51 protein-coding genes are annotated in these 57032 nt (G+C 61.6%); 24 read left to right on the forward strand and 27 right to left on the reverse strand.

Features of this window, described 5'->3' with window-relative positions:
• The 3 genes from AB4Y97_RS16335 to AB4Y97_RS16345 all read left to right on the forward strand — a co-directional run.
• Positions 1–564 (forward strand): TRAP transporter large permease subunit (locus tag AB4Y97_RS16335; RefSeq protein WP_442000102.1); only part of this gene is annotated, 564 nt, incomplete at its 5' end.
• A gap of 295 nt (positions 565–859) precedes the next feature.
• Positions 860–1504, forward strand: coding sequence for a bifunctional 4-hydroxy-2-oxoglutarate aldolase/2-dehydro-3-deoxy-phosphogluconate aldolase (gene eda / locus AB4Y97_RS16340; protein WP_442000103.1), 645 nt, complete (start codon positions 860–862; stop codon positions 1502–1504).
• A 65-nt stretch (positions 1505–1569) separates the two neighbouring features.
• Positions 1570–2370 carry a tellurite resistance TerB family protein gene (locus AB4Y97_RS16345; protein ID WP_442000104.1) on the forward strand — a complete coding sequence of 267 codons (801 nt, stop codon included), beginning with the start codon at positions 1570–1572 and terminating at the stop codon, positions 2368–2370.
• Positions 2371–2380: 10 nt separating this feature from the next.
• Here AB4Y97_RS16345 and AB4Y97_RS16350 read toward each other — a convergent pair whose 3' ends face one another.
• A complete protein-coding gene (locus AB4Y97_RS16350; protein WP_442000105.1) occupies positions 2381–2983 on the reverse strand; it encodes a hypothetical protein in 603 nt (200 codons plus the stop codon).
• Positions 2984–3239: 256 nt separating this feature from the next.
• Between AB4Y97_RS16350 and AB4Y97_RS16355 the strand changes: the two genes are divergently transcribed.
• The 3 genes from AB4Y97_RS16355 to AB4Y97_RS16365 all read left to right on the forward strand — a co-directional run bounded on the left by AB4Y97_RS16355 (position 3240) and on the right by AB4Y97_RS16365 (position 7512).
• On the forward strand, positions 3240–5045 hold the full coding sequence (locus AB4Y97_RS16355; RefSeq protein ID WP_442000106.1) for an IlvD/Edd family dehydratase: 1806 nt from the start codon (positions 3240–3242) through the stop codon (positions 5043–5045).
• Between the two features lie 28 nt (positions 5046–5073).
• The gene (locus tag AB4Y97_RS16360) at positions 5074–5820 is read left to right on the forward strand and encodes an SDR family oxidoreductase (protein ID WP_442000107.1); all 747 of its coding nucleotides are present in this window, start codon (positions 5074–5076) and stop codon (positions 5818–5820) included.
• 156 nt (positions 5821–5976) lie between these two features.
• Positions 5977–7512, forward strand: a complete 1536-nt coding sequence (locus AB4Y97_RS16365) for a putative bifunctional diguanylate cyclase/phosphodiesterase (protein ID WP_442000108.1) — start codon at positions 5977–5979, stop codon at positions 7510–7512.
• A gap of 49 nt (positions 7513–7561) precedes the next feature.
• Here the strand turns inward: AB4Y97_RS16365 and AB4Y97_RS16370 are convergent, their stop codons facing one another.
• Positions 7562–8542 (reverse strand): 2-hydroxyacid dehydrogenase, encoded by a 981-nt coding sequence (locus AB4Y97_RS16370; protein WP_442000109.1) that lies wholly within the window; start codon positions 8540–8542, stop codon positions 7562–7564.
• Between the two features lie 187 nt (positions 8543–8729).
• On the reverse strand, positions 8730–8954 hold the full coding sequence (locus tag AB4Y97_RS16375) for a TfoX/Sxy family DNA transformation protein (protein WP_442000110.1): 225 nt from the start codon (positions 8952–8954) through the stop codon (positions 8730–8732).
• 292 nt (positions 8955–9246) lie between these two features.
• Here AB4Y97_RS16375 and AB4Y97_RS16380 point away from each other — a divergent pair, with 292 nt between their 5' ends.
• Together AB4Y97_RS16380 and AB4Y97_RS16385 are read left to right on the forward strand one after the other, a co-directional pair.
• A complete protein-coding gene (locus AB4Y97_RS16380) occupies positions 9247–11421 on the forward strand; it encodes an EAL domain-containing response regulator (protein WP_442000111.1) in 2175 nt (724 codons plus the stop codon).
• A gap of 50 nt (positions 11422–11471) precedes the next feature.
• A complete protein-coding gene (locus AB4Y97_RS16385; RefSeq protein ID WP_442000112.1) occupies positions 11472–13922 on the forward strand; it encodes an ATP-binding protein in 2451 nt (816 codons plus the stop codon).
• 187 nt (positions 13923–14109) lie between these two features.
• On the opposite strand, the gene AB4Y97_RS16390 is transcribed toward AB4Y97_RS16385, so the two are convergent.
• From AB4Y97_RS16390 to AB4Y97_RS16420, 7 genes are all read right to left on the reverse strand, one after another.
• A complete protein-coding gene (locus AB4Y97_RS16390; RefSeq protein ID WP_442000113.1) occupies positions 14110–15087 on the reverse strand; it encodes a crotonase/enoyl-CoA hydratase family protein in 978 nt (325 codons plus the stop codon).
• Positions 15088–15617: 530 nt separating this feature from the next.
• Positions 15618–16241: a ParB-like protein gene (locus tag AB4Y97_RS16395; protein WP_442000114.1), complete on the reverse strand. Its 624-nt coding sequence runs from the start codon at positions 16239–16241 to the stop codon at positions 15618–15620.
• Between the two features lie 374 nt (positions 16242–16615).
• Complete coding sequence (locus tag AB4Y97_RS16400; RefSeq protein ID WP_442000115.1) at positions 16616–17143, reverse strand: MarR family winged helix-turn-helix transcriptional regulator; 528 nt, start codon at positions 17141–17143, stop codon at positions 16616–16618.
• Between the two features lie 107 nt (positions 17144–17250).
• Complete coding sequence (locus AB4Y97_RS16405; RefSeq protein ID WP_442000116.1) at positions 17251–18105, reverse strand: ABC transporter permease; 855 nt, start codon at positions 18103–18105, stop codon at positions 17251–17253.
• A 2-nt stretch (positions 18106–18107) separates the two neighbouring features.
• The gene (locus tag AB4Y97_RS16410) at positions 18108–18887 is read right to left on the reverse strand and encodes an ABC transporter ATP-binding protein (protein ID WP_442000117.1); all 780 of its coding nucleotides are present in this window, start codon (positions 18885–18887) and stop codon (positions 18108–18110) included.
• Between the two features lie 34 nt (positions 18888–18921).
• Entirely contained in the window at positions 18922–19935 is a 1014-nt protein-coding gene (locus AB4Y97_RS16415; RefSeq protein ID WP_442000118.1) for an ABC transporter substrate-binding protein, read from the reverse strand.
• A gap of 108 nt (positions 19936–20043) precedes the next feature.
• Positions 20044–21597: a glucan biosynthesis protein gene (locus tag AB4Y97_RS16420; protein ID WP_442000119.1), complete on the reverse strand. Its 1554-nt coding sequence runs from the start codon at positions 21595–21597 to the stop codon at positions 20044–20046.
• A 651-nt stretch (positions 21598–22248) separates the two neighbouring features.
• Here AB4Y97_RS16420 and AB4Y97_RS16425 point away from each other — a divergent pair.
• The 4 genes from AB4Y97_RS16425 to AB4Y97_RS16440 all read left to right on the forward strand — a co-directional run bounded on the left by AB4Y97_RS16425 (position 22249) and on the right by AB4Y97_RS16440 (position 26092).
• Complete coding sequence (locus tag AB4Y97_RS16425; protein WP_442000120.1) at positions 22249–23403, forward strand: type III PLP-dependent enzyme; 1155 nt, start codon at positions 22249–22251, stop codon at positions 23401–23403.
• Between the two features lie 125 nt (positions 23404–23528).
• A complete protein-coding gene (locus tag AB4Y97_RS16430) occupies positions 23529–24101 on the forward strand; it encodes a GNAT family N-acetyltransferase (protein ID WP_442000121.1) in 573 nt (190 codons plus the stop codon).
• A gap of 108 nt (positions 24102–24209) precedes the next feature.
• Positions 24210–25640, forward strand: coding sequence for a homospermidine synthase (locus tag AB4Y97_RS16435; RefSeq protein ID WP_442000122.1), 1431 nt, complete (start codon positions 24210–24212; stop codon positions 25638–25640).
• 113 nt (positions 25641–25753) lie between these two features.
• A complete protein-coding gene (locus AB4Y97_RS16440; RefSeq protein ID WP_442000236.1) occupies positions 25754–26092 on the forward strand; it encodes a hypothetical protein in 339 nt (112 codons plus the stop codon).
• Here AB4Y97_RS16440 and AB4Y97_RS16445 read toward each other — a convergent pair whose 3' ends face one another.
• From AB4Y97_RS16445 to AB4Y97_RS16485, 9 genes are all read right to left on the reverse strand, one after another.
• On the reverse strand, positions 26093–26608 hold the full coding sequence (locus AB4Y97_RS16445) for a DUF2937 family protein (RefSeq protein WP_442000123.1): 516 nt from the start codon (positions 26606–26608) through the stop codon (positions 26093–26095).
• Positions 26609–26619: 11 nt separating this feature from the next.
• Positions 26620–26898 carry a hypothetical protein gene (locus AB4Y97_RS16450; RefSeq protein ID WP_442000124.1) on the reverse strand — a complete coding sequence of 93 codons (279 nt, stop codon included), beginning with the start codon at positions 26896–26898 and terminating at the stop codon, positions 26620–26622.
• Between the two features lie 8 nt (positions 26899–26906).
• A complete protein-coding gene (locus tag AB4Y97_RS16455) occupies positions 26907–27914 on the reverse strand; it encodes a WD40 repeat domain-containing protein (RefSeq protein ID WP_442000125.1) in 1008 nt (335 codons plus the stop codon).
• 180 nt (positions 27915–28094) lie between these two features.
• Entirely contained in the window at positions 28095–29057 is a 963-nt protein-coding gene (locus tag AB4Y97_RS16460) for a CobW family GTP-binding protein (protein WP_442000126.1), read from the reverse strand.
• A gap of 66 nt (positions 29058–29123) precedes the next feature.
• Positions 29124–30047 carry a metal ABC transporter substrate-binding protein gene (locus AB4Y97_RS16465; protein WP_442000127.1) on the reverse strand — a complete coding sequence of 308 codons (924 nt, stop codon included), beginning with the start codon at positions 30045–30047 and terminating at the stop codon, positions 29124–29126.
• 22 nt (positions 30048–30069) lie between these two features.
• Positions 30070–30936 carry a zinc ABC transporter permease AztB gene (gene aztB / locus AB4Y97_RS16470; protein WP_442000128.1) on the reverse strand — a complete coding sequence of 289 codons (867 nt, stop codon included), beginning with the start codon at positions 30934–30936 and terminating at the stop codon, positions 30070–30072.
• Between the two features lie 31 nt (positions 30937–30967).
• A complete protein-coding gene (aztA, locus tag AB4Y97_RS16475) occupies positions 30968–31714 on the reverse strand; it encodes a zinc ABC transporter ATP-binding protein AztA (protein ID WP_442000129.1) in 747 nt (248 codons plus the stop codon).
• A 7-nt stretch (positions 31715–31721) separates the two neighbouring features.
• Positions 31722–31871 (reverse strand): hypothetical protein, encoded by a 150-nt coding sequence (locus AB4Y97_RS16480; protein ID WP_442000130.1) that lies wholly within the window; start codon positions 31869–31871, stop codon positions 31722–31724.
• A gap of 92 nt (positions 31872–31963) precedes the next feature.
• A complete protein-coding gene (locus AB4Y97_RS16485) occupies positions 31964–33541 on the reverse strand; it encodes a glucan biosynthesis protein (protein WP_442000131.1) in 1578 nt (525 codons plus the stop codon).
• Between the two features lie 157 nt (positions 33542–33698).
• Here AB4Y97_RS16485 and AB4Y97_RS16490 point away from each other — a divergent pair, with 157 nt between their 5' ends.
• From AB4Y97_RS16490 to AB4Y97_RS16500, 3 genes are all read left to right on the forward strand, one after another.
• The gene (locus tag AB4Y97_RS16490) at positions 33699–34667 is read left to right on the forward strand and encodes a TAXI family TRAP transporter solute-binding subunit (RefSeq protein ID WP_442000132.1); all 969 of its coding nucleotides are present in this window, start codon (positions 33699–33701) and stop codon (positions 34665–34667) included.
• A gap of 99 nt (positions 34668–34766) precedes the next feature.
• Positions 34767–37058, forward strand: coding sequence for a TRAP transporter permease (locus tag AB4Y97_RS16495; RefSeq protein ID WP_442000133.1), 2292 nt, complete (start codon positions 34767–34769; stop codon positions 37056–37058).
• The gene (locus tag AB4Y97_RS16500; RefSeq protein WP_442000134.1) at positions 37058–37426 is read left to right on the forward strand and encodes a DUF1850 domain-containing protein; all 369 of its coding nucleotides are present in this window, start codon (positions 37058–37060) and stop codon (positions 37424–37426) included. Before AB4Y97_RS16495 ends, AB4Y97_RS16500 begins: the two co-directional genes overlap by 1 nt.
• Here the strand turns inward: AB4Y97_RS16500 and AB4Y97_RS16505 are convergent.
• Entirely contained in the window at positions 37423–37647 is a 225-nt protein-coding gene (locus AB4Y97_RS16505; protein ID WP_442000237.1) for a hypothetical protein, read from the reverse strand. The two genes, AB4Y97_RS16500 and AB4Y97_RS16505, sit on opposite strands and share 4 nt — an antisense overlap.
• 121 nt (positions 37648–37768) lie before the next feature.
• On the opposite strand from AB4Y97_RS16505, the gene AB4Y97_RS16510 reads away from it, so the two are divergent.
• The gene (locus tag AB4Y97_RS16510) at positions 37769–39364 is read left to right on the forward strand and encodes a gamma-glutamyltransferase family protein (protein ID WP_442000135.1); all 1596 of its coding nucleotides are present in this window, start codon (positions 37769–37771) and stop codon (positions 39362–39364) included.
• A gap of 246 nt (positions 39365–39610) precedes the next feature.
• Here AB4Y97_RS16510 and AB4Y97_RS16515 read toward each other — a convergent pair whose 3' ends face one another.
• Genes AB4Y97_RS16515 through argH form a run of 4 tightly spaced genes read right to left on the reverse strand, consistent with a single transcriptional unit; the run spans position 39611 to position 43607 of the window.
• On the reverse strand, positions 39611–40444 hold the full coding sequence (locus AB4Y97_RS16515) for an ABC transporter substrate-binding protein (RefSeq protein WP_442000136.1): 834 nt from the start codon (positions 40442–40444) through the stop codon (positions 39611–39613).
• Between the two features lie 31 nt (positions 40445–40475).
• Complete coding sequence (locus tag AB4Y97_RS16520) at positions 40476–41240, reverse strand: amino acid ABC transporter ATP-binding protein (protein WP_442000137.1); 765 nt, start codon at positions 41238–41240, stop codon at positions 40476–40478.
• A 3-nt stretch (positions 41241–41243) separates the two neighbouring features.
• On the reverse strand, positions 41244–42158 hold the full coding sequence (locus AB4Y97_RS16525) for an amino acid ABC transporter permease (RefSeq protein WP_442000138.1): 915 nt from the start codon (positions 42156–42158) through the stop codon (positions 41244–41246).
• A gap of 24 nt (positions 42159–42182) precedes the next feature.
• Positions 42183–43607, reverse strand: coding sequence for an argininosuccinate lyase (gene argH, locus AB4Y97_RS16530; RefSeq protein WP_442000139.1), 1425 nt, complete (start codon positions 43605–43607; stop codon positions 42183–42185).
• Positions 43608–43740: 133 nt separating this feature from the next.
• Between argH and AB4Y97_RS16535 the strand changes: the two genes are divergently transcribed.
• The 8 genes from AB4Y97_RS16535 to xylB all read left to right on the forward strand — a co-directional run bounded on the left by AB4Y97_RS16535 (position 43741) and on the right by xylB (position 54072).
• The gene (locus tag AB4Y97_RS16535) at positions 43741–44625 is read left to right on the forward strand and encodes a LysR substrate-binding domain-containing protein (RefSeq protein ID WP_442000140.1); all 885 of its coding nucleotides are present in this window, start codon (positions 43741–43743) and stop codon (positions 44623–44625) included.
• Positions 44626–44967: 342 nt separating this feature from the next.
• On the forward strand, positions 44968–46284 hold the full coding sequence (locus tag AB4Y97_RS16540; protein WP_442000141.1) for an ABC transporter substrate-binding protein: 1317 nt from the start codon (positions 44968–44970) through the stop codon (positions 46282–46284).
• 100 nt (positions 46285–46384) lie between these two features.
• Positions 46385–47269: a carbohydrate ABC transporter permease gene (locus AB4Y97_RS16545; protein WP_442000238.1), complete on the forward strand. Its 885-nt coding sequence runs from the start codon at positions 46385–46387 to the stop codon at positions 47267–47269.
• Positions 47270–47278: 9 nt separating this feature from the next.
• Positions 47279–48100, forward strand: coding sequence for a carbohydrate ABC transporter permease (locus AB4Y97_RS16550; RefSeq protein ID WP_442000142.1), 822 nt, complete (start codon positions 47279–47281; stop codon positions 48098–48100).
• A gap of 14 nt (positions 48101–48114) precedes the next feature.
• Complete coding sequence (locus AB4Y97_RS16555; RefSeq protein WP_442000143.1) at positions 48115–49248, forward strand: ABC transporter ATP-binding protein; 1134 nt, start codon at positions 48115–48117, stop codon at positions 49246–49248.
• A gap of 138 nt (positions 49249–49386) precedes the next feature.
• Entirely contained in the window at positions 49387–51027 is a 1641-nt protein-coding gene (locus AB4Y97_RS16560; protein WP_442000239.1) for a GMC family oxidoreductase, read from the forward strand.
• A gap of 32 nt (positions 51028–51059) precedes the next feature.
• Positions 51060–52544 carry a mannitol dehydrogenase family protein gene (locus AB4Y97_RS16565; protein WP_442000144.1) on the forward strand — a complete coding sequence of 495 codons (1485 nt, stop codon included), beginning with the start codon at positions 51060–51062 and terminating at the stop codon, positions 52542–52544.
• A gap of 52 nt (positions 52545–52596) precedes the next feature.
• Positions 52597–54072 carry a xylulokinase gene (xylB, locus tag AB4Y97_RS16570; RefSeq protein WP_442000145.1) on the forward strand — a complete coding sequence of 492 codons (1476 nt, stop codon included), beginning with the start codon at positions 52597–52599 and terminating at the stop codon, positions 54070–54072.
• Positions 54073–54165: 93 nt separating this feature from the next.
• Here xylB and AB4Y97_RS16575 read toward each other — a convergent pair whose 3' ends face one another.
• The 3 genes from AB4Y97_RS16575 to AB4Y97_RS16585 form a co-directional block, all read right to left on the reverse strand.
• Positions 54166–55203, reverse strand: a complete 1038-nt coding sequence (locus tag AB4Y97_RS16575; protein ID WP_442000146.1) for an NAD(P)-dependent alcohol dehydrogenase — start codon at positions 55201–55203, stop codon at positions 54166–54168.
• Between the two features lie 142 nt (positions 55204–55345).
• The gene (locus AB4Y97_RS16580; RefSeq protein WP_442000147.1) at positions 55346–56374 is read right to left on the reverse strand and encodes a nickel/cobalt transporter; all 1029 of its coding nucleotides are present in this window, start codon (positions 56372–56374) and stop codon (positions 55346–55348) included.
• Positions 56365–57012, reverse strand: coding sequence for a DUF1007 family protein (locus AB4Y97_RS16585; protein WP_442000148.1), 648 nt, complete (start codon positions 57010–57012; stop codon positions 56365–56367). The genes AB4Y97_RS16580 and AB4Y97_RS16585 overlap by 10 nt, the downstream gene beginning before the upstream one ends.
• Positions 57013–57032: the final 20 nt, after the last annotated feature.

The following is a 57032-nucleotide window of genomic DNA, read 5'->3' on the forward strand; positions in this document are numbered from 1 at the left end:
TGTCCCCGCAACCAAAACAACAAAAACCGCCCCACACAACAGGGCGGTTTTTGCGTTGGCAGAGCCAGCCACAAAAGCACAGGCAACGCTCACGCCGATGGATCGAGGCTAGCCTCTTCCACGCAGGTGCCGGCAGTCGTCGTAGATGCCGACACGACAGCGCTCAGCGCGCGTAAGCAAGACACGGTTTCCAGACGGGAAGCCCATTCGGATCCCGAGGCCAACGCCAAAAGCAGTGAGACGCCTTTCATAGGCGAACATCAAACTTTTATTAGAATGCATGCCTGGGCCGTCGAAGACGGCTCAGCCTTGCATACGGAACCGGCTCCCGGCCTTCTCGAGGCGGCCCCGATTGTCGCGCATTTCTTCATCTTCTATTACGGAGGCCTCGCCGATATCACGCCGCCGGTGGCGCTTGCCGCCTTTGCGGGCGCCAGCATGGCGGGGGCCGATCCGTTCAAGACGGGCAACAAGACCTTTGGCCCCGGGCTTGGCAAGGCCTTGGGTCCCTTCGTCTTCGTCTATGGACCGGCGATGCTGATCGTGACGCCGAAATTCGTCTAGCTGAGCTTCGTTTCCGTGTTACTGGATGCATGGTTGGAAACGTGCTGCTATCCGCGGCCTTCAGGAGCTATGCCCTGGCATCGGTGCGCATATGGGAATGCTGGCTTTTCGGCCTCTCAGCACTGCCGCTCATCACGCCGGAAATGACAACGACTTTGATCGGATTGGCGCTTGCGAGCCCCGTGGTGATCACGCAGATTATCCGCGCTCGTTTGCAGGCGGAGCCTGTATCCGCTTAGCGGGCCGTCTTGCCTACGGCAGGCTCTCGTCCAGAACCAAACGCCAGGATGCGATCATGAAAGCGAAGACCGATACGCTGCAAAATTATACGCGCCTTGCTCCGGTGATTCCGGTCGTGACCATCGACGATGCGCGTATGAGCATCGATCTGGCGCAGGTGCTGGTTCAGGCTGGGCTTCGGGTGGTCGAGATCACATTGCGGACGCCCGGTGCTATGGATGCGATCGCCGCTATCGCCAAGGCCGTCCCGGAAGCGGTGGTTGCGGCGGGGACGGTCCTGCATGAGAGCCAGATCGGCGAAGTAGTGGATGCCGGGGCCAAATTCATCGTCACGCCGGGTACGCCGGGCAAACTGGCTGAGCGCCTGCGCGAAGCGCCTATCCCCGTCATGCCGGGCTGCGCGACCGTTTCCGAGGCCATGACGCTGGCGGGAATGGGCTTCGAGATCCTCAAATTTTTCCCGGCTGCAGCCTCAGGCGGCGCTGCCTGGCTGAAATCAGTTCAAGGGCCCTTGCCAAAACTTTCCTTCTGTCCGACAGGCGGGATCGATCTGTCGAGCGCTCCCTCCTACCTGTCTTTGCCGAATGTCCCTTGCGTCGGCGGCACCTGGATCACACCGGCAGACGCCTTGAAGAAGGGCGAATTCGGCAGGATCGGGCAGCTTGCCTCGGAGGCTGCGGCCCTTCGCCGGCAAACCTGAACCATTCAGGGGGCGCTCCCGTTGTGTCCTTAGCTCAGCTTGGGACGCAATGAAGGAGGGCCTCCATGGTCGATTACAGAAAGCTTTTGGACGCTGTCGTCGGGGCGTTTGCGAAGCCGGACCAAGGTCAGGCGCAGCAGGTTTCCGGCGGATCGGACAAGCCGGTCGACCGGGCCCATGGGAGCCTCTCCGACCATTCGACCGATCAGCTTTTGCAGAAGGCCAAGGACTTGGCGCAGCAGCATCCCGGCCTTACGCAGGCGGCCCTGCTCGGTCTCGCTGGGTTGATGTTGGGGAAACGCAAGAAGGGCGGCGTCTCGGGAAGCCTCGTCAAATGGGGAGGCCTCGCGGTCATCGGCGGCCTTGCCTACAGGGCCTATCAAAGCCAGAGGGCCGGCAAACCCGCATCCGGCATGACAAACCTGTCCGACTCTCCGCTTTCTGGGGCCCCAACTCCCGAATCGGCGGGGATCGATCTGCCGGAGACCTCGCGCTTTCATCCCGTATCGCAGACCGAAGACGACGCTCTGCTTTATCTACGCACCATGGTAGCCGCTGCCGCGGCCGATGGGCAGGTCGATCAGATCGAGCGGACCCGGATCGTCCACGGTTTGGTCGAGGCCGGCATCGATCCGCAGGCGACCCGTTGGCTGGAACGGGAAATGGAATCGCCGGCCAGTGTCGATGAGCTTGCGGATGGAGTCGACGATCCCGAAAAGGCGGCACAGGTTTATGCGGCCGCCCTGCTCGCCATCGATCCGGATACGCTTCAGGAGCACGAGTTCCTGCGTCAGCTGGCGGAGGCTCTCGATCTGGAACCGACCATGAGGACGCAGATCGAAGAGACAATCGGCGCCGTCAGGTGAGCCAAAGACCTTAAAGAGGAGGAGAGGCGCGGTTGAGCGGTCTGATGCTCTGGTACAGCACGGTCGTCTGCCGTCCGCCCTTTTCATCGTAGCGTTTGCCCAGAGTGAAGCTGAGGTCGGGCGAATAGAGATCCGTATGTTCCGACAGAACGCGGCCCTCCGCATTCAGGAAGCGGTTGCGGACGATGAGCACATTGTAGCTGCAGGAGCCGAGCTGCAGCTTTTCCTGGCCCGATATCGTTATCTCCTGAGAGATCGGCGCTCCGACCTTTCCGGGATCGGCTGGCGCATAGGTCACTGCTCGCCGGGCTTTGGCATCGAGCGGAAAGATGGACCGCAGATCGGAGAGGGGTACATTGAAACGTCGCCCCGCCTCGTCGAAACGGCTGATTTCAAAAAGCCCACGGTAGTAGATGACGTCCTGCTTCTTTCCGCCCGAATAGGTATTCACCACATGCACGAAGTGCTCGGATGTCGGCCTGATTTCCGCCAGTGTTCCCTGACGCTCCAGCACGAAACCCATCTTTGCCGATTGGGAGGTCGGGCAATCCTGCGCCGAAACGGGATTGATGAAACCCGACATGAGAGCCAGGAAGAGAAATCGTTGAAGCATGGCTCGTTTCTGAAAATTCCTACGGGAAGCGATCAAAGCCGTTTTGAAGCGATGTTTCAATAGGCTGAGCGCTTCGTATGGGAGCATGCAGCTTTTTATCGTGGCGCCGGTCTCCGGGACTGGAAAAACCGCCTGTGCCCCTCCCATGTCTATCATGCATCAGAAGCGGAATTTGCGGTCGACGAGACGGTTGATTTCCGTCTTCGCACCGGATCAAATCCCTGTCGACGCATTCATCAGCGGAAAGGACCGAGGAATGACCGAGAAGCCTCAACGGCGTACGCCTGATCAGCTTCGCTCCCGGTTATGGTTCGACAATCCGGACAATCCCGGCATGACCGCGCTCTATCTCGAGCGGTATCTGAATTACGGCCTGACGCGGCAGGAGTTGCAGGGCAAGAATCCGATCATCGGCATCGCCCAGACGGGCTCGGATCTCTCCCCCTGCAACCGCCACCATATCGAACTCGCCAAGCGTGTGCGTGACGGCATCACGGAAGCCGGCGGCGTGGCTTTCGAGTTTCCGTGCCATCCGATTCAGGAAACCGGCAAGCGCCCCACGGCCAGCCTCGACCGCAACCTGTCCTATCTGTCGCTGGTGGAGGTCCTATTCGGCTATCCTCTCGATGCTGTCGTCCTGCTCACGGGATGCGATAAGACAACGCCGGCCTGTCTGATGGCGGCGGCGACAGTGAACATCCCCGCGATCTCGCTCAATGTCGGCCCTATGCTCAACGGCTGGTATCACGGTGAGCGCACGGGTTCCGGCACAGTCGTCTGGAAGGCGCGTGAGCGTCATGCCGCGGGCGAGATCGACTATGAGCAATTCATGGATATCGTCGCCTCGTCCGCGCCATCGGTTGGGCATTGTAACACCATGGGCACGGCCTCGACCATGAATGCCCTGGCCGAGGCGCTCGGCATGTCCCTGCCGGGCTCGGCTGCGATTCCAGCTCCCTACCGTGAGCGCGGCCAGATGGCCTACGAGACGGGCAAGCGCATCGTCGAGATGGTGTGGGAGGACCTGAAACCTTCCGACATCCTTACCCGCGAGGCTTTCGAGAACGCCATTGTCGCCAATGCGGCCATCGGCGGTTCGACCAACGCGCCGATCCATCTCAACGCCATCGCCAAGCATATCGGCGTCCCGCTCGATTGCGACGATTGGGAGCGTATCGGCTTCGAGATCCCGCTTCTCGTGAACGTGCAGCCGGCGGGCGAGTATCTGGGCGAGGAATACTTCCGGGCCGGCGGCCTGCCCGCCGTGCTTGCCGAGCTGATCGGCGCCGGGAAGATCCATGAGAATGCGCTGACCTGTGCCGGCACGGCCATCGGCGAGAATTGCCGCGGCAAGTTCACTTGGGATCGCAACGTCATCCGAAGCTACGACAATCCTCTGAAGGAAAAGGCCGGGTTCCTGAACCTGAAGGGCAATCTTTTCGATTCCGCTATCATGAAGACAAGCGTGATCAGCCCGGAATTCCAGGAGCGCTATCTCAACAATCCGGAGGACCCGAACGCCTTCGAGGGGCGCGTCGTGGTATTCGATGGGCCGGAGGATTATCACCATCGCATCGACGATCCGTCGCTCAAGATCGATGAGCACACCATCCTCATCATGCGCGGGGCGGGGCCTGTAGGCTATCCGGGCGCGGCCGAGGTCGTGAACATGCAACCGCCCGCGGCGCTCATCAAGAAAGGCGTTCATTCCCTGCCCTGCATCGGGGATGGGCGCCAGTCCGGCACGTCCGGCACACCCTCGATCCTTAACGCATCGCCCGAGGCCGCCATCGGCGGCGGGCTGGCCCTGCTGCAGACCGGCGATCGTATTCGCATCGATCTCAACAAGCGCAGCGCCGATATTCTGATTTCCGATGAGGAGCTGCAGCAGCGTCGCGCTGATCTGAGAGCGCAGGGCGGCTATCCTTATCCGGAGAGTCAGACGCCCTGGCAGGAGATCTTCCGTGCGATGGTCGATCAGCTTGCGGACGGGATGACCTTGAAGCCGGCCGTGAAATTCCAGAAAGTTGCGCAGAAATATATCCCTCGGGACAACCATTAGGTTGGCGCCCTTTCTTTCAGGATACATCATGGCTGACAGGCTTGAAGGCAAAACGGCCCTCATCACCGCTGCGGGGCAGGGCATCGGGCGCGCTATCGCGGAGCGTTTCATCCGCGAGGGCGCAAAAGTCTGGGCGACGGATCTCGATGACGGGAAGCTGGACGGCTTGGCGGGAGCCGAGCGCCGCAGGCTCGATGTTCTTTCAAGCCCATCGATCGAGGGGCTTCTCGGCGAGACCGGGCCTCTCGACATCCTCGTCAATGCGGCAGGTTTCGTGCATCACGGCACCGTGCTCGACTGCTCCGAGAGCGATTGGGATTTCTCGTTCGACCTCAATGTGAAATCCATGCACCGGACCATACGGGCCGTTCTGCCAGGCATGCTGCAGAAGGGCGGCGGAGCGATCGTCAACATCGCATCTGGCGCATCTTCCGTCCGCGGTATCCCGAACCGCTATGTCTATGGAACGACAAAGGCGGCCGTGATCGGATTGACCAAGGCCGTCGCCGCCGATTTCATCAGACAAGGTATTCGTGCCAATGCCATTTGCCCCGGCACGATCCAATCGCCGTCGCTCGATGAGCGTATCGCGGCGCAGGCCAAAAGTTCGGGGCAGGGTGCCGATGCCGTTCGGCGCGCCTTCATCGACCGCCAGCCCATGGGGCGGTTGGGAACACCTGAGGAAGTGGCATGGCTCGCCGTGTATCTCGCCTCGGATGAGGCCAGCTACACGACCGGCCAGATCCATCTTGTCGACGGTGGGTTCGCGCTATGACGTAATGCCCGGCGGGGCGGTGCTGAACGATCAAGCCGCCAAGTATCGAATATTTAGATTAATCTTTGCAAATATTCCAGTAAATCTGCACAAGCTGGGTTCCAAAGGAGCTGTCGGGTGGCCGCGCTCGATTTTCGAAGAATAGGAATATTATTGATGCGTCACCGCTACATGATCTGGGACATGACGGTCGTCCTGGCCGTGGCCAGCATGCTTGTTGTTCTTGCATTGGAATATAAACTTCTGGTCGGGAGCGGCCATGATCAGGCTGATGCGGTGCGGATCGAGGCTGCGGAGGTACTCCTCATCGCATTTTGCCTTGGCGTATTTCTGTTCATTTCCGCCCGACGGGTGCGAGCGCAGGAAAGCGAGCTGAAACGGCGCCTGGCTGCAGAGGAGAATGTGCGTGAGCTCGCCTTTCAGGATCCCCTCACCGGTCTGCCGAACAGACGACAATTCGATGATGTGGTGACGGCCGCAGTCGCAGCTCCTCCCGGGGCGGAACGCATGCACGCCGTGCTGCTCATGGATCTGAACGGTTTCAAATCGATCAACGATGTTTTCGGCCATCCTGCAGGCGATGCCGTGCTTCGGGAGATCGGGTTGCGGTTGGCCGCCGCCTTGCGGGACACTGGAGACCATGTTGCAAGGCTTGGAGGTGACGAATTCGGAATCGTCGCGACGCAGCTCCGCAGTGCTGAGGACGCGGCCGGGATTGCCTTGCGCATCATCGAGGCTCTGAAAGCCCCCGTTCAATCCGGAGAGGTCAAGCATAGGGTCGGTGTGGGAATTGGCGTCGCTCTTTTTCCGCAGGACGGCAACAGCGCTCAGGAGATTATCCGGCGGGCCGACGTCGCTCTCTATCGGGCGAAGGCGGAGCCGGAATCCAGCGTGCACTTTTTCGAGGAGCAGATGGATGTTCAGATCCGTGAGCGCGCCTTGATCGAGGGCGAGCTTCGCAATGCGCTCGCGAGCGGCGCTATCCAGCCCTATTATCAGCCGGTCGTCGACCTTGAGACAGGAAAGATCACGGGCTTCGAGGCGCTGGCGAGATGGGACCACCCGACGCTTCAGGATATGCCGCCGAGCCGTTTCATTCCGGTTGCCGAGGAATGCGGGCTGATCCGTGAACTGGGCGACCATCTTCTGAGGACGGCATGTCGCGATGCATGCCAGTGGCCTGAACACACGACGCTGTCGTTCAACGTCTCGCCTGTGCAGCTCAGGACTTCGAACTTCGGATCGCACGTGCTGGCCATCCTTCGTGAGACAGACTTTCCTCCCCATCGGCTTGAGATCGAGATTACCGAGAACACGCTGGTTCGCGATCTGAAGGCCGCCGAGCGGGCTCTTGGAAGTCTTCGCGAAGCCGGGGTGCGTATAGCGCTCGACGATTTCGGAACAGGTTATTCTAGCCTCTATCATTTGCGGAATTTCAAGGTCGACAGGATCAAGATCGACCGGAGCTTCGTCGAGAGCATGGGCCGGGAAATCGAGAGCAACGCCATCATCCGGGCCCTGCTCGGTCTTGGTCACGGGCTCGGCGTGCAGGTGACCGCCGAAGGAATCGAGAACCCCGAGCAGCAGGCTGCTCTCAAAAGCCAGGGCTGCGATCAGGGCCAAGGCTTTCTGTTCAGCGATGCATTGCCGGCCGCGGAAGCCCAGGCTCTCTTCAGCGCAGAGCGCCGCTAATTCTGCCGCACGCCATACGCTGAGCCTATTCAGCCAACGTTGGTGGGGATCAGGGCCGGATGGCTGCTCGTCCATGCCAAGGCGTTTCCGGAACCGCGGTGAGCGGGCCTTTGCCCTCGAACCATGAGATCAAGTTGTCGACGACGAGTTGGCCCATGGCCTTGCGTGTATGGACGGAGCCCGAGGCGACATGGGGCAGCAGAACGACATTGTCCATGCCGATCAGCTCCCGGGGAACACGCGGCTCGCTTTCGAAGACATCGAGACCTGCGGCGAGGATCGTGCCCTGACGCAGCGCTTCGATCAGCGCCTGTTCGTCCACGACGCTGCCGCGGGCGACGTTGATCAGAACGCCATTGGAACCGAGCGCTTTTAGAATATCGGCATTGATCAGATGTTTGGTCGCAGCGCCGCCGGGTGTGATCGCGATCAGGACATCCACGGCCCCGGCCATGTCAATGAGGGTCGGATAATATCGGTAGGCGATTTCCGTCTGCTCATTGCGGCCATGATAGGCGATGCTTACGCCGAACCCTTCAAGACGCTGCGCGATGGCCTTGCCGATTCTTCCCAATCCGATGATCCCGACCTTGCGACCGCGTAGAGACGGCGACAGGGGGAAGGGCGCCTTGAGCCATTCGCCTGCACGCAGGTAGCGATCGGCTTGCGGAATGCGTCTGAGCGTGGCGATGAGAAGCCCGAGCGTCAGGTCCGCCACCTCGTCATTGAGGACGTCGGGTGTATTGGTCACGATGACGCCGCGCTTCGCAGCCTCTTGCACATCGACATTGTCATAGCCGACGCCGAAGCTTGCGATGATCTCCGCATTCGGCAGGAATTCGAGAAGTGCCGCATCCGCGCGTCCGCCCATCGTGCTCGTGGCGATGCCGCGGATGCGGGGGCCGATCTCGCGCAAGAATGTATCTCGGTCGGGAGCTTCCCACATGCGATGCAGGGTGAAGGTCTCATCGAGCGATTCGATGACGCTCGGCAGCATCCGCCCGGTCATCAAAATGTCGGTCTTGGGCATGGTTCGTCCTGTTCGATGCTTCCTGGAGTTTGGTCATGCTTCAACGAGGCATGACCAAACTCCAGATCCCTTGATAGGAACTAGATGTCACTTGTCCGGATCATGATCTAGCCGATGGCACAGCGAAATGATGCGCCTTTGCGAAGCGCTTCGTCGATCATTCTGGCTTCATGCTGGAGAGTCGTCTTCACGGAGGGGGCAGATCGAGCCAGTGGCATCCGCGCAAAGCGGCTTCCAGGCCGTAGAGGGCGTTCAGGCTGACGCGCTTTGGAAACATGAATTTGAGACGCCGATAGGCTTCCACCGATCCCATCGACTGCAGGTCCGCGACCGTACCTATTCCGGCTTCTTCCAGCCACCCTCGAGTCACTGGGCCAACGCCTGGAAAGGTGCCGATGGGGGCGGCGCTCATGACGAAAACTCCGGTGCGCGGTGTCGCATCCGTTCACGATAGATCAAGTAAAGCCCGGATGCGACAGCGGCAGCGGCGTTCGTGCAGGTTCTGCCGAATTGCCTCACCACCGGTCCAAAATGACATTCCGTAAGGATGTATGCACCAACATTCGAGCTATCTTTGATATAGCAGAGAATTGCGAGTTTTGCGCCGCGCGTGCAAAGATAATGTGCGATAAATCTGAAGAGAAAAATGCTCCGATGGCGGTATATTTTTTACATCGGGGAACAGTATATCGTAGGGGAGGGGCATGTCACTGATTCTTATACTTGACGACCGAATCACCAACAGAAACATTTTCTCTCGATTGGCCTTGTCGCTGGGGGAAGGAATAACAGTCCAAGCGTTCAACAAGCCAGAGACTGCACTGGCATGGCTTGATGACAATTCTCCGGATCTGGTCATAACCGATTACAAGATGCCCGGTCTCGACGGCGCCGAATTCACTCGCCAATTGCGCGCTAAGGCGCACGGTGCCGATGTGCCGGTGATCGTTATCACGGCCTATGACGACCGGACTTTCCGGCTCCGCGCGCTCGAGGCCGGTGCGACCGATTTCCTCAACAGTCCCGTCGACCATTACGAATTCATCACACGTGCCCGCAATCTCCTGAAACTGCACCGCCAGCAGCAATTCATCAAAAGTCGTGCGCAGATGCTGGAGCAGCAACTCCGGCGCAGTCAGCAATCGAACGACGAGCTTGTGCGCAATAGCCGCGAAGCTCTGGCGCAGGTCATCGACACGGTACCTGCCATGATCAGTGCTACGGACAAGGATGGCTGCGCGGTTTTCGTCAACGCGCACTTTGCCATTTTGGTCGGCTACCCCCCTGAGGCCTTGTTGGGCGAGAAGTTGGGCGACATACTGCGAAGCGACCAAAGCAAACATAGCGCGCAGCTTGACAAGCTCGTGTTTGGTACGGCTGCTGCGGTTCCGACCTTCGAGGAAGAGGTTGTCGACCACAGTGGCGCCCGTCGTATTCTGCTGACAACGAAAGCCCCGCTCCGCGATCAATCGAACAATGTCGTCAGCGTTCTGACCACCTCCGTCGATATCACCGAGCGCAAGGAAGCAGAAGGATTATTGCGCCACATGGCGCTTCACGACACGCTGACCGATCTCCCGAACCGTACGATGCTCAGCGAACGTATCCAACATGAACTCTCACGTGGTAGCAGCCGTTTCGCGCTCCATCTCATCGATCTTGACCGATTCAAGATCGTCAACGACGCCTTTGGCCATGCCAGTGGCGACCGATTGCTGCAAAAAGTAACGGCGCGACTTAACGAATATGCGAGCAGCACGACCATGGTTGCTCGTCTTGCCGGTGACGAGTTCGTTATCCTGCAGATGGAGATCGCGGATCCGAGTGAAGCCGGACTGCTCGCGCAAAACATTATCGACACGTTGTCCACGCCCTTCATCTGCGAGGACCAGGAAATCACGATCGGCAGCAGCATCGGCATTGCGCTCTGTCCTTGCGACGCGGCGGATTCGGACAGGCTTCTCAAGTGCGCCGATCTGGCCATGTACAATGCCAAGGCCGAGGGGCGAAATACCTTCCGCTTCTTCTCCGCACATATGGATGCGAGCACGCAAAGGAGCATTATTCTTGAAACGGATCTGCGTAAAGCACTCGGTCGCGAGCAGCTTCTGCTGCATTATCAACCGCAGATCGATCTCGCGACCGGTCGGATCGTCGGCGCAGAGGCTTTACTGCGCTGGCAGCGTCCCACTGTTGGCCTCACCTCTCCGGCAGCCTTTTTGGACATCGCAGAGGATAGCGGGCTCATTGTAGAAATCGGTGAGTGGGTCTTACGCGAAGCGTGTGCACAGGGTGCGGTGTGGCAGCAGCTTGGGCTTCCGGCCATGCGGGTTGCCGTCAACCTATCTCCGGTCCAACTCCGGCGACCAGATCTCGTTTCCATCGTCGCCGAAGCGCTGGAGGCTGCCGGCTTCGATCCGGCGCTCCTTGACTTGGAGTTGACTGAAACCGGCTTGCTCGGCAATACCGAGCAGGCCCTTGCAACTCTGCAAGGTCTAAAGGAACTTGGCGTACAATTATCGGTCGACGATTTCGGGACAGGTTATTCTTCGTTGAATTACGTGAAAAATTTCCCCGTCGATCGTCTTAAACTGGATCGGTCTTTCGTCTCGAACCTGACTATCGGAAACCGGGACGCGGCTATCGTCGATGCCATCACAAACCTTGCGCGCAGCCTGAACATCCGTGTGGTCGCGGAGGGCGTTGAAACGCAACAGCAGCTTTTGCATTTACTGGATAATCATTGCGATGAAGCGCAGGGATTTTATTTCAGTCGGCCACTGCCGCCAGCCGACTTCGAGGCTCTGTTGCGTGAGCGTCCCGCTTTCCGCCTGCCGGCGCGGGAGAAAGCCAGAGGCGCTGCGAGTGCCAAATCGTGATGCGTCGATTCCTGGCTGGCCTCCACGAATCTCCGGATCGCGAGTACGAGATGAGCTTCAACCGGATCGCCTTTTTTCTGGTGATCTGTGGCTACACACTCTGGACGAGACCGCCTCAGGCTCATGCCGCCCTCTTCAGCATGATGATATTCGGGATCGTCTCCGTCGGTGTCGTCATTCACATACTGCTGCGGCCGAAGGTATCGACTGCCCGGCGCGTGGTGGCGATGATCAGCGATCTCGGAACGACGTCCCTGCAACTTCATTTTGGCGGTGAGGTTTCATCCGTCTTCTTTCCGCTCTATCTCTGGATTACGTTCGGCAACGGTTTTCGTTTCGGCATCTGGTTCCTTTACGTCGCAACGGGGATCTCTGTAACGGGTTTTACGGCGGTCATCGTTTCGACCCCCTTTTGGCGCAACGATCTTTATCTGTCGGTCAGCCTTCTGCTCTCCCTGATCGTGCTTCCGGTCTATACGAGCACCCTGATCCGCAACCTCTCTAAGGCGAAGGCCCAGGCGGAAGCTGCCAGCAGAGCCAAAAGCCTTTTCCTCGCCAGCGTCAGCCACGAGTTGCGCACACCGCTCAATGCCATCATCGGCATGTCGGAACTGCTACGCGAGACACCGCTCGAAGGTGAACAGAAAGGAATGGTGCAGACAATTCGCAATGCCGGCCAATCGCTGCTTAACCAGATCAATGGTATTCTTGACCTATCGCGCATCGAGGCTGGGCAGATGCCGGTCAGCGCGGTGGATTTCGACCTTCTCGACTTGTTGTCGAACGTGCGCGCCATGGTGATGGCCGAGGCCCGCGAGAAGAACCTGCCCCTTTATCTTCATATGACTCCTTGGACTCCTATGCGGGTCAATGGTTCGGAGCATCATCTCCAGGAGATCTTGCTCAACCTCATGGGCAATGCGGTCAAGTTTACGGCGTCCGGTAGCGTCCTGCTCACGGCCGACAGCTTCGAAATCGACGCAAGGCCGCATCTTCGTTTCGAGGTTTCCGATACCGGGATCGGCATTGCAACATCCGCCATCGGGCGGATCTTTGAAGATTTCACTCAGGCTGACGACACGATCATCAACCGTTACGGTGGCACGGGCCTCGGCTTGGCGATCTGTAAACGACTGGTCGAGAATCTGGGGGGCGCCATTGGTGTTCAGAGCGAACTGGGAAAGGGAAGCATTTTCTGGTTTACCCTCCCGGTCCAGCCATCTTCCTGTGTGCCGGAGCAGAGTCAGGACGAGGTGTCTCCAAGCGCGATTCTGATTTGCCCTGAAGAGAAAAGGGCGGCGGATATCGCTGAGCGGCTTCAGTTGGGACGAGACCTCGTTTTGGCAGGCGATTTCTCCCAAGGCCGTGCCTGGGTGCAGGACCATAGTGATGAATCCGTCGTCGTGTTCCTGCACGGAGATACGCTCGCCTTTGCTGCAGCTTTAGAGCTCCGTAACACTTCACCGGAAATCGCGATCGTCCTCATTGGATCGGATGGTCGGAGGGATCTCGCGCCTTTCGAATGGCGCCGGTCGTTCATCAGCATCCTGCCCTCTGATTTCACCCCCGAAGAGGCCATGGCCGCCTGGCGAATCGGCAAGGTGCATTTAGGTGTCCCGAGAGTCGGGGCGACTTTCGGGGACGCGGAGGATGAGCAGGCCGAGATCATTACCGGATTGAAGGTTCTCCTGGCAGACGACAATAGCACCAACCGGGTCGTGATCTCGAAGATCCTCGAACGTGGCCACCATGCCGTTCACGTGGTCACGAACGGTGAAGAAGCCCTCGACGCGCTGGAGGAGAACGGGTTCGATCTCGTCATTATGGACATCAATATGCCGGTGATGACCGGTCTCGAGGCGGCGAAGCTTTACCGCATGACGTCTCTCGGCCAGCCACATGTCCCGATCGTCGCTCTCACTGCCGATGTCACCGAAAATACGGCTGCTCTTACGATCGAAGCCGGCATGGATGCCTGTGTGACAAAACCCGTCCAACCGGCGGTTCTCCTCCGGTTGATTTCTCAGGTGGTGAAGTCTGGTGCCCTCCCTGAGAGACCGGCACGCCGGGACGAGGAGAATGTATCCCCGACAGTCGCAAATATCGCCGCGCACCGTCGCTTCCAAACGGAGCGCGACCTCGTCATCGATGAGCAGGTGCTCGCAGATCTTGAAAACCTCGGTGGTGCGGAGTTTTTGTCCGAGCTCGTCAAAGAATTCCTGTCCGACGCGGATTCCCTTGTGGCCTCATTAAGAGAGGCAGCGTCAGCTGCGAAAAGCTCACGGTTCCGCTCGGAGGCTCACGCTCTTCAAAGCGCGGCAGCAAATATCGGGGCCAGGAAAATTCACGAGATCTGTCTTCAGTGGCGCAAGATCAACAATGCGGATCTGGCGGGGGATGGCTTACGACAGATCAGGCTGCTTGAAGCGGAACTGGAGCGGGCCCGACATGCACTCCTGGATCACGTTCGGAAGGGACGTACCCGAAGAAGCCTACACTGACCGCGTGCAACCTCACCGGCGGGGCAGGGATGCGGCGGCGCCAAGCCGAGCCGTCGCATCTCCCAGAGGACGAGTAGAGAGCCATGATCCTGTAAAGTGGAGACCGCCTTTGCCGAAGGAAGGATAGAGCGAACGCAGACATAGTCTAAACGATTCCGCCCTAGCCGCATCGTGGCCAAGGCGCGGGTCATTCCGCCGCTATGGCATAGGGTGCCAGGGCCGCCGCCAGGCGGCGATCCTGCGCCGTCGTGAGGCGAGCCATCTTGCGCAGATCCAGGTCCGTCAACTTCAGAGCAGCATCGACCCAGATATCGACGATATCGCGCAGTTCCTCGTACGTTACAGGGTTCACGCGGCGTCGTGCCCGATAGATGGCATTGTGGGCATTGTGCTTCCGGTTGTTGCGCTCGATATATTCCTGCACCGCCATCTCGCCTTCGCCGTCCTCGGCGAGGACATCAACGACGCCGAGGGCATGAAGTTCTTCGGCCGTATAAAGCTTGCCGCTCATGATCATCTTCTCGGCTGCGACCGAGCCGATCCGTCGGGAGAGGAAGCTGTAGGCGCCCATGCCAGGGAACAGATTGAACAGCACTTCGGGCAACCCCATCTTGGCGCTCCTTTCGGCTACGATCAGATCGAACGACAATGCGCATTCGAAGCCGCCGCCCAAAGCATCCCCCTGAACCAGCGCCATGGTGATCACTGGCGTGTTGAAGGCGTGAGCATTGCCATAGATCACGTCGATGCAGGCATAAGCGTAAGCTTGCATGCTCTCGCGATCCCTGGCCCGGATGCGCTCTGCAAAATGCGCGAGATCGCCACCCATGTTATAGATTCCCGGTGTGCGGGAGCTAAACACTACGTATTCGATAGGCTGACGCGCATCGCTACGGCGCCTGTCGAAGATCTGTGCAATCGAGCTCTGCATTCTCTTCATGTCATGCAGGAGATCCATCGTGAAAATCGGGCGGATGCTCGGGCGCATCGCGGCCCAGTACGTCCTGGTTTCAGGATCGAGCATGGTGTCGATGTTCGGAAATTGTGTATTGGCAACCTCGACATGCGCTGGAACGGCTATCCGCTCGGCGTTGGTCAATGGAGAGAAGATCCGGCTAGTTCCCAGAGGAGCTGAACCGTCGAATTGGGTCTGGAGAGAATGCATTAATAGGTTCCTTAGCGAAGACGTCAAGAATGGAAGTGCACAGCATCCGATTACGCAGTGCATCTGTATTCTCAGTCCACGACAGGAAGGATTTCAATGGCCTGTTAAGCATATAGGCCTCTATAAGTGCATCTAATTTAGTAGAGTGGCTCTAGAATGACTCGACAGAAGTTCTTTTAGAGATTTGTAATACTGTTTAAAAAGATAATTATGTTACGTAAACCGTGATGCAACGCGCGTTTGTACTACGATCGGTAGTTGCGGCAGGCGTATAGGCTGGCAGGAGCGCGAGCGCCCCTCTGCTTCAGGCATTGCGCCGCTCCAGCGCTCGGAAGCTGCTTCTCGATGGCGCCCTTCGTGACTGGCTGGCGCAAAGGACTTGAGTTCCCTGCCTTGGTCCTTGCCAAAGGTCAGTAGACGTCCTCAAGGAAACTCAAGATTGACCGTAGCCGCGAGTCCCGTCCTAAGGGTTATGAACGGATTATGAGGTCATATCGCTGCTGCCGCAGCCTCCTGGCTCGTCCGGCTCGTCAGTCGGAACCGCCCGTAGCGCCGCACCAGCCAGGCAGGTATTCAGCTTGACGGCTCTTAGCGAGTTTGAGCGCCTGATCCAGGGCCCGCTCGTATCTGTCCTGCACCCGTTTTCGCTTGATATTCCGCCGGAGGAAGTCGGCCCAGAGGAACTCGCTATAGAGCGTCGTGTCCTTGGCAAAGCCGCCTATGCGCCGGAGTTCACCGGCAAGTGATCGGTACGGATCGTCGACAAGCCCATCGATAGATTTCGGAATGTCCTGATGGGTCCTGAGTCGACCCTCGGCGTCATAGACATGCATCCAGTTCTTGTGGGCGAGCACGAACCAGAACGCATCCCTCTCCAACCCACTCAGATCTGCCATGACAGAGGCCAGCGCATGCTCGACTCCTTCGCGATGAAGAGCCAGCACCAGATGGTGGTGATCGAGGATGTAGCAGCGTCCCTTCGGTCCGACGACCACGGGGATCAGGTGCATGCCCAAGGATTCCGCGGCTTTGCTGCCCTTATTGCGCCAGCTGCGGCATTTCTCCTCCACTTCCCGCATGCCAACCGTAATCTGCGTGGGTCGCAGATCTGCGAGCCGGACGAGTTTGAGAACTGGCTCCTGTGCGTCTTGCATTCTTGTGCCCATCTCTCATGCTGCTCGATGGCGAGCCATCATGATGGCCCAAGAGACCATGAGCCTCGTGTTCGATTATGTCGTGTTAATTAGAGCATCATCTCGATGATAGAAGGCATCAAGGACGGCTTGGTGTGCAACTTGATGCAACGACGGAGTCTGGCTTGGAGAGCCGGTGATCAGGCAATCTTCTACGAAACCCGCATGCCAGGATTTGTCATCACGGTGATGGCTTTGCCGCCGACGATTGCCTCTACCATCTGGGTGAACAGAGTCCGGGTGCGGAGACGCGGCCGATCAGAGACTGTTTCCCCGCGCACGGCCCTTGCGTTCCAGATAACGATCATAACGATCGCGGCCGCAAAAGCTGTATTTCAGGCTGTAGCGGCAACCGGCTCTTCCAGGGTCCCGACTTCATCGAGTTCGTCATCGGCATCGAAGCCGCTCGGATCGGCCCCCGTGATGCTGGCAAGATTCTTTGCGGCCTTGCGCAGGAGCTTTCTCAGGCGTTTGCGGTCCTTGTTATCGAAGCCGGCCAAAAGCTCGTCCTCGACTTCATCCCACAGAGCGTTGATCGCGGCGGCCTTCTTCTTGCCTTCCTTGGTCAGCTTCACGCGCACCACGCGCGCGTCGCCGGGCTCCGTATGACGCTCGACAAGCTTCAGGGACGAGAGGCGGGATATGGTCTTGGAGGCAGTCGGTGGCCGAACGCGAAGGATGAGGGCAAGATCACCCATCGTCATGGTGCCCGAATTGGCCAGGGCCTGGAGCACCTGCTCCTGCCCAGCAAAGAGGCCGAGCTCGGAGAGCTTGTCTCCCGTGCGGCTGCGATGAAGGCGTGCTGCCTGAACCAAGGACCAGCCGACGCTCTTCACGCCCGGATGCTTATTGTCTTTGTCCATCCAATCCCCCGCCCTTGAAAGCTTAGGCACGGCTCACCATGAGCGGAAGTCGTGACGGTTCGATGACAGATTCATTTCACCAGCAGACAAGATCCGGCATCACCGTTTCATCTATCCTGCGCGACGGCACTCTCGTGCCAGCGCTTCAAGAGAATATGAGATAAGGCGGCCATCAATAGAAACAAAATAACGCCAGTCGCCGCCAAAAGAACGAGGGCCGCGAACAGGCGGGGAATATTGAGCCGGTATTGGCTCTCGATGACGCGGTAGGCGAGACCCGACCCGGCGCCCGCCGACCCTGCCGCCATCTCCGCGACGACCGCGCCGATCAGGGACAGGCCGGCGGCGATGCGCAATCCCGCCAGAAAGGCCGGGAGCGCCGCCGGGCGGCGCAGATACCATAAGGCCCTCACCCGGGAGCGAAGGCGGGCCACCGGCCCGTGAGCGGACGGGGCGCCATAGAGCGCAAACAGCTCGAGAAGACCGCGATCGACCGATTGCAGGCCGAGCATGGTGTTCGAGAGAATGGGGAAGAACGCCACGATCCAGGCGCAGGCGAGCACGGCGATATCCTGCGGCATGTAGATCAGGAGCAGAGGCGCGATCGCGATCACGGGAGTGACCTGCAGCACCACGGCGAAGGGATAGAGCGAATATTCCACGATCCGCGAGAGGCTCAAGACGACTGCAAGCGTCACCCCGCCGAAGACGGCAAGGCCGAGACCGAGAAGAGTGGTCTTGAGCGTCACGACGAGCGATGCCGACAGGATTGGCCAGTCCTTGACGATGGTTCTCCCGATCAGGCCCGGTGCGGGCAGGATATAGGGCGGAACCGCCGCGATCCGCACATAGAACTCCCAGGCGGCGAGGGCGGCAACGAAGACCAGAAGCGGCAGGACGATTTTGGCAACGCTGCGCCAATGGTCGGAAAACACCGGGCGCTGGAAGGGATCGTCCAGCATGGCTACAAGGGCTCGTTCGAGGTCAGTTCGGCCAGAACCTGCGATACATCCCGGCACAATTCCGCATAGCGGGCGCTGGTGCGAAAATTCATGCTGCGCTCTCCAGATCGATCCACGCGGATTTCGGCGGCGATGCAGCCGGGGTGCGGAGTCATGACCGCGACCCGGTCCGAGAGATAGACACTCTCGAAGACCGAATGGGTTACGAACACGATGGTGCAGGAAAGATCGCGCTTCAATCTCAGAAGGTCGTCGTTCAACCGGAAACGGGTGATCTCGTCGAGCGCGCCGAAGGGCTCGTCCATCAGCAGAAGCCGCGGCTTCAAGGTCAGCGCACGGGCGATGGAGACCCGCATTTTCATGCCGCCGGACAATTCCCGGGGATAGGCCTCGGCAAAGGCCTCCAGCCCGACGAGGGACAGGCTTTCCGCGATGCGGCCTTGCGCTTCCCTCTTCGAGATCCCGCGCAGGCGTAAGGGAAGCCATACATTGTCGGTCACATTGGCCCAGGGCATCAGGGTCGGCTCCTGGAACACGAAGCCGATCTCAGCGCGGTGATCGAGACCCGCAGGGCCTGGCCAGATCACGCTCCCTGCCGTCGGCTGGGCCAGGCCTGCGATGAGTCGCAACGCCGTCGATTTCCCGCAGCCCGAAGGGCCGAGCAGCGAGACGAACTCGCCTTCCCGGATATCGAGGTGAAACCCGGCAAGAGCCGTCACGCCATTGGCGAAAACCTTGGAGATGCCATTGAGGGACACGAGGGGGGCAACGGGCTCTGCCATGGGTGCAGCAATGCCGTGAAGCGGCGCTGCCCTCCTATTTCCTGAGATCGAGCCCTACGCCCTTGTTCACGAACCGGAGCGTATAGGCCTTCTTGTAGTCGAGATCGGCTTTGAAGAGGCCGGCCTTCACCATCTTGTCGAAGAAATCCTTCATCCGCGCGTCGGTCATGGCGCCGATGCCGAGCGTTCTGGCATCCCCGGAATCGACGATGCCGTATTCCTTCATCCTGGCAATCGAATAGGCGATCAGCTCGTCCGTCATCTCGGGATTGTCGCGCTTGATGAGGGCGTTCGCCTTGGCGTTGTCGCCGTAGAGATAATTGTACCAGCCGATGGTCGAGGCATCGACGAAGCGCTGCACGAGATCGGTATTCTTCTCGATCAGCTCGTGGCGCGTCTCGACGGTGGTCGAATAGGTGCTGAACCCGTGATCGGCCAGAAGGAACACGTTCGGCTTGAACCCGGCCGCCTTCTCGATGGTAAGGGGTTCGGATGTGGCATAGCCCTGCTGGACGGCTTGCTTGTTGGCGATGAAGGGAGCGGGATTGAAGCCGTAGGGTTTCACCTGCTCGTCCTTGAAGTCGTATTCCGCCTTCATCCATTGATAGAAGGTGGCGAAGCCGTCCTTCGACAGCAGGATGCCGTTCGACTTCTTCAAGTCCTGGAACGTATCGAGCCCCTGGCCTGGATGGCTGAGAAGAACCTGCGGCTCCTTCTGGAAATGGGCCGCAACCACGACGGTCGGAATATCCTTCTCGACCGCCGAGAAGGCCTGGATCATGCTGCCGCCCATGTAGAAGTCGAGCTTCCCGACCGTCATCAGCATGCGGTTGTTGGCGCGCGGCCCGCCCGGCACGATGGTGATTTTCAGCCCGTATTTCTCGAAAGTCCCGTCCGCGACGGCCTGGTAATAGCCGCCGTGCTCGGCTTGGGCGATCCAATTGGTGCCGAAGGTGACTTCGGTCAGGGGCTGCTGCGCCAGGGCGGCGGTGGCGCCCCAGCCGAGACAGGCGGCCAGAGCCCAGGAAACACGAATTTTCAACGTCATCCGCAGCGATCCTCTTGCATCCGGCAGCCGAAGCCCGCCGTTCACGCCCGCTTCTGTGCAGGCGATGGTGAGGCTTGGCAAGACCGGCGCAGCCTCATCGAGGCGAGATCATTCCACCGACCAGGGATAAGTCCAGGTTTCCGTCAAGGTCTTGTTGCCGGCGCGCAGGAAGGCGCGGAGATCCGTGGACTGGCCGGGGTCGAGCTTGACGTCGATGGCTACCCGAAAACCCTTCGTGTGCTCGTTCGGCACGATGAAGGTGTGGGTGATGGTGCCGGCCGACGTGGTCGGAATGAGCTTCACCTGTTCGGGGTCCGCCAAGTAATAGGCCAAGTCCCCGCCGGCGAAATCGATGATGAAGCGGCGATGGGTGGGGTCGCTCGGGCCGTTCGAGCCGCTGTTGCGGGCGGGGGTCTGGAAGGTATTGATGGCCTTGCCGCCCGGATGCATGCCGTTCGATGTGGTGAGAGCCCGCAGCCGGTAGGTCACCGTGATCTCCTGCCCCGCTTCATAAGGGCGGTTCGGCTGCCAATAGGCGACGATATTGTCGTGGGTCTCGTCGGGCGTGGGGATTTCGGCCAGCTCGACCCGACCCTCGCCCCATTCGCCGATAGGCTCGACCCAGTAGCTCGGCCGCTTGTGATAGGAGGTCTCGAGATCCTGGTAATTTTCGAAAACCCGGTCCCGCTGCATCAGGCCGAAGCCACGCGGATTCTTGTCGCTGAAGGACGAGACGGTCTTGCGGGCGGGGTTGCGCAGCGGACGCCAGATCCATTCGCCCGCGCCGGACTGCATGAGCAGCCCGTCCGAATCATGGAGTTCCGGCCGGAAATCGTCCGTCCGCTTGCGCTCGTTCTCGCCCTCGAAGAACATCGAGGTGAGGGGGGCCAGGCCCACATTCGGGATCGTCTGCCGGGGAAACAGCGTCGCCGTCACATCGAGGGTCGTCTCCTTCGACGGATAGAGAACGAAGCGATAGGCGCCAGCAACGGACGGGCTGTCGAGAAGGGCGTAGATCGTCGCCTGATCGCTGTCCGGCTTGGGCATCTCGATCCAGAACTCGCGGAAATGGGGAAATTCCTCCGCTTCGCCGCCTTGCACATTGATTGCCAGGCCCCGGGCGGACGCGCCATATTTCTGGTCGGCCCCGAGAAAACGGAAATAGCTCGCTCCCAGGAACGCGATGACCTCGTCGAAAACCTTGGGATTGTTGACCGGGTAATGCAGGCGGAACCCGGCAAAGCCCAGATTGACCGGCAGGGGTTTCTCGATCTTGTTGTGCCCGTAATCGAACAATTCGCGCTGATAGGGGACCGGGGTCGGCACCCCGTCCCGCAGGACGTTCACGGTCACCGGGCGCTGATAGAGGAAGCCGAGGTGGAACAGCTGCATCCGGAAGGGGCTGCCGCTCGAGGCAAGAAGCGCCTTTTCGGGACGGAAGCGGATATCCCTGTAATCGTCGAAGCTGAGCCGGTTCAGAGGTTCGGGCAATTGCGACGCCATCGGTTCATAGGGCTTCGACGACAGCTCCCGGGCCCGGCGAACGACATCCTCGAAACGGAACGGATTGGGGGCCGGAACGCCATTCTGTTGCGCGAGCGCCGGCAGGGCGACGCTGGCGAGAAGGCCTTGCAGAATGATTCGGCGAGTCAGATTCGTCATGGGCAGAGCGGTTCTTCTTGGGCGAAAGAGGGGCCGGAGGTCGACGTCGGTATGAAGCGGGGCCATGTCTCCGTCTACCTGTCCCGCTTAATAAAAGCTGAACGATACGAATGTTTAAGGTGGGGCGGCGGGAGCTTCGAAAAAATCCCCGGATAAGGCTAAAAAGATCTTGTGATCCTGGGCTGTTGGGCCTATTTGAGAGTTGCCCAATTTCGCACGTGCCTGTGGTCGCGTGCCGGTTGGTGGGCATCCGGACAAGAGGCCGGACAGCCGCCCGAGAACGACCTAGTTCTCGATACCCCTAACCGGCAGCCGGAGGCGAAACCGGCGTACCCCGCTCTCAACGGGGGACGTGGCTTAAAGCAACGACGAACGGGCTTTTTTGGTCTCGTTGGCCCTCCACAGGTCAGCACCGAAGAGGCTTGTTTATCATTGCCAGGCGTGCGGACGGGAATTCCCCATCCAATCCAAGGCAGCATCGTCGGGTGAAGAGCCCATCGCCGCCTGTCGTGTCTCCATCGCACGAAGGCGGGATGTCATCTTCCCTCGCTGACGCCGGACGCGCAGGACTCCTTCAAGGAATCTCGCGACGTCTGAATTTCAATCCGGAGGCTTGAAGACCTCCATTGAACCTTTGGTGGGGAGAGCGCCATGACTCAGCGCATCCGTGAATTCCTGCGCAACCGACGTGAGGATGGCCCCTGCGTGGTCGTCGACCTCGATGTCGTGCGCGACAACTACTCCAAGTTCGCCCGTGCGCTTCCCGACACGCGTGTGTTCTACGCCGTGAAGGCGAATCCTGCGCCCGAGGTACTGAAGGCCCTGGCCGATCTCGGCTCGTGCTTCGACACGGCGTCCGTGGTCGAAATCCAGCTCGCCCTCGACGCGGGTGCAACGCCCGAGCGCATTTCCTTCGGCAACACGATCAAGAAGGAGCGTGATATCGCGCGGGCTCTCGAGCTCGGCGTGCGCCTCTACGCGGTCGATTGCGAGGTCGAGGTCGAGAAGATCGTGCGTGCGGCGGCTCAGGTCGGCGTGCCGGCCTCCGAGGTGAAGGTGTTCTGCCGAATCCTGTGCGACGGCGCAGGCGCGGAATGGCCTCTCTCGCGCAAGTTCGGCTGCATGCCCGAAATGGCGGTGGACGTGCTGGAGCACGCCTATCGTCATGGCCTCGAAGCCTATGGCGTCTCGTTCCATGTCGGCTCGCAGCAGCGCAACACGGAAGCCTGGGATCAGGCGCTCGCCTCCGCGTCCACGATCTTCCGTGAATGCGGCATGCGTGGCATCCATCTGTCGATGGTCAATCTCGGCGGCGGCTTTCCGACGAAGTACCTGAAGTCGATCCCGCAGGTGGAAGCCTATGGCGAGTCGATCTTCCGGGCGCTCTCGAAGCATTTCGGCAACCGCATCCCCGAGACGATCATCGAGCCGGGCCGCGGCATGGTCGGCAATGCGGGCATCATCGAGGCCGAGGTCGTTCTGATCTCGAAGAAGAGCCAGGATGAGGACGAGGTGCGCTGGGTCTATCTCGACATCGGCAAGTTCGGCGGTCTCGCCGAGACGATGGACGAGTCGATCCGCTATCCGATCCGCAGCGAGCGCGACGGCGACCGCAAGGTTCCGTGCGTGCTGGCCGGACCGACCTGCGATTCGGCGGACGTTCTCTACGAGAAGGAGCCTTACCCGCTCCCGATCTCGCTGGAGATCGGCGACAAGGTGCTGATCGAGGGAACGGGTGCCTACACGACCACCTATTCGGCGGTCGCGTTCAACGGCTTCCCGCCCTTGAAGTCCTACGTGATCTAACTCACGTCCCGCCTGTCTCGGACTGCGAGACAGGCTCCAACCCCCAAAAGTTGTCCCGGACGGCCTGCTTGTTTTCAAGCAGGTGCGAGGGCTGTCGCTCACCCCATGCTCGGGAGGCTACGGCCATGATCACCATCCGCGAGGAAATCATCCGCGATGTCGAGGCGCGCGAGGCGCTGCTCGATGCCTGCTTCGGAGCCGCCCGGTTCCAGAAGACCTGCGAACGCCTGCGTGAGGGCAGGATGCCGGCCGACGGCCTGTCGCTCGTTGTCGAGCGGGACGGCACCGTCATCGGTACCGTCCGTCTCTGGCACATCTCCGCCGGGCCGAACCGGCCTGCACTGATGCTGGGTCCGATCGCCATCGATCCCGCCTGCCAGAGTCTCGGGCTCGGCGGAAAGCTGATGCGCGAGGCTCTGGCTCGCGCTGCCGGCCAAGGCCACAAGGCCGTGCTGCTGGTGGGCGATGCGCCCTATTACGAACGCTTCGGCTTTTCGGCCGAAAAGACCGGCTCTCTCTGGTTGCCGGGTCCTTACGAGCGCGGCCGCTTTCTGGCGCGCGAGCTTGAGGCAGGCTCCCTCGACGGCGCGCACGGCCTCGTCTCGGCGACCGGCAGGTTCGAGCAGAAGCCTGATCTCGCGGCGCTCGTCGCCGCGGCGGCCCAAGGCGCCATCGCGGGTTACAACCGCGCCGCATAAGCCTATCAAGAGTTGACGCGCGCCGCACCGAAATGAATGGTGCGGCGCGCGTTCGTTTGCCACCGATCAACCCTAACCCGTCGCCTACCTGACGAAGGAGTACCATCGATGACCAACTGGCCCGTCCATGGCCGTATCACCGGCCCGATCGTGATGATCGGCTTCGGCTCGATCGGCAAAGGAATGTTGCCCCTGATCGAACGCCATTTCGAGTTCGACAAGAGCCGCCTGGTGGTCATCGATCCCAACGATGCGGATCGCCACATGCTCGACGAGCGTGGCATCCGCTTCATTCATCAGGGCCTGACCCCCGACAATTACCGTCATCTGCTGCAACCTCTTCTGACGGAAGGCGGCGGCCAGGGCTTCTGCGTGAACGTGTCGGTGGACACGTCCTCGCGCGATATCATGGAATTGTGCCGCGAACTCGGCGCGCTCTATATCGACACGGTCGCCGAGCCGTGGCTGGGGTTCTATTTCGACAAGAACGCCGGTCCCGAGGCCCGCACCAATTATGCCCTGCGCGAGATCATTCTCGACGCACGCCGCAGGAATCCCGGTGGCACGACCGCTGTATCCTGCTGCGGCGCCAATCCCGGCATGGTGTCCTGGTTCGTGAAGCAAGCGCTGCTCAACCTCGCCAACGACCTGGGCATCAAGTACGAGGAGCCGAAATCCCGTGAAGGCTGGGCGCGCCTCATGAGCCAAGCCGGAGTGAAGGGCATTCACATCGCGGAGCGCGACACGCAGCGCGCCACGTCCGAGAAGCCCATGAACGTGTTCGTCAACACCTGGTCCGTCGAAGGCTTCGTGTCGGAGGGCCTGCAGCCGGCCGAGCTCGGCTGGGGCACCCATGAAAAGTGGATGCCGGCGAATGCGGGCACGCACGAGAAGGGCTCTCAGGCCGCGATCTACCTGCTTCAGCCGGGCGCGGATACCCGCGTGCGCTCCTGGACGCCGACCGCGCAGGCGCAGCGCGCCTTCCTGGTGACGCATAACGAGTCGATCTCGATCGCCGATTACTTCACGGTGCGCGAGGGCGGCGAGGTCACTTATCGTCCAACCTGCCACTACGCATATCATCCCTGCAACGAGGCGGTGCTGTCGCTGCACGAGATGTTCGGCAATGCCGGCAAGGCGCAGGACAAGTTCCATATCCTCACCGAGGCCGAGATCGTCGACGGCATCGACGAGCTCGGCGTGCTCCTCTATGGCCATGGCAAGAACGCCTATTGGTACGGCTCGCAGCTCTCCATCGACGAGACGCGGCTTTTGGCGCCTTACCAGAACGCCACCGGCCTTCAGGTCACCTCTGCCGTGCTCGCGGGCATGGTGTGGGCGCTGGAGAACCCGAATGCCGGCATCGTCGAGGCGGACGATCTCGATTTCCGCCGTTGCCTCGAAGTGCAGATGCCCTATCTCGGTCCCGTCGTCGGCGTCTATACCGACTGGACGCCGCTCGAGGGCCGTCCCGGCTTCTTCCCGGAGGATATCGACGCTTCCGACCCGTGGCAGTTCCGGAACGTCCTCGTGAGGTAGCTCTATTGATGGGGTGGTCGGTCTTGAGCCGGCCACCCACGTCTTCTAACCTGAGTGAAGCAAAGGTGTGGATGCCGGAAGCCCGCCCGGACACGACGGAAAGCGATCAGTACATGCCCCATTTCGAGCCATTCTACGCCGACAAGCTCCGTGGCTCCTTGGGCATCGTGGACGCGGAAGCCGTCCTCGATCTGCGCGGCGCCTCCCGCGAGCAGGCGGTAGGCTCCATTCAGGACATGTTGGAACGCAGCCGCTTCGCGCAAGGCAAGGCGGTCGCCATCCGCCTGTCTCCGCCGCCGGAAGGCGGCGGAGAGACCCTGTTCCAGCCCGTCGGCAAAGCCTTGCTTGAAGCCAAGAAGCGCGGCTGGATCGGCCGCCTGCAGACCCTGCCGGCGCAGGACGGGCTGGGCTTCTACGTGGTTCTGTCCGGAAAGCCCGAAAGCAGCGCGTGATCAGGCGCGCAGTGTCGGGGCGCGGGGCCGTCTCAGGCTTCGCAGAAAACCTGCCAGTAGCAGAAAGCCGCCCCACAGGGCGATGAACCCGGCAGCGGCCGCGAGGATTCCTTCCTCCGTCACGGGCACAGCGGGCTCGAAATCGCGATAGGCCGCCTCCATCACATCCACGTCGCCGTCCCGCACCATGAGGGCGACCCGCATGAACGGGCCGGCTTCGAGCATGGTCTGGCGATGGGCCTGAAGGCGTGTCAGGCGTTCGGTATTCGCCTGCATGGCGACGCCCTGGCGGCTGACGAGGTTGTCCGGATTGCCGCGCAGGCGGGCGATGGCGGTTGCTTGCGTCTCGCCGTTGACCTGCGCATCCGCATCGAATCGCTGGAGGACCTTGTTCAACTCGTCGATGGCACCGCCGAGGCGCTGGCGGTATTGCTGCGAGAATTCAGGGCCTTGCGAGGCAAGGACGCCGCCCAGCAATCCGAAACCGAAAGCGACGATGCGGACGATTCGGGACAAGCACCACCTCCTCAAGCTTTAAGAGCATCGCCGATATCTTGTTCCGTCACCTCGTCCAGCGGCTTGGCCACCTTGTAGGCACGCGTCTTCACGCCTGGCTCCATGACAAGGATGACGGTCTCGATGCCGGGACAGGAGGGGTCGGTACAGGCGATTTCGTTGACGGCGAAAGCCGTTTCCGGATGCGGCTGAAGCGCTGCGCTGGCCCAGTCCTTGACGCGCTCGATGGCTTGCCGGTCGGGCTTCGGCATGCCGAACGTGCCTCTCAGGAAAGCCCCCAACCGCGTCATGGTTCACCTCAGGTGGGAAGAGTGAGAATGCCAGCTTTTCCGTCTTCGCAGCCGAAAGCAAGGTGCCGGCCGGCCTTGTCCCAGGCGAGCGCGGTGACGCCGCTATCCTTCAATGCGGGGCGGACAAGAAGTTCCGAGGCATCGTTGAGACGGATCAGGAGGATGCAGCCATCCTCATAGCCGACAGCGAGCACATAGGCGTTGGGATGGAACGCGACACGGCTGACCTTGGCCGGGCGCACGCCGCATTCCCGCGGCTGCTTGCCCATGGGGCCTTCCTTCGATTCGAAGGGCCAGATGATGGCGGCTTCCGCGCCGGAGGTCGCAAGCCACTTGCCGTCGTGGGACCAGGACAGGGAGCGCGTCTTCGACGGATAGCCGGACATGCGCATATGACCTTTGTCGGGCACGAGCCGCCAGCCGTGCAGGGCGTTCTCCTGCATGGAGGTGACGACGAAGCGCGCATCCGGCGACCAGATGACGTCGAGATGCGAGCCCTTCCATTCGAGCACTTCCGGCTTTGCCTCCACATTGGGAAACCAGAGCGTCGCGCCGTTGTAGTGGGAAATCGCCAGCCGGTAGCCCTTGGGTGCGAAGGCGATGCCGCGCGCGGCCGAGGGCACCTCGAGGGTTCTCTCGCGGCCCTTGTCGTCACGGGCGATCACGCGCTTGCCCGCGCCATAGGCGAAGGCGCCGTTGGCATTGACGGCAAGCGAGTCGATCCACGCGCCCTTGGTCTCGGCGAGCGTTTTCGTCGAGCCGTCCGCGCCCGTCACCACCACGCGGCCATCATCGCCGCCGGTGACGAAGCGTTCGCCGTCGCTCAATGCCACCAGCACGCCTGCATCGGGATGCGCATCGACCCGATGGGTCTCCCCACCCTTTGCCAGCAGCACGCCGCCGTCCCCCAATCCGAATGCGGCCGTGCCCTTGAGCCAACCGACGGCGGCGACATGCGCACCGGCCTCGATAGGAGTGATGTTCTGTGTGAGAGACGGAGCGGTTTGAGCGGTCATTCGGGCAATCCCTTCTTAGGGAGCCAATAGCATATGTTGGCTGATCGGGGGCAAGGGCCAGGGGAGTGGCTGTCATCCGGGCGCCCTGGGCGATCCGGGATCGCATGGAGAAAGGCGCATCATCCGGAACACGATCCCGGGTTCCGCTGCGCAGCCCCGGGATGAGAGTGTCTGTGGTCCTTAAACCGCGCAGGCCAGGAACCCTTCCTTGATCGCTTTTTCGTTCAGGTCGCGCCCGATGAACACGACCTTGGAATCCCGCTTTTCTCCAGGCTTCCAGTCGCCCTGCACATCGCCGTCGAGGATCATGTGCACGCCCTGGAACACGAAGCGCTTCGGTTCGTTCGGGAAGGCGACGATGCCCTTGCAGCGCAGGATGTTGGGGCCCTCGACCTGCGTGAGATTGGAAATCCACGGCATGAACTTTTCCGGATCGACCTCGCCATCCACCCGCACGGAGATCGATTGCATCTCCTCGTCGTGATGATGGTGATGGCCTTCCTCCAGGAAGTCGGGCTCGAGCTCGATGATGCGGTCGAGATCGAAAGCCTTGCGGTCGAGCACCTCATCGATCGGAATGGCGCAGTTCTGCGTGCGGTGGAGCTTGGCATAGGGATTGATGGCGCGGATGCGCGCCTCGACCTCTTCCAGCTCCTCGGGCGTCACGAGATCGGTCTTGTTCAGAATGATCACATCGGCGAAGGCAATCTGGTTCTTGGCTTCGGGCGCGTCCTTCAGCCGGTCGGAAAGCCACTTGGCATCGGCCACCGTCACGACGGCGTCGAGCCGGGCGGTGTCGGACACGTCCTGGTCCATGAAGAAGGTCTGGGCCACGGGGGCAGGGTCGGCGAGCCCGGTGGTTTCGACGATGATGGCGTCGAACTTGCCCTTGCGCTTCATCAGACCGTCGAGAATGCGGATCAGATCGCCGCGCACGGTGCAGCAGATGCACCCGTTGTTCATCTCGAACACTTCCTCGTCGGCGCCGACGACGAGCTCGTTGTCGATGCCGATCTCGCCGAATTCGTTGACGATCACGGCGTATTTCTTGCCGTGCGGCTCGGTGAGGATGCGGTTGAGGAGCGTCGTCTTTCCGGCGCCGAGATAGCCTGTGAGAACGGTAACGGGAATCTTGTCGGTCATCGGATGTTCCAGAAGGGGCGTTTGAAAGAAGCATCCCCGACATGGGCCGGGGATGCGGAAACTCGCTCAGCTCGACAGGGCCGTGCTGAAAGCCCTTATATTGTGTCTCATCATGTCAATGTAAGTGCCGGCTGGGCCGTTCTGTCCGGAGAGCGCGTCGGAGAAGACCGGCTCGCCGATCTTGGCCCCGGTTTCCTTGGCTATGCGCTCCATAAGACGCGGATCCGAGACGTTTTCCACGAACACCGCCTTGATCTTCTCGCGCTTGATCTGCTGGATGATCTTGGCCACGTCCTTGGCCGAGGCCTCGGAATCCGTGGATACGCCCTGGGGCGAGATGAACTCGATGCCGTAGGCGTCCTCGAAATAACGGAAGGCGTCATGGGAGGTGATGATCCTGCGGCGGTCGGCCGGGATGCGCGATACCAGATCCTTCACCTCCGCCTCGACGGCATCGAGTTTCTTGAGGTAATCGGCGGCATTGGCTTCGTAAGCCGCCTTTCCGCCCGCATCGGCGGCGATCAAGGCATCGCGGATATTGGCGACATAGATCCTGGCATTGGCGATGCTCTGCCACGCGTGAGGGTCGAACCCGCTATGATGGCCGTGTCCATGGCCATGCTCCTCTTCCCCGTCGAGAGCTTTCACGCCTTTGGCGACCTCGACCGTGGCGGCCTTGGTGCCGGAAGACTTGATCAGGCGGTCGATCCAGCCCTCGAACTTGAGGCCGTTGGTGAAGACGATCCTTGATTCGGCCAGGCGGCGCCCATCCGCCGGCGTGGGCGAATAGACATGGGCGTCGCCGTTGGGCCCGACGAGGGTCGTCACCTCGATCCGGTCGCCGCCGACATTGCGCACGAGATCGCCGAGGATCGAGAAGGTCGCGACCACTTTGAGCTTTTCCGGCGTCTGGGCGGCTGCGGTCAGGGGCGTGCCCGCAAGGGCAAGGCATCCCAGCAAGAGCGAGAGCACACTCTTTCTCGTCGGCATCGGCGTTATCCTTTCAGGTGGATCAGGCTTCGAGATGCTTGCCGGGCCATGCGAGCCATAAAAGGCCGCCCTCGCGGCCAAGCACGAGGGAAAGCACGTAGATGCCGCCTGCCGTCAGGATGATGGCGGGGCCCGCTGGAAGCTCCGCGTGAAACGAGAGGAGCAGGCCGCCAAAGCCGGAAACGATGCCGATGGCGATGGACCAGATCATCATCGCGGTGATGTCGGTGCTCCAGAAGCGGGAGGCGGCGGCGGGCAGCATCATCATGCCCACCGCCAGCAGCGTGCCGAGCGCGTGAAAGCCCCCGACCAGATTGAGAACCACGAGGCCGAGGAAAATCAGATGCGTCGGCGTGCCGAAGCGGCTCACCGAGCGCAGGAAGGTGGGATCCACGCATTCGAGCACGAGAGGCCGGTAGAGAACGGCGAGTGCCAGCACCGTGATGGTGGAGATCGAGGCCAGCAGCAGAAGGGTATTGTCGTCGAGCGCCAGCACCGTGCCGAACAGCACATGCAGCAGATCGACATTGGAACCGCGCAGGGACACGATGGTGACGCCGAGCGCCAGCGACAGCAGATAGAACGCCGCCAGCGACGCATCTTCCTTCAGAGAGGTCAAGCGCGAGACCAACCCCGCCGCCATGGCGACGACGACGCCCGCGATCAGGCCGCCGACGGTCATGGCCGGCAGCGACAGGCCGGCGATGAGATAACCGAAGGCCGCGCCCGGCAGGATGGCATGGGCCATGGCATCGCCGGTCAGGCTCATGCGGCGCAGCATCAGGAAGACGCCGACCGGCCCGCCGCCGAGCGCGATGGCGACCACGCCCACCAGGGCGCGCTGCATGAATTCGAACTCGGAAAAGGGACTGATCAGGAACTCGAACATGCTCAGTATCCCGCGAGATGATGCTGCGCGTTCACGCGGCGCTCCGGTGGCATGGGGCCGCGTGCGGATCGTGCGCCTCGACCATGCGGCGGGCCTTGAGCAGGTTCTCCGGGCTCAGGACTTCGTTCGTCTCGCCCCAGGCCACCGGTTCGCGGGCGATGAGAAGAGTCTGCGGAAACACCCGCTTCACCACATCGAGATCGTGCAGCACGGCCACGACCGTGCGGGCCTCGTCATGCCAGCGGCGGACGAGATCGAGCAGGTCGGCGGTAGTTTTTGCATCGATGGCGGTGAAGGGCTCGTCGAGCAGGATCACGGAGGAATCCTGCAAGAGCAGGCGCGCGAACAGGGCGCGCTGCATCTGGCCTCCCGAGAGGGTGGAGATGGGACGCCGCTCGAAGCCGATGAGGCCGACGGCCGCCAGCGCCTCCTCGGTCCTTATCCGGTCCTTGCGCCCGATGCCGCCGAGAAGGCCCGAGCGGGACCACAGGCCCATGGCGACGAGATCGTAGACCGAGAGCGGGAAGGAGCGGTCGATCTCCGCCGCCTGCGGCAGGTAGGCGATGGGCGCGTTGGCTGGGCCGTCGAGATGGATCCGACCTTCGAGGGGACGTAGGGTGCCGACGATGCCCTTCAGCAGGGTCGATTTGCCGGCTCCGTTAGGGCCGACGATCGCCGTCAGGCTGCCTGCGGCGATCTCCCCATCCAGGTGATGGACGGCGGGACGGCGGCCATAGCCGAGGGTGACCTCGTCGAAGCGGATCGATGTGGCACGCATCCCGACCTCACGCCAGAACCAGAAAGACCAGAAGCCATAGGATCGCCAGCACGACGCCCGCTCCGGCGATCCGCTCCCAGGCCGACAGGCGCAGGAGCGAAAAGGTCGGAGCAGCGGCAACCGCATGGGGTGCGTGCTGATGATCGTGATGCTTCATAAGGCTCTAGTATAGGGAGAATGGCTCCCTTTCCAGAGGGCGTACAGTATTTTATACGCATTTTTTGATTGCAGTTTTCCGGACTACAACCACTAGAATGCAGGATGGTATTGATAGAGCCAGGTTTCGCTCAGGATCTCGTCGCCTTGGCGCAGGTAGCAGCGCATCTCGACGGGGTCCGTCCCGGTCACCGTCAGGTCGAACTGGGTGCGCCAATGGCCCGGCACGTCGTTCGGCACCGCCTCGGTCAGGATGTTCGAGAATTCGCCGCGCGAGGCGGTGAGAACCGGGCGCGGGATGACGCCGTTCGGCAGGCGGGAGAGGGGCTCGCCCTTGAACTCCACCATGAACTTGCGCACGCCCTTCGGGCGGGCGGTTCCAGCCTGGCCGCCATTGCCGAACCGGGTTGCAACGACTCGGGCCAGCGGCGTCGGGTAGGGCTCGTCCGCCGCCCAGGACATGCGATAGCGGAAATCGAAGGACTGGCCCGCACGGGAGGGCTCCGCCGGCACCCACATGACGACGATGTTGTCGTGGATCTCGTCGTCCGTGGGGATCTCGACGAGCTGGATCGCGCCCTTGCCCCAGGTGCCTTGCGGCTCGATCCAGAGGGAGGGGCGGCGGTCGTAATAGACGCCGTCGAGATAATGGTCGAAATTCCGGTCGCGCTGGAGCAGGCCGAACCCCTTCGGGTTCTCCTCGGAAAAGGCCGAGGTGATGATGCGCGGCGGGTTGTTGAGCGGACGCCAGATGCGCTCGCCGGTTCCCGTCCACATGGCGAGGCCGTCCGAATCGTGGATCTCAGGCCGCCAGTCGATGGAGCTGGGCTTGGCCATCTCCGAATACCAGTACATCGAAGTCAGCGGCGCGATGCCGAGGCGGCTGACATCGTGGCGCAGGTAGACTGCGGCTTCGATGTCCATGATGACCGCCTTGGCCCGCTGCATCACGAAGCGATAGGCGCCCGCGACGCTGGGCCCGTCGAGCAGGGCATAGACCGTCACCGTGTCCGAGCCTGCCTGAGGGGTGTCGAAATAGACATGGGTGAAGTCGGGAAATTCCTCGTTCTTGCCGTAGACGGCAACGTCCACCGCAAGGCCGCGGGCGGAGAGGCCATATTGGTAAAGTTCGCCGATGGCGCGGAAATAGGACGCGCCGAGGAAGGCGACCCAGTCATTCTTGCGCCAGTCGAGCTTGCCGTCCCGCGCTTCCTGGAACCGGAAACCGGCGAAGCCGGAATTGACTGGCAGCTTGTGGGCCGGGGAATCGGCGGGCATGTCGAAATAGGAATCGTCGTAAGTAATCTCACGGGCCTGACCCTTCTCGACCACATGCATGCGCACTGGCTTCTGGAAGTACCGCCCGAGATGGAAGAAGGTGACCGGGAACTCGCTCGGCCCGTTGGCCCAGAGCGCCAGATCGGTCTTGAACTTGATCTTGCCATGAGCGTCGTAGTCGATCTGGTAGAGCAGCTCCGACGAAGGCTGGGGAGGCGGAACGTAGGCTCCCTTGGCCATGTCCTGAGCGCGCTTCTTCAACGCCTCGAAGGAAAAGGGAGCCGATGCTCCGAACTTCAATCCCTGCTGGGCCAGGGCGGGGCCTGAAAATCCCGTGGCGGCGAGACCCGCCGTTGCGGCGGCGTATTCCAGAAACTGACGACGATTGAACATGGAGGGATGTGCTTGAACTCGTGGAGATGAAGACCCCTACCGACCAAGGTGGCAGGATTAAGTCAGTCTTATCCTCTTGAGAAATTCGCGTCAGCCGCCAAACTGCAACCACTCACAGGCGCTGTTTGAGAAGCGCCGCAATTTAGGGAGTTACGCCATGCGTCCAACATTCACCCGTCGTCTCCTCGGAGCGGCGGCCGCCCTTGCTCTTGCCGGTGCAAGCGTTCCCGCCCAGGCACAGGACTTCATCAATATCCTGACCGGCGGCACCTCGGGCGTCTATTATCCGCTTGGCGTCGCGCTTTCCAAGGTATTCACCGAGAAGATGCCGGGCAGCCGGCCCTCGGTTCAGGCCACGAAGGCCTCGGTCGAGAACCTGAACCTGCTGCAGCAGGGCAAGGGTGAAATCGGCTTTACGCTCGGCGACAGCTTGGCCATGGGCTGGGCGGGCGACGAGGAGGCGGGCTTCAAGTCGAAGCTCGACAAGCTCCGCGGCATCACCGCCATCTATCCCAACTACATCCAGATCGTGGCCTCCAAGGAATCCGGCATCAAGACGCTGGCGGATCTGAAGGGCAAGCGCCTTTCCGTCGGCGCGCCCAAATCCGGCACCGAGCTCAATGCCCGGGCGATTCTTCAGGGCGCCGGGCTGACCTACAAGGATCTCGGCAAGGTCGAATATCTTCCCTTCGGCGAATCCGTCGAGCTGATGAAGAACCGCCAGCTCGATGCTACCCTGCAATCGGCTGGTCTCGGCGTGTCTTCCATCCGCGATCTGGCCACCTCGGTCCCAATCGTGGTGGTGGAGATCCCGGCCGCCGTGGTGGACAAGGTCGGCTCGCCTTACGTGAAAGTCTCGATCCCGGCCAATACCTATGACGGCCAGACCGCCGCCGTGCCGACCGCCGCCGTGGTCAACTATCTCGTCACCTATTCGGGCGTGAAGGACGAGACCGTCTATCAGATGACCAAGGCCATCTACGAGAGCCTGCCCGAGCTCGCTGCGGCCCATGCGGCAGCCCGCGACATCAAGCTCGAGAGCGCCCTTTCCGGCATGCCTATTCCGGTGCACCCGGGCGCGCAGCGTTATTTCGATGAGAAGGGCGTGAAGAAACAAGGTTCCTAAACCCTTCGGCTTATTTGACATTCAAGCCGGGGCGGGTGAACTGCTCCGGCTTTTTCGTGCCATTGGGCCAAAAATAATTGGATCGGGAGACGACGTATCATGAGCGAGGCCGTAAACGAATCCGAAGTCGCGCAGATGGAAGCGCCCTCCGCGCCCACGAATCCGGAACACGGCCTGCCTGAAAACTTCGGCCAAGGGCTGCTCGGCAGCCTCCTGTTCTGGATTGCGGTCTCCTTCTCGACCTTCCAGGTCATCACCGCTTTCGGTATCCCGCTCGATCGCCCGTTTTTTGCCGGCATCTCGATGATCCATGTCATCGGTGCGGCCTTCGTCGCTTGGGCAGCGTGGCTCGCCTATCGGCGCATGGCCGGGCACAGCGTCGTCAACGGCGCTCTGGCATTGATTGCGCTCGCCGTGACCTATGGCCTTATCCTCAAGTTTCCTGGTAGCCTGCCGAGCCAAGTTGTCCGGGCGATCCATGTGGGCTTCCTCTCCCTCGTCGCAGGGGCGATGCTCGCCAACCACAAGGCCCGCACCCCGTTTTCCTTGGCGCTCAGCTGGATCGTCGGCCTGATAGGCTTCGGAATCGGCCTCTATCACTGGGGCTTCTACACCGATCTCGTGAGCCGAGCCGGTGAATTGACTCAGGCCGACCTCATCGTCGGTATCGCCGCCATCGCCGTGCTGTTCTATCTCGTCTGGCGCGTCATGGGCCCGGCTCTCCCCATCGTTGCCGGCATCTTTCTCGCCTATTGTCTGTTCGGGAACTACCTGCCCGCGCCGTTCGACCATCGCGGCTACTCTCTCGAGCAGGTGATCGAGCACATGTCCTTCGGCACGGAGGGGCTCTACGCCACACCGACCCTGGTCTCGGCGACCTATATCTTCCTGTTCATTCTGTTCGGCGCCTTTCTCGAGCGCGCCGGCATGATCCAGCTCTTCACCGATGTGGCCATGGGTCTGTTTGGGGGCGCCACGGGCGGACCTGCCAAGGTGGCGGTCTTTTCGTCCGCCCTCATGGGCACGATTTCGGGGTCGGGCGTCGCCAACGTCGTCTCGACCGGCCAGTTCACCATCCCGCTCATGAAGCGCTTCGGTTACCGGGCCGAGTTTGCCGGAGGCGTGGAAGCCACCGCCTCCATGGGCGGCCAGATCATGCCGCCGGTCATGGGCGCGGTAGCCTTCATCATGGCCGAGACCATCGACATGCCCTATGTCGAGATCGTCAAGGCGGCGATCATTCCGGCCATCCTCTACTATGCATCGGCCTTCCTGGCGGTGCATCTGGAGGCTGGAAAGTCCGGACTCAGGGGCCTCGCGCGGTCCGCGTTGCCGAGCGCAGCGCGAGCGCTCAAGGAGAAATGGCACCTCATCCTGCCGCTGGCGGTCCTCGTCTATCTCCTGTTCGCTGGATATACCCCGCTCTTCGCAGGTTCGATCGGGCTTGCGCTCACGGTCGTGCTCATCCTGGCCGGCGCTCTTGCTCTTGGCTTGGTGAATGAAACGATCCGCCTTGTCTTCTGGGTCGGCCTCGGCCTTATCGCCGCAGCCTTCCTTTGGGCCGGAGTGACCCTGGTCCTGCTGCTGGTTGCCGTTCTGGTTGTCCTCAGCCTGTTCGTGCGCGGCGGCCGGGAGACTCTCGAGGCCTGCCGCGATGCCCTCGCCGACGGCGCGCGCCAAGCGCTTCCAGTCGGGCTTGCCTGTGCGGTCGTGGGCATCGTGATCGGCACCATGACCCTGACCGGTATCGGAACGATCTTCGGCAATTGGGTCGTGTCGATCGGCAAGGATTCGCTCATTACCTCGCTAGTGCTGACCATGTTCGTCAGTCTGGTGCTCGGCATGGGCATTCCAACGATTCCGAATTACATCATCACCTCATCGCTCGCCGCGCCGGCCCTGTTGACGCTTGATGTGCCCCTCGTGATCTCGCACATGTTCGTCTTCTATTTCGGCATCATGGCAGATCTGACGCCGCCGGTAGCGCTCGCCGCTTTCGCAGCGGCGCCTATCGCCAAGGCTTCCGGCTTCAAGATCGGCTTTCAGGCCATGCGCATCGCCCTGCCGGGCTTCGTCATCCCCTATATGGCGGTTTACGATCCGACCCTGATGCTGCAGCCGGTCGCTGGGCTCGATGGCGGAGCCTATTGGGTGAATGTCGCCTATATCGTGTTCAAGACGGTGCTCGCCATCGTGCTCTGGGGCGCGGCCTCGGTCGGCTATCTCAACACGCGCATGTCCTGGTGGGAACGGGTGTGGGTCGCGGTTGCAGCGGCTTTCCTTGTGCTGGCGCTTCCCGTCACCGACGAGGTCGGGTTCGCTCTGGCGGCCCTGTTCTTCGCCTTCCACTTCTGGCGCTCGCGCCGCACTTCCGCGGCAGCGATCGGTTGATGATCTGCCTCGTCGCCGGCTCGACGGTCGTGCCGCTTCTGGCCGGTGCGATCACGCTTGCCTGGACGCATTCTGTCGAAAAGATCCTCTGGGAGGAGGATTGGCGGGCGGGCAAGGCCGGGCTTGAACTGGTCGAGGCGCGGGTGCGCGGTTCGGGCGCAGGCATGGAGCCGCCGCCGGAGGCGCGCTTTGTCGATGGGGTATGGAAATGGCACCCGGCCCTGCCGCCTCAGCGGGAGGTGGTCTTGCGACGTTCCGGCGCCACGGCCGACTGGCGGGTCTGCATCTCGGGGCGATGCCGCCCGATGAGCGATTACGTGCCGCCCAAGGCGGATCCGGTTGTCATGAAGACGTGTGAGGAGCCTTAGGCATTCTCGACGATCGGCTCCACCGTGGTGCAGCGGCGCCAGAGGACGGACAGGGCATAGAGACCAAGCAGGCTGAACAGCCCCATCAGGATGTAGCCGACGATGTCGCCGAGCTCGAACAGGCCCGCAATGGCCCATCCTCCCGAAAGCGCGACCCCCAGCACCTCCGTGCCGACAAGGATCATGATGCTCAGGACGGTGACGAGATTGCGCGTATTGATGCGTTTCTGCTGAGCCACGGTCGCGTACTCCATTCTTTGAAGATCAGGCACTACCCTAAACGCCCCCTCTGGTGCAAGGTTTGCCCGGCTTTCATTCATCCTGTGTTACTCTTTCGCACTCATGCCGGAAACACCCGTCTTTTCCACCGCCGCCGTTGCGGCACCTCATCCATCCGCCGCCGAGACCGGTCAGATGATCCTGGCCGCCGGCGGCAATGCCATCGAGGCGATGGTCGCCATGGCGGCCACGGCGGCGGTCGTTCTGCCGCACATGAACGGTCTCGGCGGCGACGGCTTCTGGCTGGTCCGCGAGCCGGGCGGCCGGGTCCATGCCCTCGACGCCTCGGGCCGGGCCGGAATGCTTGCCACCATCAGGCGCTACCGGAATAAGGGTTTTGACACTATCCCGCTTCGGGGACCGGAGGCGGCTCTGACGGTTGCCGGTGTGGCCGGCGGATGGCTTCTCGGCCTCGAACTGGCCAAGGCTCTGGGCGGACAGCTTCCCCTCGATCTGCTGTTGGGGGACGCGATCCGCCTCGCCCGCGAGGGCTCTCCCGTCGCAGGAGTGGAAGCGCGCGCCGCGATTGCCGATGACGACGCCTTACGCACCGCTCCCGGCTTCTCCGTGTTCCTGACGGACGAGGGGAAGCGCCCGTCCGCAGGTGATCGACGGCGCCTGCCGATGCTGGCGGATACCCTGGGACACTTGGCCCATGCAGGCTTGGGCGATTTCTACCGTGGCGATGTTGGGCGCGAGATCGCCACCGATCTGGAGCGGATCGGCAGCCCCGTTCTGCGCCGGGACCTGGAGATTTTTCGCGCCCGGGTGGTTGAGCCCCTGTCCGTGGGACTTCCATTATCCACGATCTACAACTTGCCTCCGCCGAGCCAGGGGCTGGCCTCCCTGCTGATCCTCGGCATCGCCGGGCGGCTGAATGTCAGGCGAGAAGAGAGCCCTGAGCGTCACCATGGGCTGATCGAGGCCTCGAAGCGCGCCTTTGCCATTCGCGACCGGGTGGTGACGGATCCGCGCAAGGTCATCGAGGATCCCAGGTCTTTGCTTGAACCCGATGCACTGGTGCGGGAAGCGGCGCGGATCGAGGGCCGTCATGCAGCACCGTTCGTCCCGTCGCTTCCACCGCAGGGTGTGTCGCTGTGGATGGGGTGCATCGACAAGGGCGGCCTCGCCGTATCCTATGCCCAATCCATCGGTCCGGCCTTCGGCTCCGGCTGCGTGCTGCCCTCTACCAGCATCCACTGGCATGCGCGCGGGATGGGCTTTTCCCTCGATCCAGCGAGCCCCAACCCGCTGGAGCCAGGCCGCAAGCCGTTTCATTCCCTCAATCCGGCCCTGGCTTCCTTCGACGACGGGCGTGTGCTGGTCTATGGCTCTGGCGGCGCGGAGGAGCCGCAGGTCCTGGCGCAGATCTTCACCCGCTACGCCGATTCCGGCATGGGGCTCGCCGATGCGGTGGAGGCGCCGCGCTGGGTGCTGGCTCGGGGTGAGGGCGCGGAGCCCGTCACTCTCAAGGTGGAGGAGCGCTTCGACCCGAGCCTCGCCCGGGAGCTGTCACGCCGCGGGCATGTGGTCGAGGAACTGGATCAATCCATGGCGGATGCCTTCGGCCATGCGGGCATGGTGGTGAAGCATCCGCGCAACGGACGCGTCGAAGCGACCCACGATCCCCGCGCCGATGGTGTCGCGCTGGGACTGTAGTCGCCTTTAGAGGCTGTCATGAGTCTTATTCGACGTTGTCCCCATGTGGATAACGACGCTGCGGGCCAAGAATGGAACAGGCTTGTGCAGGGAATGCACAAGCCTGTTTAGTGATCGTCAGGCTTAGGGCGGTTTTCGTTTCGATGGAATCGAACTCCGCTCCCGCATTGAGGGAATGCCGCATTTTCAGACGGAAAACCGGTTCCCACTTTTCGCTGACGCGGACCTTCGGTTCCTGAAAATGCTCTAGTCGGTGCCCTGATTGATCCCGATGGGTGAGAGCTTGTTCGCCTGCAACCCGTACTTCTTCAGGATCTCGTCATAGACGCCTTTCTGCTGAAGGCGCTCAAGTCCTTCCTTCACTGCGTCGCGCAGCTGGGTCTCGGTCTTGAGCACCGGGATGCCGGAAAGCGATGTCGTGATGGCCTCACCGATCAGCACGTAGGTGTTCGGCTCCTGAGACTGGAGATAGGGCAGGGTCTCGTTGCCCTGGACTGCGGCGTCGATGCGCTGGGTCTTCAGTTGCGTGCGTGCGTCCGCCGAGCCTTCCGTTCCGATGACCTCGATGGCGGGCTTACCCTTGGCGACGCAATTGGCCTGGCTCCATTCGGCGATCTGGCGCGGCCAGTTGGTGGAGCGGCTCGCTCCGACCTTCTTGCCGCAGAGATCCTCGGGCGTCTTGAGGGTCGCAGCCATGGCCGGCGTGATGTAGAACTGCGCACCGGACTTCATGTAATCGACGAAATCCACGATCTCCCGCCGTGCGGGCAGATCGCTCATGCCGGCGAGCGCCAGGTCGACGCGGCCCGTCTGGAGCGACGGGATCATCTGGGCAAATGCGATCTCCTGCCATTCGATGGCGACGCCGAGCTCCTTGGCAAGCGCTTCGCCGAGATCGATGTCGAAGCCGGTGAGCTTGTTCGTGGCCGGGTCCTTGAAGGTGATCGGCGCGTAGTTCGGCATCGTCGCGACCGTAATCTTGCCGGCCTTCTTGATCCGGTCCGGCAGCTCTGCCGCCTTGGACGGAGATGCGAGGCCGATTGCGAGCACGCTCGCCAGCAAACCTGCGATAAGTTTCATTCTCGTCGGTCCTTTCCCTGGGAACAGTAGTTCAAGCCAGAACCGCGGCGATGAAGTCGCGGGTCCGCTGCTGCTGCGGATGCACCAGCACCTCTTGTGGCGGGCCCTGTTCCACGATAGCCCCCCGATCCATAAACACCACTTCGTTCGCGACCTCGCGGGCGAAGCCGAGCTCATGGGTCACGACGATCATCGTCATTCCCGTGCTGGCAAGGTCTCGCATCACCGCGAGAACTTCACCGACGAGTTCAGGGTCGAGTGCCGAGGTCGGCTCGTCGAACAGCATCAATTTCGGCCGCATGGCGAGCGCCCGGGCTATGGCGACGCGCTGCTGCTGGCCGCCGGAGAGTTCCGACGGATAGGCGTCGCGCTTGGCCGCGAGGCCGACGCGCTCCAGAAGCGCCGTGGCCTCGTCGATGGCCTCGCTGCGACGGCGCTTCTGCACCGTCACCGGACCCTCGATGATGTTTTCGAGTGCCGTCATGTGCTGGAAGAGATTGAAGCGCTGGAACACCATGCCGCTCGTCAGGCGCTGGCGGGCGATCTCCGCATCGGTCAGCTCATAGAGCTTGTCGCCGACACGGCGGTAGCCGACCAGCTCGCCATCAACCCAGATCGCTCCCGAGTCGATGCGCTCAAGCTGGTTGATGCAACGAAGAAACGTGCTCTTCCCTGATCCGGACGGGCCGACCACGCAGAGCACCTGGCCCGCGGGGATCTCGATCGACACATTGTCGAGGGCCTGAACCGAGCCGAAGGTCTTACAGACATCCGCTGCGGCGACGATCGGTATCATGATTCAGCCCTCCTCGGCCGGACGAGCCGCTGGACGGGCCCGACGGCGATTATGACCCTTGGCAAAGTAGCGTTCGAGGAAGTGCTGCCCGACGCTGAGCACGGTGACGATCATCAGATACCAGGCAGCCGCGACGATCAGGAGCTCGATGACGCGCGCGTTGGCATAATAGATCGTCTGTGCGTTGCGCAGCACCTCGGCATAGCCGATCACGCTGGCGATCGAGGTGAGCTTCACCATGCTGATCACTTCATTGCCCACAGGCGGGATGATGACACGCATGGCCTGCGGGAGCACGATGCGACGCAGGGTCGTGAGGCGCGTCATGCCGATCGATTTTGCGGCCTCGGTCTGTCCCGTGTCGACTGAAAGGATGCCCGACCGCACGACCTCGGCCGTATAGGCACCCTGATTGATCCCGAGACCAAGCAGCGTCGCTACGAAGGGTGTCATCACATCGACCATGCGCGCCTCGAAAAGTCCCGGAATGCCGATCCGCGGGAAGACGAGAGCCAGGTTGAACCAGATTAGAAGCTGCAGAAGCAACGGCGTGCCGCGGAAGAACCAGATATAGAAGACGGCAACGCCTTTCAGAACCGGGTTCGGCGACATGACCATGATGGCGAACAGGACGCCGAGTCCGATGCCGAGCGCCATGGCCCAGATCGTCATGATGATCGTGTTCACCAGACCGCTCATGATAGCCGGCGCGGTGAAGAACTGGCCGACGACCTTCCAGTCGATCTGCCCCTCGGCGAAGGCCTTTGCCACATAGCCGAACGCCAGGATGATCAGGAAACTGGCGATCCAACGGCCATAATGGCGACGCGGCACGTGGGTCAGGTGGGCGATGGATGGATCGAAGCGCCCGGTTGTCAGACCCTCGCCCGTTTCGGATTGTGCGGCGGCGCTACTCATCCCATTCTCCTCGCTCTCGCTCGTTCAGGTCCGCGGGCCGTCATAGTGCATCGCCCATTCGCGCTGGCTGTCGAAGAGCGAGCGCAGACGCACGATCTGCTCGGTGATCCGCTCAGGCGCCGTTCCACCATAAGCATTGCGGGCCATGATTGCAGCCTCGGGCGTCAAGCAGGATTTGATGGACGCGTCAAGGCGAGCATCGACGGCCGCGAGATCAGCCTCCGTGAGATCCTCAAGGCCGATGCCGCGATCCTCGCAGTAGCGCACGAGCCCGCCGGTGATCTCGTGTGCCTCGGAGAACGGAACCCCGCGGCGCGCGAGCCAGTCGGCAACCTCTGTCGCCAGAGTGAAGCCATCCGTTGCCTGCCGACGCAGCTCCTCCGTGTCGACCCGCATGGTGCGCACCATGCCCGCCATGGCAGGCAGCACGGCGCCAAGCGTATCGACGGCTTCGAAGGCCGCGCGCTTGTCCTCGGCCAGATCGCGGTTATAGGCGAAAGGCAGGCCCTTGAGCGCGGTGAGCATCGTGCCGAGGCCGCCGACGAGTCGGGCGGCGCGGCCACGCGTCAGCTCCGCAATATCGGCGTTTTTCTTCTGCGGCATGATGGAGGAGCCGGTCGCATAGGCGTCGTCGAGTTCGATCCAGCGGAACTGCCGCGAGGACCACAGAAAGATTTCCTCGGCGAGGCGGGACAGGTTTACCCCAAGCATGGCGGTCACGAACAGGAACTCCGCGACATGGTCGCGGCTGCCCACGGCGTCGATCGAATTCTCGCAGGGACCGTCGTAGCCGAGCTCTAGGGCCGAGAGTTCCGGCTGCTTCGCGATGGCCGAGCCCGCGAGGGCCGCGGCTCCGAGCGGAGAGCGCGCTGCGCGCCGATCCCAATCCCGCATTCGCTCGATGTCGCGGGCGAAGCTCTGGGCATGGGCAAGAAGCTGATGGGCAAAGCTGACCGGCTGCGCAGGCTGCAGATGGGTGAAGCCCGGCGCCAGCGTGTTCATGTGCTGCCCGGCCTGGCTTGCGAGGGCTTCTTGCAGGGCCAGGAGGTCGAGCGCGATGCGGCGGCCCTTGTCCCTGAGATAGAGCTTGAGATCGTTCGCAGCCTGATCGTTACGTGAGCGTCCGGCTCGCAGCTTGCCGCCGAGCACGCCCAACCGCTCCATCAGCGCGCGCTCTAGGAACGTATGCACATCTTCGTCCGCATCCGACGGGCGCAGAGTCCCGGCCGCGATATCGGCGCCGATCGCGGTCAGCGACGTCTCGATCCGCTCGCCTTCGACTTCCGTCAGCAGGCCGGCCCGGACAAGCTCCCGGGTATGAGAGAGCGACGCGGCCAGATCATAGGGGGCGAGGCGAAAATGGCTCGCGTCGGACCGCGAGAGGTTCATGAGTTCGGGGGATGGCCCAGAGCGAAATCTCGATCCCCAAAGAACCTTTGCCGTTGTCATTGTACATTCCCCTTTCCTGATGGTGTCCCAAGGGAACCGCTAAATGACAATTGAAAAATCGTCGCTTTAATATTCCTTTTTGGAATAGAAGTGACCTCATTCGAATTCGTCATTCCTTTCATCGATCGGCCACATGAGCATTCACCGTCTTCCTGGTTCTCTGACATCCCTGCGAGTGCTTCTCGCCATCGCCGAACACGGCACGGCTTCGGGAGCGGCCGAGGCCGTGAGTCTGACGCAGAGCGCAGTCAGCAAGCATCTGCGCGCGCTGGAGGAGACGCTGGACGCTGTGCTCTTCACCCGCGGCAGGCGCGGTCTGGTGCCGACGGAGGCTGGACGGATCTATATCAAGCATGTCCGCCTCGCGCTCGCGGAGCTTGAGACCGCTGGCGCGCGGGTCCTGGCGCTGAAGGCCTCGCCTTGGTCGGTAAGACTTCATGTACTTCCGATTGTCGGTGACCGCTGGCTTGTCCCGCGCTTCTCGCGCTTTGCGGAACTCCATCCGGAAATCGATGTACAGTTCACGAATTTCGTCACGACCGATACCGCCGAAGAGGCCGACGGCATGTTTCGGTTCGGGAAGGGGTACTGGCCGGGCCAGAGGGCGGATTATCTCTTCGGACGGAATGTCGCTCTCGTCTGCGCGCCGCCGCTGCTCGCCCGAATGGGCGGAATCGACACGGCGGACGATGTCCGTCGGTACCCGGTGCTCGATCACTTCCAGACGCCCCTGCGCTGGAGCGAGTTCGCAGCCGCACAGGGATTGGAGGATTTCACGCCGATCCATACAATCCGGTTCGGCTTTTACTCCCTGGTCATCAGGGCGGCGATCTCCGGCCAGGGGCTCGCTCTTGTGCCGCGCCGCCTCGTGCAGGACGAACTCGCGAGCGGCCGCCTCGTCAATCCAGCCGGACTTGGGTTCAAGAGCCAGAATGCCTACTGGTTTACGACACCGGAGGATCGCCCGATGCGTCCTGGCCTTCAGGCCTTTCACAAGTGGCTGCTCGCCGAAGTCTGAGATGGAGTGCGGACATCAGCTGGGCGCAAACCGGATGAATGCCTCACGCAGTATCCAGGGCTCCTGCATCGAATTCAGTGACAATCACATCCTGGAGCGTGCCGCTGATGTAAGGGGCAATGCCGCTGCAGCGATAACTGGCGCGTCTGGATCGGAACCAGACGCTTTCTCGATCAACAACTGCCCATAAAGGAATAATCACAATGGTGCATGAATCGATTCATATGTTCCTGACTTCCGGGATCTGACAGCCTCGCGCGTGATTGACCGAAAATATGGCTCATGAGAATATTTGATCTCCAAGCGAACAAGATTTGAGGTAGATATCGACGGGAGGAATTAATGCATTTCAAGCCGCTTGTGCTTTTGTCGTCGATTGCTTTTCTTGCGGGCACCGGATGGGCATTTCCTCAAGGTCAGGAATTGACCATTGCTACCGTCAACAATGCCGACATGATCATCATGCAGCGGTTGTCCCCGAAGTGGGAGCAAGCCACCGGTAACAAGCTGAATTGGGTGGTGCTCGAGGAAAACGTGTTACGTCAACGCGCCACGACCGATATTGCGACCAAGGGCGGCCAGTTCGACATCATTACCATCGGCTCCTATGAGGCGCCGATCTGGGGCAAGCAGGGCTGGCTGGTGCCGCTCGACGATCTTGGCAATGACTATGATTACGCCGACATCATCCCGTCGGTTAAGAACGGCCTGTCCTACAACGGCAAGCTCTATGCCGTGCCCTTCTATGCCGAGAGTTCGTTCACCTTCTATCGGAAGGACTTGTTCGACCAGGCAGGCATCAAGATGCCGGACAAGCCTACCTATGACCAGATTGCCGAATATGCCGCCAAGCTCACCGACAAATCGAAGGAGCAATACGGCTTCTGCCAGCGCGGTAAACCCGGTTGGGGCGAGAACATGGCTTTCGTCGGACCGATGGTGAATGCGTTCGGCGGTCGTTGGTTCAACGAGAAATGGGAGCCGCAGCTCACCAGCGAGCCGTGGCAGAAGGCGATCAATTACTACGTCAAGAATATGAATGCGTATGGCCCGCCTGGCGCCACTGCAAATGGGCACAACGAAAACCGGGCCCTGTTCGCAACCGGGCACTGCGCCCTCTGGGTCGATGCCACTTCGGCCGCCGGCTATATCTACAACCCGAAGGAAAGCCAGGTCGCCGATAAGACCGCCTTCGCCCCGGCACCAATAGAGGTAACGAGCAACGGTTCCGGCTGGTTCTGGGCCTGGGCCCTGGCTATTCCGACCTCATCGAAAAAGGTCGATGCCGCAAAGTCGTTTGTGAAATGGGCGACTTCGAAAGAATACATCACCCTGGTCGGCAACGAGGTCGGCTGGGTGTCTGCTCCTCCGGGAACCCGCAAATCGACCTACGACAATCCCGAGTATCAGAAGGCGGCACCGTTCGCGAAAATCGTCTACGAAGCGGTTGCCGATGCCGACATCACCAAACCGACCAAGGATCCTGTCCCTTATATCGGCATCCAGTATGTCGCGATTCCGGAATTCCAAGGAATCGGCACTGTGGTCGGGCAGCAGATCGCTGCGGCGCTTGCCGGCCAAGTGACAGTGGATCAGGCGCTGCAGACAGCGCAACGGTCCACCGAGCGGACGATGAGGCAGGCAGGATACCTAAAGTGAGATGATCCTCACGCGCCGGCGGGCTTTTGAGCTCGCCGGCTATTCAGCCCAGTCGGGAGTAACCGAGATGGCGAGCTCCACCACAACCGCCACGGTCCCCATCGCCACCATTGGTGGACGTAGCCAGCGTAACGTCAACACCCTGCCGCTGATCGCCCCATCCGTGATCACCCTGTTCTTATGGATGATCGTGCCATTGGTGATGACGCTATGGTTCTCGTTCCAATATTATAATCTGCTCGATCCCACGGTCAGCGGGTTCGCCGGGTTCGACAACTACACCTATCTGCTGACCGACCCGTCCCTATGGACGGCAATGGCTAACACCGTCTTTCTCGTCTTCTGGGTGCTCGTGATCACGGTCGGCCTGGGGACATTGCTCGCAGTCCTGTTCGACCAGGACTTCTACGGCCGGGGCATTGCCCGGCTGCTCGCAATAGCCCCGTTCTTCGTCATGCCGACGGTCAGCGCGCTCATCTGGAAAAACATGCTGATGCACCCGGTCAACGGCCTGTTCGCGTTCTTCGCGCGGTCCCTGGGCCTGCCGGCAATCGATTTCTTCGGCAGCTTGCCGCTGACATCCGTCATCATCATCGTGGCTTGGCAGTGGCTTCCCTTTGCTCTGCTGATCCTGCTCACGGCCATCCAGTCGCTCGACAATGAGCAGAAGGAAGCGGCGCGCATGGACGGCGCAGGGCCGTTCTCGATGTTCTTCTTCATCATTCTGCCCCATCTCGGACGCGCGATCAGCGTCGTCATCATGATCGAGACGATCTTCCTGCTTTCGGTCTTCGCCGAAATCTATGTCACGACGTCGGGCGGCCCGGGTCTCGCCTCCACCAACCTAGCCTTCCTGATCTACTTGAGGGCTTTGCGTGAATACGATGTCGGCGGGGCTTCGGCCGCCGGCGTCATCGCGGTGATCCTTGCCAACATCGTCGCGATCTTCCTCGTCCGCTCCATCGCAAAGAACATCGCCGACTGAGGATAGGTCATGCATCCCAAAACCCGCGAGAAGCTTATCGTCACATTGGTCGGATGGCTCGCCGCCGGGCTTATCTTCTTCCCCATCTTCTGGATGATCTTGACCAGCTTCAAGACCGAAGTGGAGGCGATTGCGACTCCGCCCAAGCTCTTCTTCAGCCCGACGCTCGAGAATTATATTACCGTGCGCGAGCGCGCCGATTACATCCATTTCGCCCTTAACAGCATCATTATCTCCGTCGGTGCCACGCTGCTGGCGACGCTCATCGCTGTGCCGGCCTCCTATGCCATGGCTTTCTTTCCCGGCAAGCGCACCAAGGATCTGCTGCTTTGGATGCTGTCGACCAAGATGATGCCGGCCGTCGGCGTTCTGATCCCGATCTATCTGCTGTTCCGGGACGCCGGCGCCATCGATACCCGATGGGGCTTGATCATCGTCTACACGCTCATGAACCTGCCGATTGTGGTGTGGATGCTCTACACCTTCTTCAAGGAGGTGCCCAAGGAGATCCTCGAAGCCGGGCGAATGGACGGAGCCAAGCCGAAAGACGAGGTCAGGATGCTGCTCCTGCCCCTATCGCTGCCCGGCATCGCATCGACAGCGCTGCTTTCCATTATTCTGTGCTGGAACGAGGCATTCTGGAGTCTTAATCTGACCACGTCGAATGCGGCGCCGCTGACGGCCTTTATCGCTTCGTTCTCCGCACCCGAGGGGCTGTTCTGGGCCAAGCTCTCCGCCGCCTCGACGATCGCGATCGCACCGATCCTCATCTTCGGTTGGATGAGCCAGCGGCAGCTCGTGCGCGGCCTGACCTTCGGTGCCGTCAAATAACTGGGAGGAGTGTCATGGCGACCGTCACACTCAAAGGCATCCAGAAGAGCTATGGCGCTGTCCAGGTCATCAAGGGCGTTGACCTGACGATTGAAGACCGTGAGTTCTGCGTCTTCGTCGGGCCCTCCGGCTGCGGTAAGTCAACGCTCCTGCGAATGATTGCCGGGCTCGAGGAGATCACGTCGGGGGAGCTGCTGATCGACGGCCAGCGGGTCAACGATGTTCCGCCATCGGAGCGTGGGTTGGCCATGGTGTTTCAGTCTTACGCGCTCTACCCGCATATGTCCGTCGCTGACAACATGGGCTTCTCTCTTCGACTCGCGGGCGTTTCTAAGGAGGAGCGTCGCGCCAAGGTCGCCGAGGCGGCTCGCATCCTGCATCTGGATCAGCTGCTCGAGCGCAAGCCCAAGGAGCTGTCGGGCGGCCAGCGGCAGCGGGTTGCGATCGGGCGGGCTATCGTACGCAAGCCCAAGGTGTTCCTGTTCGATGAGCCGCTCTCCAACCTGGACGCTGCCCTGCGCGTGCAGATGCGCATCGAACTCGCCCGGCTGCATGATGAGCTTGCTGCAACCATGATCTATGTCACGCATGATCAGGTCGAAGCGATGACCATGGCTGACAAGATCGTGGTGCTGCAGGGCGGGATCGTCGAGCAGGCTGGCACCCCGCTCGAACTCTACCACCATCCGCGCAACCTGTTCGTGGCTGGGTTCATCGGTAGCCCGAAGATGAACTTCCTGCCAGCGAAGGTGACGGCGGTCGATGACGCCGGCACCACCGTGCAGCTCTCCGGCGGGTCGAGCGTGACCGTCCCTGTCCGGGCTGGCCGCCAGAAGGCCGGCGACGCGGTTACGCTTGGTGTTCGGCCCGAGCATATGCGCCCCGCCGCGACGGGTGAGATCTCCGGCGAGGTGATGGTGGTCGAGCGGCTCGGCGGTGAGACGTTCCTCTACACTCAGCTTGGAGACGGCTCGATGCTGATCATCCAGGCTGACGGTGAGATCCCGACCAACGTGCATGAGCGCATCACGGTCAAGCTCGATCCGGCGACCTGCCATCTGTTCGACGCCGACGGCCTCGCGATTGAGCGTGCTCAGCGCCATCCTCTGGCCAACCTTCGCCGTTTGCCGACGCGCAAGGCGAGTTGATGAAGGACAGTTCGTCGGACGAGGGAACAGGCGACGCATCCTGGCTTGGAATTGTCGACGATGATCTCAAGGGGTCCTTCAGCGACGCCCCTGCGAAAAGTCCGCAGCTGGCCAATTCCTTCTGTCCGAGGGAGCGTCATGGCATCAAAGCGATTTGACTACCTCGTTGTCGGAGGCGGAAGTTCCGGCTGCGTCGTTGCCAGTCGTCTTGTCGCAGAGCATGGCGCTCGGGTGCTGCTCGTCGAGGCAGGACCGCGCAAAACCAGCCCGATCCTCGCCATGCCTGCGGGCTATATGAAGTATCTCGCTCGCGATACCTACCTGACAATGCATCGCGTCCTTCCGCAGGCGCAGCTCGATGGCCGCGCCCCGATCGTGCCGCAGGCCAGGGTGCTTGGCGGGGGGAGCGCGGTCAATGCCATGGTCTACATCCGGGGCCAGGCCACAGACTACGATCTATGGGATGAGGCACTGGGCGGTGCGGGTTGGAGCTATCGGGATCTCCTTCCTTATTTCATCAAACAAGAGGGGAACGATCACCTCGGTAAGCCATATCATGGCGTCAATGGCCCCTTGAAGGTGTCCCATCTGGGGCAATACTCCGCCATGAGCCGCGCGTTCGTGCAGGCCATGCAGGAGAGGGGAATACCCTATACTCCCGACTTCAATGGCTCTCGACAGGCTGGTGTCGGCTTCATGCAACATACGATCGACTGGGCAACGCGCCGTCGTTGCAGCGCGGTCGACGCCTTTCTCCAACCCGTGCTTTCCAATCCGCGACTGACTGTGGCGACTGACACGACCGTAACCCGGGTCCTTTCCGAGAAAGGGCGCGCCATTGGTGTGAAACTGCAAGGGCGCCTCGGGTCTGAGACCGTTTTTGCCGACACTGAAGTGATTCTTGCGGCTGGTACGTATATGACCCCGAAGCTCCTCATGCTCTCCGGGATCGGACCGGCCGATGACCTCACTCGTCATGGCATCCCCGTCGAAGTGAATCTGCCAGGGGTTGGCATGAATCTCCAGGACCACCATGAAGTGCCCGTGATTGCCGCGACAACGGGCGCGTTCGGCTATTTCGGTCAGGATCGTGGTTTGGCTATGTTGAGGCACGGACTGCAATACGTCCTGTTCAAGTCGGGAGCCGTCACCACAACCGGAGTCGAAGCGTGTGCTTTCATCGATCCGGACGGGGGCGAGCGGCCGACGATTCAGCTCTATTGCGTTCCCACGGTCTATCTCGACCGCGATATCTCGGCGATCGAACCAACCCATGGCGTGACACTGGACGCGTGCCTGCTGCGCCCAAGGGCGCGCGGAGCCGTGCGTCTCGCGTCAGCAAACCCAGCCGACGCGCCGCATATCGATCCGCAGTTCTTCGGACATCCCGACGATCTGCGTTTGACGATCGCAGGATTACGCTACGCGAGGGAGGTCTTGGCAACAAGCCCGGTCAAGGAAATGATCGAGAAGGAGCTGTTTCCAGGATCCAATGTGACGTCCGACGATCTCGCCGCGCACTGCCGCCGAACCGTCAAGACGAACTATCACCCGGTGGGCACCTGTCGTATGGGCCGAGAATCTGACCCGGGAGCGGTCGTAACGCCGGATCTCAAGGTTCGTGGGATTGACAGGCTGCGTGTCGTCGATGCTTCGATCATGCCGGCAATTCCGAGCGGCAATACAAATGCACCGGTGCTGGCGATCGCCGATAAAGCCGTCGATATCATCACCGGTTTCGTCAGTCGCACTCCACATCTCGCAGCTACAGTCTCGTGAGTCAGACCACCGTCCTCGGAGCAGAGGCAATCATGGCTAAGGCACTTAATCTTGCGACCCTTGCATCCCTGCCACCTACGGTCGCGCGTCCAACATACTCTCGCGATTCACTCCGCCCCGGTATCCTTCATATCGGGGTAGGGAATTTCCACCGCGCCCATCAGGCTGTCTATCTGGATGACCTTTTCAATGCCGGAAAGGATTGGGACTGGGCCCTGCTCGGGGCGGGCGTGCGATCCGGGGACAGAGCTATGCGCAACGCCCTGAAGCCTCAGGATTGGCTCACCACGGTTGTCGAACTGGAGCCCGGGGCCAATGCGGCCCGGGTTACCGGCTCCATGGCGGATTTTCTACCTGTGGGCGAGGATGGCCGCGCGATCATCGATGCGCTGGATGATCCGGCGCTCAGGATCGTCTCTCTGACTGTGACCGAGGGCGGCTATTGTATTGATCCTGCAACCGGAGCCTTCAATCCCGAGCATCCGGAAATCGTCTATGACGCTGCTCATGTGGACGCTCCGAAAGGCGTGTTCGGGGTGCTCGTGGCCGCTCTCAGGCGTCGGCGCGACCGGAACATTACGCCCTTCACCGTGATGTCGTGCGATAACATTCCCCACAATGGGCATGTGACGATGGACGCGGTCGCCGGGCTCGCCCAACTCGTCGATCCGGGGCTCGCCGCCTACGTGCGCGAGCGGGTCGCCTTTCCCAACAGCATGGTCGACCGCATCACCCCCGCGACCACCGACCGGGAGCGCGCCATCCTTACAGAGCGCTTCGGCATTCAGGACAATTGGCCCGTCTTCTGCGAACCGTTCCGGCAATGGGTCCTCGAAGATTATTTCCCCACCGGTCGGCCTGCACTGGAGGATGTAGGGGTCACGTTCACGCCCGATGTTGCGGCATTCGAGTTGATGAAGATCCGCATCCTCAATGGCGGGCATGCGACGATCGCCTACCCGGCCGGACTCCTGGGAATTCATTTCGTCCACGATGCCATGACGGATCCGCATGTCCGCGGATTCCTCGATAAGCTGGAGACCGAAGAGATCATTCCCTGCGTACCGCCGGTGCCAGGGGTCGATCTTGGCGCTTATTACCAGCTCGTGGCCAAGCGCTTTGCCAACCCGGATATAGGCGATACGATCCCGCGCCTCTGCCAGGACGGCTCCAACCGCCAGCCTAAATTCATCCTGCCCTCGACCCGCGACCGCCTGAACGCGGGGAGCGACGTAACGGGACTCGCACTCGAATCGGCCTTATGGTGCCGCTACTGCGCGGCAACCGACGATGCGGGCGAGCCCATCACGCTCAACGATCCGAACGCGGAGCGCCTGAAACCCGCCGCTCGGGCGGCGAAGGACGATCCCGCTGCCTTCTTGGGCCTCCGGGATATCTTCGGTGACATCGCGGACGCTTCACCCTTCCGCACCCGGTTCGAAACAGCGCTCCGAAGTTTGTGGCAGAACGGCACCCGCGCCACCCTGCAGCGCTATCTGGATGGCAATCTCATGTGAGGCATCGTCATCAGGGTGCCGGTCGAGGGCTATCAAAGAGGACAAGGGGCCAATGTATCTGGGGATCGATCTTGGCACTTCAGGCGTAAAGGCCGTTCTCATCGACGAGAAGGGTGCGCTGGTTGGCGAGGGGACGGCCCCGCTCACGCTGGCGCGCCCGCGGCCATTATGGTCGGAGCAGGATCCCGAGGCGTGGTGGCAGGCGACGAAGATTGCTGTGAGCGCTCTTGGAGCCCGGCATTCCCTTGATGCTGTTGCGGGCATCGGATTGTCGGGGCAGATGCATGGCGCCGTCCTTCTCGGTCGGAGCGGCCAGGTGCTTCGCCCTGCGATTCTGTGGAATGACGGCCGTGCCGGCGCGGCATGCATCGAACTGGAGCGGCGCGAGCCGGCTAGTCGAACAATTACCGGTAATATGGCGATGCCGGGCTTCACGGCGCCAAAGCTCATCTGGGTCGCGCAACATGAGCCGGACGTCTTCACGCGCACGGCACGGGTCCTGCTGCCAAAAGACTGGATACGCTTTCGGCTGACGGGTGAGGCGGTGAGCGAGCCTTCCGATGCTGCCGGAACACTCTGGCTCGATGTAAAGCGGCGCCGCTGGTCGCCCGCGATGCTTGCGGCCACCGACCTCGAAGAGCGACACATGCCTCGCCTCGTCGAGGGAACTCAAGTCTCGGGGCAGCTCTCCCGTAAGGCCGCTGATACACTCGGCCTCCGACCGGGAATCCCGGTGGCCGGGGGAGGGGGCGACAACGCGGCCGGGGCTGTCGGAATCGGCGTTGTGCGCCCGGGCATGGCATTCCTGTCCCTGGGGACCTCAGGGGTCATCTTCGTTGCGGACGATGTGCTCAAGACGGATCCGGACCGCGCCGTTCACGCGCTCTGCCATTGCATCCCGGACATGTGGCACCGCATGGCGGTCATCCTGTCCGCAGCGAGCACCCTATCCTTCGCCACCCGCCTTGTCGGTGCGACTGACGAGGCCGAACTTCTTGCCGAGATCGAGGCCGCTGGCGTCCAGGCGCAGGCACATAGCCGCCTTGTCGTTTTACCTTATCTGAGCGGGGAGAGAACGCCTCACAACGATCCCACTGCGACAGGCGTCATCTTCGGTCTCGATGGGGCGACAAACCGCGTGGATCTCGGCAGGGCCGTGCTTGAGGGCGTTGCCTTTGCCCTTGCCGACGGACTGCATACATTGGAGGCTGGAGGTGGGCCGATCAAAGCTCTTTCCGTGATCGGCGGAGGCGCGCGTTCCAAGCTCTGGGGCCGGATCCTGGCGGCGGCCCTCGAACGTCCGCTCATGTACCATCATGGGGGCGAAGTGGGGCCCGCTCTGGGCGCAGCTCGTCTCGCCCGGATTGCCGTATCAGGCGCTAGCCTAGACGAAGCCTGCCCCCCACCGCCGCTCGCGCATGTCATCGAGCCGGAGCCGGCTCTGGTGGAGATGCTCGAACCACGTCGAATCCTGTTTCGTCGTCTGTACCGCGATCTCAGATCCACATTCGCGAGTTCGGTTTGTTGAGTAAATTGGAATGAGTTTGGCACGCCAAGCTGGCCTTCCAAGGCAAGGATAGAATATGCGGCATCGCTCCTAAGGCGAGCCACCAAGGCCGTCTCAGCGCGGCATCTCGATCTGCACCTTGACCGAGGCCGGCGGCATTGTTTTGGCGAAGTCGAAGGCCTCGACGCTGTCCTCGAATGCGAACCGGTCCGTGATCAGCGGTTTTACATCGATCTTGCCTGAGGCGATCATCGCCACCGCACGAGGATAAACATGTGCGTAGCGGAAGACGCTCTCGACCCTGGCTTCCTTCACCTGTGCCTTGCTCACGTCGAAGGCGAAAGGCTCGAGCGGGATGCCGACCAGGGCCACTCTCCCGCCGGGACAGACGAGATCGAACATCTCCGCCATGGCAGGTCCATAGCCCGAGCATTCGAAGACCAGGTCCGCTCCCCAGCCGTCGGTCTCGCGCTTGACCACATCAGTGAGTTTCTGGCTCCTGACATTAACCGACAGCACGGGGCCAAGCTTTCTCGCCAGTTCGAGCTTCGGCTCATGGACGTCGCTTACGATCACACGTGAACAGCCGGCCGCCAGGGCTGCCAGTACAGTGACCATGCCGATCGGCCCTGCACCGATGATGACGGCGACATCGCCTGGCTTCACCTGAACCTTGGTGGCGGCATGCACACCCACGGCCAATGGCTCGACCATTGCACCCTCGGCGTAGCTCACATGATCCGGTAGCTTGTAGGTGAAATCGGCCGGGTGAACCACGGTGGGCCGGAGCACGCCATGGACTGGCGGAGTCGCCCAGAACTGCACAGCCGGGTCGAGATTGTATTGGCCGAGCCGCGTCGCCCTGCTCGTAGGGTCAGGGATGCCGGGTTCCATGCAGACGCGGTCCCCCGGCTTGAACTCCTTCACCGCGGACCCGATCTCGATGATCTCGCCCGCCGCTTCGTGGCCGAGGATCATCGGTCGCCTGACCACGAATGGGCCGATGGCTCCGTGCGTATAGTAATGCACGTCGCTGCCGCATATTCCCACGGTCCGAAGCGCAATCCGGACATCCCGTGGACCCAGCTCGTCCTCGATCGGGAAATCGCGCAGGCTGAGATCGTTCTTGCGTTCAAGCACCAATGCTTTCATAGCTCGATCTCCTCTCAGGAGCTCTCTATTTTGCCGAGCATCGGCATCGGTGCATAGAGGTTCTGAAGAGGGGCGTGCAGGCAAGTTGACCCATGTCACTTTCCAGAAGAAGCGCCTTAGACTGCCTCAACGGCGCTGCCATCTAGCTTGCCATCCCCGACGTCCAGAAGCCGAAGAGCAGACTCGTGCCCAGCACCAGCACGAAAGCGGCGGCGAGAAGCTCGATTCCGGCGATGGCCATTGCGCCCGATGCGCCCCGCCCCCCGGCGACCTTGAGGGCAAGCGACTTGGCGAAGACGGCGAGTGCCGCGATCATGCCCGTGGTCAGCGCCGTGCCGAGCGCCATAGCGAGCGTCGCGGCGATGCCGGCGGCGAAGAGGCCTTGCGACAGGGCGAAGACCAGCACCACGAGGGCTCCAGCGCAGGGGCGGATGCCGGCAGCCAGCGCCACGCCGGCCATGTCCCGCCACCGGGTCAGGCGACGAAGCTCCTCCGGGGGCGGCATATGGACATGGTCGCAATCCTCGCCCTGCGGGCCGCTGAGCGGATTGCGGGCGAGCGCCATGACGCCGAGAACCTTGCCCGCCTTGCGCCAGGTGATGACCGCACCGACAAGCGCCACGGCGGCAAAACTCATCAGTTCCACGCCGGTGGTGACTTGGTTCATGGTGGCGGCGGTGGCCCTGAAAAGGAGGGCGACGAGGCTCACGAGCAGGATCGCGACCAGGGCCTGGACGAGCGCGGCGGCCAGGCTCAGGCCGAATCCCTTGGCGAGCGCCCGTTCGTCCGCCACGAGATAGGCCGCGATCACGCCCTTGCCGTGACCGGGCCCCGCCGCGTGGAAGACGCCATAGGCGAAGCCGGTGGCAAGAAGCGTCCAGATCGCCGCGCCGTTGTCCTTCAAGGTCGTGACGGTCTGCTGCAGGCTTTTGTAGAAACTGCTCTGCACGGCCAGGATATAGGCCCCCAGATCGCCCGAGGGGGCGGCTTCCCTAAGGCCCATGCCAAAGGGATTGCGCGGCGGCGGAGCCGCACCCGGCGCCAGCCACCAGAGGAGAAGGGTGATGGCGCCCGCGACCAGCGCCACGGCCAGCACCGCCAGCCCGAGACGGACTCCGATCCGTGCCTTCGCCGGCGCGGGCATGACGATGGGTTCGGCCGTTACGGACATGCGACGATGGCCTTGTTGGCGAACTGCATGCCGAAGGAGGAGGCGGCGGTCAGGGTCTGGAAAAAGGCCTCCGACATATTCTGCTGCTGCTGAGGCGCATCGGCCGTCTTGGGGCGGGAAATGGTGGTCGCGCAGCCCTGGGGCGCACCTGCCAGGGTCACGGCATCGCCCTCTGCCAGACTGAACGATACGAAATAGGTGGGATCGTAAACCTCGAGCGAGGCGGTTCTCGTAGAGGCCGGATGCTTCAGGGGCAGGAAGTAGGACATGGTCACCGCCTCGTCAGCATAGGTCATGGCGTAATCCCGGGGGGCGCCGAATTCCTGCTTCTTCCCATTGGTCTTGAGCACGGTGAAATACTCGAATTCCACCAGGGATTCGGTGTTTTCCTTGGCCAAGCCCTGCAACTCGTCCGGCGTCAGCTTGCCGTCGCCGTTCTTGTCGAGGCCCTGCGTCACGAAGGCGGAATAGGCCTTGTCGAAGGTCCAGGCGTGGCGGATTCCTGTGACCTTTCCGTCCTTGTCATAGACCATCTCCGCCTTGGCGGTGACCCAGACATGAGGATGCGCAAGGGCCGGGGAGGCAAGGGCCGTGAGGGCGGCTGCGACAAGGATTTTGAGACCAGGGCGGTATGTCATGCGCTTTTTCGTGAATGGCG

The sequence above is a fragment of the Microvirga sp. 2TAF3 genome, assembly GCF_052114965.1.
Classification (GTDB): domain Bacteria; phylum Pseudomonadota; class Alphaproteobacteria; order Rhizobiales; family Beijerinckiaceae; genus Microvirga.

Coding starts and splice junctions, on each gene's coding strand:
- eda (WP_442000103.1), top strand. CDS start 860: ATGAAAGCGAAGACCGATACGCTGCAAAATTATACGCGCCTTGCTCCG.
- AB4Y97_RS16345 (WP_442000104.1), top strand. CDS start 1,570: ATGGTCGATTACAGAAAGCTTTTGGACGCTGTCGTCGGGGCGTTTGCG.
- AB4Y97_RS16350 (WP_442000105.1), bottom strand. CDS start 2,983: ATGCTTCAACGATTTCTCTTCCTGGCTCTCATGTCGGGTTTCATCAAT.
- AB4Y97_RS16355 (WP_442000106.1), top strand. CDS start 3,240: ATGACCGAGAAGCCTCAACGGCGTACGCCTGATCAGCTTCGCTCCCGG.
- AB4Y97_RS16360 (WP_442000107.1), top strand. CDS start 5,074: ATGGCTGACAGGCTTGAAGGCAAAACGGCCCTCATCACCGCTGCGGGG.
- AB4Y97_RS16365 (WP_442000108.1), top strand. CDS start 5,977: ATGCGTCACCGCTACATGATCTGGGACATGACGGTCGTCCTGGCCGTG.
- AB4Y97_RS16370 (WP_442000109.1), bottom strand. CDS start 8,542: ATGCCCAAGACCGACATTTTGATGACCGGGCGGATGCTGCCGAGCGTC.
- AB4Y97_RS16375 (WP_442000110.1), bottom strand. CDS start 8,954: ATGAGCGCCGCCCCCATCGGCACCTTTCCAGGCGTTGGCCCAGTGACT.
- AB4Y97_RS16380 (WP_442000111.1), top strand. CDS start 9,247: ATGTCACTGATTCTTATACTTGACGACCGAATCACCAACAGAAACATT.
- AB4Y97_RS16385 (WP_442000112.1), top strand. CDS start 11,472: ATGAGCTTCAACCGGATCGCCTTTTTTCTGGTGATCTGTGGCTACACA.
- AB4Y97_RS16390 (WP_442000113.1), bottom strand. CDS start 15,087: ATGCATTCTCTCCAGACCCAATTCGACGGTTCAGCTCCTCTGGGAACT.
- AB4Y97_RS16395 (WP_442000114.1), bottom strand. CDS start 16,241: ATGCAAGACGCACAGGAGCCAGTTCTCAAACTCGTCCGGCTCGCAGAT.
- AB4Y97_RS16400 (WP_442000115.1), bottom strand. CDS start 17,143: ATGGACAAAGACAATAAGCATCCGGGCGTGAAGAGCGTCGGCTGGTCC.
- AB4Y97_RS16405 (WP_442000116.1), bottom strand. CDS start 18,105: ATGCTGGACGATCCCTTCCAGCGCCCGGTGTTTTCCGACCATTGGCGC.
- AB4Y97_RS16410 (WP_442000117.1), bottom strand. CDS start 18,887: ATGGCAGAGCCCGTTGCCCCCCTCGTGTCCCTCAATGGCATCTCCAAG.
- AB4Y97_RS16415 (WP_442000118.1), bottom strand. CDS start 19,935: ATGACGTTGAAAATTCGTGTTTCCTGGGCTCTGGCCGCCTGTCTCGGC.
- AB4Y97_RS16420 (WP_442000119.1), bottom strand. CDS start 21,597: ATGACGAATCTGACTCGCCGAATCATTCTGCAAGGCCTTCTCGCCAGC.
- AB4Y97_RS16425 (WP_442000120.1), top strand. CDS start 22,249: ATGACTCAGCGCATCCGTGAATTCCTGCGCAACCGACGTGAGGATGGC.
- AB4Y97_RS16430 (WP_442000121.1), top strand. CDS start 23,529: ATGATCACCATCCGCGAGGAAATCATCCGCGATGTCGAGGCGCGCGAG.
- AB4Y97_RS16435 (WP_442000122.1), top strand. CDS start 24,210: ATGACCAACTGGCCCGTCCATGGCCGTATCACCGGCCCGATCGTGATG.
- AB4Y97_RS16440 (WP_442000236.1), top strand. CDS start 25,754: ATGCCCCATTTCGAGCCATTCTACGCCGACAAGCTCCGTGGCTCCTTG.
- AB4Y97_RS16450 (WP_442000124.1), bottom strand. CDS start 26,898: ATGACGCGGTTGGGGGCTTTCCTGAGAGGCACGTTCGGCATGCCGAAG.
- AB4Y97_RS16455 (WP_442000125.1), bottom strand. CDS start 27,914: ATGACCGCTCAAACCGCTCCGTCTCTCACACAGAACATCACTCCTATC.
- AB4Y97_RS16460 (WP_442000126.1), bottom strand. CDS start 29,057: ATGACCGACAAGATTCCCGTTACCGTTCTCACAGGCTATCTCGGCGCC.
- AB4Y97_RS16465 (WP_442000127.1), bottom strand. CDS start 30,047: ATGCCGACGAGAAAGAGTGTGCTCTCGCTCTTGCTGGGATGCCTTGCC.
- aztB (WP_442000128.1), bottom strand. CDS start 30,936: ATGTTCGAGTTCCTGATCAGTCCCTTTTCCGAGTTCGAATTCATGCAG.
- aztA (WP_442000129.1), bottom strand. CDS start 31,714: ATGCGTGCCACATCGATCCGCTTCGACGAGGTCACCCTCGGCTATGGC.
- AB4Y97_RS16480 (WP_442000130.1), bottom strand. CDS start 31,871: ATGAAGCATCACGATCATCAGCACGCACCCCATGCGGTTGCCGCTGCT.
- AB4Y97_RS16485 (WP_442000131.1), bottom strand. CDS start 33,541: ATGTTCAATCGTCGTCAGTTTCTGGAATACGCCGCCGCAACGGCGGGT.
- AB4Y97_RS16490 (WP_442000132.1), top strand. CDS start 33,699: ATGCGTCCAACATTCACCCGTCGTCTCCTCGGAGCGGCGGCCGCCCTT.
- AB4Y97_RS16495 (WP_442000133.1), top strand. CDS start 34,767: ATGAGCGAGGCCGTAAACGAATCCGAAGTCGCGCAGATGGAAGCGCCC.
- AB4Y97_RS16500 (WP_442000134.1), top strand. CDS start 37,058: ATGATCTGCCTCGTCGCCGGCTCGACGGTCGTGCCGCTTCTGGCCGGT.
- AB4Y97_RS16510 (WP_442000135.1), top strand. CDS start 37,769: ATGCCGGAAACACCCGTCTTTTCCACCGCCGCCGTTGCGGCACCTCAT.
- AB4Y97_RS16515 (WP_442000136.1), bottom strand. CDS start 40,444: ATGAAACTTATCGCAGGTTTGCTGGCGAGCGTGCTCGCAATCGGCCTC.
- AB4Y97_RS16520 (WP_442000137.1), bottom strand. CDS start 41,240: ATGATACCGATCGTCGCCGCAGCGGATGTCTGTAAGACCTTCGGCTCG.
- AB4Y97_RS16525 (WP_442000138.1), bottom strand. CDS start 42,158: ATGAGTAGCGCCGCCGCACAATCCGAAACGGGCGAGGGTCTGACAACC.
- argH (WP_442000139.1), bottom strand. CDS start 43,607: ATGACAACGGCAAAGGTTCTTTGGGGATCGAGATTTCGCTCTGGGCCA.
- AB4Y97_RS16535 (WP_442000140.1), top strand. CDS start 43,741: ATGAGCATTCACCGTCTTCCTGGTTCTCTGACATCCCTGCGAGTGCTT.
- AB4Y97_RS16540 (WP_442000141.1), top strand. CDS start 44,968: ATGCATTTCAAGCCGCTTGTGCTTTTGTCGTCGATTGCTTTTCTTGCG.
- AB4Y97_RS16550 (WP_442000142.1), top strand. CDS start 47,279: ATGCATCCCAAAACCCGCGAGAAGCTTATCGTCACATTGGTCGGATGG.
- AB4Y97_RS16555 (WP_442000143.1), top strand. CDS start 48,115: ATGGCGACCGTCACACTCAAAGGCATCCAGAAGAGCTATGGCGCTGTC.
- AB4Y97_RS16560 (WP_442000239.1), top strand. CDS start 49,387: ATGGCATCAAAGCGATTTGACTACCTCGTTGTCGGAGGCGGAAGTTCC.
- AB4Y97_RS16565 (WP_442000144.1), top strand. CDS start 51,060: ATGGCTAAGGCACTTAATCTTGCGACCCTTGCATCCCTGCCACCTACG.
- xylB (WP_442000145.1), top strand. CDS start 52,597: ATGTATCTGGGGATCGATCTTGGCACTTCAGGCGTAAAGGCCGTTCTC.
- AB4Y97_RS16575 (WP_442000146.1), bottom strand. CDS start 55,203: ATGAAAGCATTGGTGCTTGAACGCAAGAACGATCTCAGCCTGCGCGAT.
- AB4Y97_RS16580 (WP_442000147.1), bottom strand. CDS start 56,374: ATGTCCGTAACGGCCGAACCCATCGTCATGCCCGCGCCGGCGAAGGCA.
- AB4Y97_RS16585 (WP_442000148.1), bottom strand. CDS start 57,012: ATGACATACCGCCCTGGTCTCAAAATCCTTGTCGCAGCCGCCCTCACG.